The organism is Hyphococcus formosus (assembly GCF_046736345.1).
Classification (GTDB): domain Bacteria; phylum Pseudomonadota; class Alphaproteobacteria; order Caulobacterales; family Parvularculaceae; genus Hyphococcus; species Hyphococcus formosus.
Window position 1 is genome coordinate 3,177,449 of record NZ_CP157210.1, and the last position, 57,671, is coordinate 3,235,119.

Below are 57,671 nucleotides of genomic sequence, written 5' to 3' on the forward strand. Positions count from 1 at the left end.
TGAAAATCGATCTGGTCGCCGAGTTCTGCAAGCCGCGCTTTTTTGAGCGCCGGATCGTAATAGTCATTTAAATTATCAACGCCGGAAATCGTAAAGCCTGACGGCAACAACCGTTTCGCAGTGTGAAATCCAATAAATCCGGCAATGCCAGTTATAAAAACCTTCATGAATGGCGAACCTTATTAATCATCCGATACATAACGCAAGATTCGCGCCGTCGCTAAGCCTATTCAACGATTTAGCGCCCGAGCGGCGGATTTGTCGCTTTACCCCGAAAGCGACAGGATAAACCCTTGACCCGGCGGGATTTTCGCGGGCGGTGGGTTTAGGCTGGCCGAGGTCGAAAGGACAACTTTTCCCTGCGCGGTGGGGTGCCATTCGGCAGGTGTCAGCCCAAAATTGAATAGGCAGAGATATTTTTTGCGGCCCAAAGTTCGAGTGAATGCCAGAAGTTCTGGCGGGCAATCGACGAACGACAATGAGCCACGCAGGAAGGCCGGGCTATTATTGCGAAACTTGATTAATGCGCGGGTGAAATTGAGAACCGACTCTTCGTCACTTTCCTGAATATCGACAGCGCAGTTTTTATGGTCACTGCCAAATGGCAGCCACGGCTTTTTGTTTGAGAAGCCAAAATTCGCGGTGGAATGTTCCCATGGGATCGGCGTGCGCGCGCCATCGCGGCCGAGGGTATGTGGCCAATTCGCAATAGCTTCCGGGTCCTTTAATTCTTCGAACGGGACATTGGTTTGCGAAAGGCCAAGCTCTTCGCCCTGATAAAGGAATATATATCCGCGCAAGCTGAAGAGGAGCAATAAATAGAGCTTCGCAGCATTGCTACTGTCAGTGCGGCTCCACCGGCTCGCCACTCGTGGGGTATCGTGATTGGAAAATGCCCAAGAGGGAAGTGCGCTGGACTTTTCATCCAGCCATTCCGCTAGCGCCGACTTCACGATATGCGAATTGATTTCATCCGCATAAAGAAAGTCAAAATTATATGCGGTCGTCAGGTGTTGGTCACCTGCCGTAAATGCCTTCATTTCAGCAACCGGATCTGGCCCGACGACTTCGGCAACGGTGAAAATATCACCATATTCCTTGGTCACTGCGCGTAGCTTACGCAGAAATTTTGGAATTTCCGAGTGCGATTGATTGTATAGATGGTTTTGAAAATCGAATGGGCGTTTCGGATTGGTCATATTTGACGGCGGATTGTCCCGCAATTCCGGATCATGCATGGCAAAATTGATGGCGTCTAATCTAAAGCCGTCAACACCCCGATCCAGCCAAAAGCGCGCGACATTCAATAGTGCGCTTTGAACGTCAGGATTGTGGAGATTGAGATCCGGTTGGCTATCCAGGAAATTATGCAAATAATATTGCCCGCGCCGGGCATCCCACGTCCAGGCGGGCCCGGTGAAAACGGACTGCCAATTGGTCGGCGGTGAGCCATCTGGTTTGGGGTCGGCCCACACATACCAGTCGGATTTCGAGTTCGATTTGTCGGAACGGCTTTCCTGAAACCACTGGTGTTTATCAGACGTATGGGAATAAACCTGATCGATAATGACTTTGATATCTCGCGCATGGGCCTCTTTTATCAGGCGGTCGAAGTCATCAAGGGTTCCAAACAGCGGATCGACCTGACAATAATCGGCAACATCATACCCATAGTCTTTCATCGGCGATTTGAAAAAGGGCGAGAGCCAAATTCCATCGACGCCGAGCTCGCGAATATAATCCAGTTTTGAGACAATCCCTTTTAGATCACCGACACCATCATCATTGGTATCCATGAAGCTGCGCGGATAGATTTGATAGATGACCGCACCTTGTGGCCAATTGTGGTCGGTGCTTTTGTTTCTCTGTGACATCATAGCCTCACATAGAGAGTGTAGGGTCCAATTGATCCGCAAAGGGATATTTTTGTCAAAATTTTCATTCGGCCAAAAAAACGCATTTGAGATTAGCGAAAACGCTCTATGATCTTACCATGATCCGTTTCGAGAAAACCGTATTGCAAGTCATTCCGCGTTTGGATGCGGGCGGGGCAGAGAGAACAACATTAGAAATTGCGGATGCGGTAACCCGTTCCGGTGGTAATGCGATCGTCGTTACCGCTGGTGGGCGGCTCGTAAAAAATATCGAGAATGTTGGCGGACGGGTCTTTATCGCGCCGGTCGCATCGAAAAACCCGTGGCAAATTTGGCAAAATGGCAAATTCTTAAGCGCGCTCATAACGCGGGAAAAGGTCGACATTATACATGCGCGATCCCGTGCGCCTGCATGGAGTGCACTCTTTGCGGCAAGAAAAACCGGTATCCCGCTCGTCTCTACCTATCATGGGGCCTATTCGGCGAAATCAAGGATCAAGCGGTTTTATAACTCTTCGATGCTGCGGGCGGACCGGATCATCGCCAATTCCCACTTTACCGCAGAGCGCATTCTGGCGACTGACCATACGCTGAGCGATATCGTGCGCGTCATCCCCAGAGGGGTCGATATCCGAACCTTTGACCCCAAAAAGGTGTCCGCCGACCGGGTGAACACGCTTGCGAATGAATGGGGCGTGCCGGAAAAAGTCGGTGTGAAGCTTTTGTTGCCCGCAAGGTTAACGCCTTGGAAGGGGCATGAAATCGCGATTGAGGCGCTTTCCAAGCTTTTAGTTCGCCTCGGTAACGGAAACACCTCTGGTCAAGGTCAGCCTTTGGCGCTAGTTTTTTGCGGGGGCGCGCAGGGCAAAGGCGATTTTGTAAGCCAGTTGCGCGCATTGATTGACGAATGTGGGGTTCGTGAGATGGTCTATATGGGGGGCGATTGCGCCGATATGCCGGCTGCTTATGCTTGGGCCGAAATCGTTTTAGCTCCATCGACGAAACCAGAAGCCTTTGGCCGTGTTGCTATTGAGGCAAGCGCGATGGAGAAGCCTGTCATCGCAGCAAATCATGGCGGCGTTCGTGAGACCGTCATTCGAGGAGAGACGGGATTGTTGGTGACGCCTGATAATAGCGATGCCTTGGCGCATGGTATTTTCAGGATGATGAATTTGACGCCTGAAGAAAGGCGTTCAATGGGGGAAAAGGGCCGGGCAAGAGCGACAAGCCTGTTTTCATCGGACGCGATGTGCGATGCGACGATTGGGGTTTATCGTGAGCTTTTGGCGGAACGAGCGTGATCTGGGATGTTAGGGCGTAAGCAGAATAATATTCTCGTTATTAAAACTGATGGCCTTCGAGGGTTTGTTGCAGCGGACCCATATTTCGAAGCGATCAGGGATGCCTATCCTAAAGCCAAAATAAGCTTACTGACGACGCAAGGGCTTCAGCGTATTGCGCGTGCTTCGCCCTATTTCGACCAAGTCGCGGCGATGCCTAATATGGGCGACCGCGAAGCGCGAAAAGAATTTGTGCGTCAGTTGAAAGCGTCGAAATTCGAGCGTGTTTACGACCTCTCTGGCGATGCGGCAGCCCGTCGGCTTCGCAGCGCGATGGGGCCCTTCCGGCCAAAATGGTTTGCGGCAGAACAGGCACCAAAACCGAACCCAAAATCCGCGCAGCCATTACCGCTACCGAATCTGGAAAAGATATCTGAACTGTCTGGGCTGAGCGTCGATGATCGCTTGCCCGATCTGCGATGGGCGGTTTCTGCCCGCAAAGACAGCGCGAATATGCAGCCGTCTTGGTACGGTATTTCGGGACCATTCGGATTATTACTGCCGAGCGAAGATGGCGCGCGCCGATGGAGCGCATCTGGCTATGCGGGATTGGCGCGGCAAATGGCCGAATCCGGGTTTATGCCGGTTCTCGCGGGGTCAAAGAATCTGCATGGCTTTGGCGATGAAATCGCGAATGAAGCGCCGCAACTCCTCGATTTGTCGGGCAAGACCGATCATTTGCAACTGGCCGCTTTGGCCCAGGAAGCAGCATTTTTTGTGAGTGACGTATCGGACGAAATGCAACTGGCCCTAAGTGTTGGTTGCGAGGGGGCGGTGATTTGCCCTGCAAAATCACCGTATTATGCCGAAGGCCGGCATATTGTGACACTGACGGCCGAAAATGACCTTGGCGCGATTGAGCCGTCATTTGTCTGGCGGACCCTTGATAATATGGGGCTAATTAATAATGCCCATAGCGACCAGTTGGTCGCTGAAGCCCGTTGATTGATGGGGCTAAAACCTTATATATCCACGTCTCTGTTACATTTTGGGATGACGGTTAACCGTTTCTCACCGAAATGGCGGCAGAATTTTGTCCAAGAGCAACCAATGGAGAGAAGTCCATAGCACGCAGACCATTTGCAGCCCCGCCGTCCAAATCAGACGGACCTCGCGTCAATGAAGACATTGCCGTTCCACAGGTCCTGTTGATTGATCATACTGGCGAAAAACGTGGGGTTGTCGCAACCGATGAGGCGATTGCGATCGCCGCTGAAGCCGGCCTTGATCTTGTAGAGGTGTCACCGAATACGACGCCGCCAGTCTGTAAGATTCTTGACTACGGAAAATTCAAATACCAGCAACAGAAGAAAAAAGCTGAAGCCAAGAAGAAGCAAAAAGTCGTTGAGATCAAAGAGATCAAGATGCGTCCCAATATCGATGCGCATGACTATGGCGTGAAGGTAAAGGCGATGAAGCGCTTCTTCGAAGAAGGCGATAAGGTGAAAGTGACGTTGCGATTCCGTGGCCGGGAGATGGCGCATCAGGATCGCGGCGCAGATTTGCTAAAGCGCGTGCAAGAGGATTTTGAGGAAATTGCCAAGGTTGAGCAATATCCGAAAATGGAAGGCCGCCAAATTATAATGGTTATGGCACCGCGTTAATTCGCGATTTGCCAACCAATGAATGGTTAAAACCGCCGGCGCATTGCGCGGGCGGTTTTTCTGTATTCAGGTTAATGATTGCGTTTTGGCCCGTCCCTTGCTTGATGAAGCTGTGAAGTATTCGATTATCGCGCCATCCTGCGGTAATTGGTGTGAGTAAACAGGCGGATAGCCAATGAGTTTAGATGCGGTTTTTGAAATGCTGGCCAATGGGTGGCCTTTGGCCCTTGCAGGATTTCTGCTCGGCGCACTCACTGGCGCATTTTTGCCCCGAAGTGAGAATGGGCCGGAAGCAACCATCAAGCGGATGGCGCCGGATGGCGATGGTTTGGCGGCGTTAGCGTCAGAATTGGCAACGGCCAAAGAGTTGCTCGATGCGGAAGAGGCCGAAACCGGCGAAATGGCTGAAAACCTCAAAGACCTCGATCATGCGATCAAACGGGCGAATGGCCGTCTGAAATTGATCATGAAAGCTGTTAAGCGAGCGAAATAGGTCAGCCGCGAATAGTCGCGGCATCAGCAATTAGACCGTCGGACACGGAAAAATTATTATCTTCAGAGTTTTACGCCCGGCAATTTTGACGCTTGTCTAACCCAATCCGCGATCTGTTCCTGGTCCAGTTCGTCATCTTCATAAATGTTGAGGTACCGGGTTCCATCGACTTTTGAAGGGACCGGCGGCACTGGCGTTAAAGACGTGCCGCGCATGAAGGTCAGTTGAACATATTTTTTGTAGCAATACATAGCCATAAACCAGCCGTCTTCCTTGCCGTAAAGCGGTGTATTCCATTTGACGGCCTTTTGGATGGCTGGGAAATTTTGATTTACGATGTCGTCAATGCGGCGACCAATATCGCTTTTCCATCCCGGCATGGCGGCAATATAGGCTTGGACAGGCGCATCGCCGTCACCTTTAGGGATTTGCGGATTGCCACTCGACAGGAGCTTGGCTTTGTTTTTGTCGGTCATAAGCGTAGGTTAACATAAATGTTGATGCGCTCGAATACTGTTTTGGTCGATTTGATCGAGAGTGCAGTCCAATAATGGGACAAGTCACGGTGAAAAAATGACAGGCGCAGACTTACATTTTCAACTCATAACGTCCGCCGTCCTCATTGCTGCGACAACATTTGTGCACGGCGTATTTGTCGCTGCGGCGGCGGCGGTGTTCCGGGCTACCACGCAACAAGCGCGTGGGAGCATCCGGTTTTTCCGTGATAGTATCGTTCTTGTTTTGCTGGTGTCTTGGCTGATGGCTGCCCATTCGATCGAAATCTGGATGTGGGCGCTGACATTCCTCCATTTTGATCTGTTTGATACTCTGGAAACGGCGCTCTATTTTTCGGCGTCGAGCTACACCACTTTGGGGTTTGGAGACGTCCTTTTGCCCGAAGGCTGGCGTCTTTTAGCCGGGGCCACAGCGGCGAACGGGTTTTTGTTGTTTGGCCTCTCAGCGGCATTTTTATTCGATGCGGCGCGTCAGCTTCATTTAGGTGGTTCGCGAAATTAAGCCGCTTTCGGAATTTTAGGGCTGACCTTAGAGCCTCTTTCCGTTAGGGGAGGGCCGTTTCAGCCGCAAAGCGATCATATGACCTACGCAGTAAAAGAGATTTATTACACCCTACAGGGCGAGGGCGCACATTCTGGGCGCGCGGCGGTCTTTTTGCGATTTGCGGGTTGTAACCTTTGGACTGGCCTTGAGCGAGACCGCGAAAAGGCGGTTTGCACCTTTTGTGATACCGATTTTATCGGAACAGACGGACCGGGTGGCGGTAAGTTCGCGACCGCCGAGGCGCTGGTCGAAGCGGTGAAAGCCGAGTGGCCAGAGTACGCCCCAAACAGCAAACCTTATGTTGTCTGTACCGGCGGAGAGCCGCTTTTGCAGTTAGACGAGCCCTTGATTGACGCCTTTCATGCGGCCGGGTTTGAAATTGGGGTCGAGACAAACGGCACAATCGCCGCGCCCGAAGGTATCGACTGGATCTGCGTTAGCCCGAAATCGACTGCCCCGCTTGTTCAGCGTTCAGGCAATGAGCTCAAACTGGTTTATCGCCAGAAAGATGCCTTGCCGGAGCAATTTGAAGGGCTGGCATTTGACTTTTTCTATTTGCAGCCTATGGACGGGCCCTCCCGTGACGCAAATACGGCGGCGGCGATAGACTATTGCAAAACCCATCCTAAGTGGCGATTGAGCCTACAAACCCACAAATTTGTAGGTATGCCGTAGTCGCCTGAGTTGGGTGGTGAGAGAAAGAGGACCTTTATGCGCATCATCAAGTCGATGAGTTTCGATGCAGCGCACTTTTTGGATGATTGCGATCAGGCCGAGCCCAACGCCCGGCCTTATGCGCGCATGCATGGTCACTCGTTCCAACTGGAAGTCATGATCGAAGGCGAACAATCAGAAGACACGGGTTGGGTCGTTGATTTTGGCGACGTCAATGACGCTTTGGCGGAACTCCATACGGCGCTTGATCATCGTCTTCTGAACGAGATCGAAGGGTTGGAGCGACCAACCCTTGAGAATATTTGTCGGTGGGTTGCTGATCGGCTCAAGCCGCGCTTTCCCGGTCTCGTCCAGGTTCGGGTTTCACGGCCATCTAACGGTGAAACCTGTATTCACGATCTGTAATCAGATATTCGCGATTTCGACTTTCATTCGCGCAATCAGATATTGCGCATCACGGCAATAGCTGGCGGCGGCATTATCGGCGCGCCCGAGCGCGTAATCCAATTGCGATAGCGTCGCGTCGATTTCATCGAAATTCGCAAAGGCATTCACGGGCGGGGCGAGGTTCAAGCCCTTTTCACCGATATCAAGGCGAACTGGCGATACGGAATATTTCGTCCGTCCACCAAGTGTTACGTCCAGATGGTGTTGGTTTTTGCCAATAAGTGCCGCCGCGCGCGGATCGCTCTTCTCAAGCGCTTCATTAATGGAAAGGCGCAGTTCGTCATAACTTTCCGCGAGGAGTGCCCGCCCACCAATATCGTCAACATCCTTGGCGGAAATCACGACCTCGCACGCTTGTTCAAGAATGTCTCGAATACGGTCAACCGCGTAAAGCGCAGCTTCTATTGCGGATAAAGTCTCGCGAACCGGATTTTCCTGATGGTCATTGTCTGGTTCGCTCATGACGGCTTTGCGATTGCGCAAAGCACGATCGAGCCCCGCTGCGACATCCATCTGCGGAATCCCGTCGTCTGCGTCGTCAATCGCCTTTTTGCCTAACCAGCCAGCGAGGGGGCTGCGTTTTTTGCGGTTTGCGACGTTATCGGACGCCGCATCGTTAGAGGTCTTTTTCAAAGCAAACGCCACGCGTATTGCTCCTTCTTGTTGAGGAAACCGAAGACGAAAATTACCGCAGCGTAGTTTTCTGCCGTGTTAAGTAATTGATTAAATTTATCAGATTGCTGATCGAAGGACTTTGCGGCAATTAACCCTAATGCAAATCGGACTGCCGTTTTGCAAACCGCCCACTTTCTATCATCCAGGCAGCCAATAGGGTTAAGACTAGCAAAACGAGCCAGATGAAGGGCGACACAAGCGGGGCATCTTTTACATTTTCGATGCGTGCTGCGTCACGGATTGTGACCCCGGCCCAGTCATCGCCGGCACGATTTTTAGTATTTTGCTTCACGCGCCGAATATCGGGAAGATTTACAGATGAAGCACTGCGGACTGCAAATACGCCGCCCGCGGTTTGGCGCGCCAAGGGCTCAAGCAAGTTTCTGGTCGAGACGACATTTTGAAACTCAGGGATCGAGCCCAGTCCGATTGCACCAATCGCAAATAACTCTCCGGAGTTTGCGCGATAAAGGCCGCTTTCAACATTATCGAGTTTCGCTGTGAACAGGCCCGGCTCGGTTTCCGACAAGATTACTTCCCGCGTTTCACCGCTCGGAAACTCGATGGTCACATTTGGCGCTTCTTCCTCAATCGTCCGGCGCTCGACCAACAGACTTCCTGCGGAATCGCTCAGGTTCAAGGCTTCTTCTTCGAGTTCTGGTTCCTTCATGAGCCAATGGGCGATATGGCGCAGCAAGCTTGCATGCGGCCCGCCGCCATCAAAGCCGCGCGCCCAGAGCCAGACATGATCGGACAGAAACAGCCCGACGCGTCCTTCGCCAATCCGGTCAAGGATAAGGAGCGGCTCATCGTTCGGTCCTGTCAGGAGTGTTTCGCCGCGTAAATGCGTGACCGGCATCAATCGCAGCCATCGCCCCCAGATGTCTTCGTCATCAAGGTCCGCCGTAACTGGATGGCGCTTGCCAATATCGGAAACAAGTGGTCGGAAAGCTGTTTCTACCGCTGGCCCGGTCGGGAGGGCTGGCAAAATAAATGAAAGATTACGCCGCATCGCCAAGCTAAGCGGGCCATTATATTCCGGACCCGACGCAATCAGGACGGCCCCGCCATTGTCCACAAAGCGCGCAATATTGTCGAAATGGAATGACGATAATACGCCGCGATAGGTGTACCGATCAAAGATAAGAAGATCGAATTCATCGAGCTTGTCGATAAATAGCTCATCTTGCGGGAAAGGAATGAGCGCAAGTTCATCGACTGGCGTTCCATCATTTTTGTCGATTGGGCGAAGGATTGTGAAATGAACCAAATCGACAGCGGGATCTGACTTTAAAAGGTTCCGCCAAACGCGTTCACCGGGGTGGGGCTCCCCTGAGATCAACAATACCCGCAGGCGGTCACGCACAGCCGTAATCGGAAGAACCGCAATATTGTTCCGCGTCGTCAACTCACCGCTGCGTTCTTCGGCTTCGAGTTCAATAATCGTCCGGCCCGGCCGATTGAGAGGAACATCAAACCCGGCCTCTGTTCCTAACGGTACGGCCTCGCTAAGTACTTCCTCGCCATTGACCCGCAGCGTGACCACCGATGAGTTACGATCGGACACGACAATATCGTCGCGGCTGAAGTCATCGATTTGGAAAGAGACGCGTACGGATTGGCGCACGATACCATAACGGGGAGCGTTGATAAGCGTAATTTTCCGATCGGTTTCGGTTTCGCTGCCGGTCGTTAGAACATGGATAGGCGCATCGACTGACGTCATGGATGCGATTTCACCGGCGTCTACCGTTTGGCCGTCGGTGATTACAAAAACACCGCCCAATCGCTGGCGCGGCGTATCAGCCATCGCTTGCTGGATGGCATTTATTGTTCGGGTTTCTACGTCGCCGCTATAGGGAATCGTTTCGATCAATACATTCTCGAGCGCCTCTATCCGTTGGCGCAAACTTTCGGCGGCACTGGTCGCAACACGAGAACGCGCGTCGAGTTGCTGGCTCGCAGATTGGTCAACGAGAATTAAAGCAATATCTTCGAGCGGTGTCGTCTCTGCTTCTCGCTTGATCGGATTGGCAAGAAGCATCAGCAACGCGGCCACAGCCAACAGGCGCAAAAGGCCCGACCGCCAATTCTTGATAATGCCAATACCGCTGAAAAGGACACCGGCGATTGAAAGCGTCACCACGACCCAGGTCGGAAATATACTGTCAAACACAATGTCGGTGGGCGCAAAACTCATTTTCCTAGGCGCTCCAACAAAATCGGTGTGTGCACTTGGTCGGATTTATAGTTCCCGGTGAAGGCAACCATGACCATATTAACGCCGGCCCTATAGGCGAGTTCGCGGCCGCGCGGCCCGCCGCTGGTCATCGGGCGCATCGGCCTGCCAAAATTATCGGCGGCCCAAGCACCCGCCCAATCGCGCCCGCCGATAATGACGCCCGTAACGCCGTCATTTGAACCGCTTGTATCCGCTTCAACCCAGACAGGATTATTGTTCATGCGACCGGTCAATCCATTGAGCAGGTAAAAAGAGCGCGTCAATACATGCTGATTGGTGACAGGGGTCAGGGACGGGATGTTCAGGCTTTTCAAAATCCGCTGAAGGGCTTGGCTTTCAGGTGTCGTCCCGGCCCCAACAAATCGCTCATCATCGCGGGTATCGATGAGCAACAAGCCGCCGAAATTGATGAAATTTTCGATATTGGCGAGGGCTGCATCGGACGGAACAGGGGTGTCGCCTGAAATTGGCCAATATAAGAAAGAATAGACCGCCAAATCATCAGTATCAGGATTAATGGCGGCAGGCGGGGCTGGTTCGATGGCCGTGCGGCGGTGCAATTCCCGGCTTAATGCGGCGAGACCCTGTTCAGCCAAATTATCAAGCCCCGGGTCGCCGGTTTCAATGAAGGCCAGACGGGTGGTGAGTGCTGCGTCGGCCGTGCGTCCGGCGATTGGTCGATCCAAGGGTTGTGCGAAAGCCGCGTCATTCAGATTGAACGTGGCTGCAATCGCAATGGCTATGACCATAGCGGATGCACGCATACGAAGCGCACCACTTAATCTGAGCGCGACCAATCCATCGAGCAGAAATAAAAGCAGCGCGACTAAAATAAATGGCGGCCGGAGATCACGCGGTGGCGCGCTAACATAAGGTTTGAGCGCAACGCCATCTAATTTGAGTTCGCTGAAGCCTGTTTCCATATCAATTGCATTTAATGCGAGCGGTGATTCTTGTGCTCCGTAAAAACCGGGCGCGCGAATTGGTGAGGGCGTGTCGGAAAGTTGCGAGATCGTCAGGGGGACCGCCGTGTCGTCAGGGCGCATTAATCGGCCTTGCCCATCAAGTAATCGAAGGGGCGGATATCTGACCTCGGCCTGATCGTTGACCGCATCGGGCCCTATCGTCGAGAGGAAGGTTAGCTTGCGGAGCATTTCCACAAAAAGGCCCGAGATTGGCAGGTCTGACCAATCCGGGGTAGCAGTCACATGAAACAGCGCGATGACGCCAGCGCCGGTACGCGTACCGGTGACCAATGGCGTTCCGTCCATCAGGCGCGCCCATGTTTTGTTGGTTGTTTCGCCGCCCGGTTCCGCAAGAACCTGTCTGCGAACGAGAACGTCATCGGGAATTGCAATTCCGGTGAAGGGGCTGTCGTCAGAAAAGTCATCCAACTTTTGTGGAGTTTCCCACGTTAACGCACCGCCAAAGGCGCGCCCGCCGCCGCGAAGGGCTACCGGCAACAATTCGGGCGATTCGCCTTGTGCGGCCTCGGCCAATACGGGGCCCGCAAAACGAATGAGGACGCCGCCGCTTTCTATCCAGTCGCGTAGCGCGTTTGTTTCACTCGTCCGGAGTTTGCCAATATCATCGAGAATGATCACCGATGCATCGCTCTCAAGCAGGTTTTGCAAACTGCCCTCAATAAACGCCGCATAGGGGCTGAGTGACTGGCGGATATAATGAGCGCCAGATAAAAGGCTTTCACTCGCGCGGTCGGCCCCGTTCACAAGACCGATTAAGGCGCGGCGGTTGCGCGCATCCGTTAGTTGGACGGCACCGGCTGAAGAAATATTTTCGATCCGGACAATTGAAAGGTCATTCGCGAGCGCGAGCGGCAGGTTTATTGTGACGTTACGGTCGCGTTCACCGTCGGCCATTTCAAACTCGGCCCGCGCGAGTTCCCGCCCATCACGAGCAATAGCGACCAACGCACCATCAATCGGTCCGGACGCGCGCAACCGCTCAACACGATAATTCAGGCTGTCGCCAATTCGTTCCGCAGGCCGCAGGATAAATTTGGGTGCGGCCCTATCAATAAAAACAGAAAGATCACCAAATTCTTTTAGTCTATTCGCTAGCGCTTGATCATCAGGGCCAGCCAATCCGTCAGAGAACCAACGAATATCGGCGCGCTCGTTTAGATAGGGCTCTAGCTCTGCAAGTCGGCTGTGCGCTGCATTCCGATCAGAATACAAAGCTTGCGGCTCCAGCCGGTCTGCGATTTTTCGAACGGCTTCACCGGTCAGCGGTTCAATTGCTGCACTCTCGCGCTTGGGGGCTGTTGTGATCAGGAAGAATGGCCGATCCGATTGGGTGGCTTCCGCCGCCGCTTCTAACATTGCGTCTCGGCATTTTGACCAATGTTGTGCCGCCACAAGCGTGTCGTCAATAACCGCGATAATAGGGCCACTTCTCTCGCCTATAGGCGGTGCATTCAAAATCGGTCCGGCAAGTCCGATAATGATGAGGCCGGCAATGAACAGCCGAAGAAGTAATAGCCACCACGGCGTCCGGTCCGGTGTCTCGCGTACGGACTGTAATTGTTTGAGAATGACAAAGGCCGGAAATTTCTGTCTTTTCGGTGACGGCGGGGTCGCGCGCAGCAATAGCCAAATGAATGGCAGCGTAACCAGCGCGGATAAAATCAGCGGCGTTGTAAAACTCAATGCGCCCATCATGAATTCCACCCGCGTAGATCCGCAAGCGCGGTGAACATCGAAAGAAGAACGGTCTGCGGTGGATAGTCAGTGCGATGGGCCGTAAATGTCCAACCATATTTCCGGGCGATACTGACTAACCCTTCCCGATGAAGGTTGAATTTCTCTTTGTAGGAGGATTGCAACGCGGTCGTGTCACCAAATGTCAGGCGGGCGTCGCTTTCCAGATCACGAAACTCGACACGGCCTTCGAAAGGAAAGTCTTCCTCTGACGGATCGCAGATCTGCAACAAAATTCCCTTCGCGCCACTATTCGCGAATGCCGCCACCGAACGTTCCACGGTTTCCAGCGGCGCAAAAAAATCACTGACAAAAACAGTGCGTGTCCCGGCGGGCAAGCTATTCGTTGTTGGAATATCGCTATGGTCCGCGAAACGTCCGATCTCCAGCGCCTCAAGCATCCGCTCCGGCGCGGTGCGGCCTTGGAACGGACGTCGGTGTGTGCGCTCAGATATCAAGCCAATCCGCTCGCCCGCTTGAGAGAGCAAGATCGTGAGCGCCGTTATCAAGATGTCAGCGCGTTCGCGTTTTGTGGGTGTATGGCGGTTATAGGCGAAATTGAGCGATTGCGATCCATCGCGCCAGAAATAAGCGGCTGCGGCGGCTTCCCATTCATTCTGGCGCACATATAACCGATCCGCAGCGCGCGCAGATTGGCGCCAATCAATGCTGGATACCGGATCACCAAACCCATAGGGGCGATGTTGCCAAAAGGTTTCGCCCGGTCCGGCCCGTCGCCGCCCATGCAGGCCGACCGCAACAGAATGTGCAATGCGCTCAGCTTCCAACAATAGCGCAGGGAAATGCGCCGCCGCATCTTCGGCCGCATGCTGAATATCTATTGGTGATCGTGTTGACGGCATGTCGGCACGCCTTTCGTTCAGCACGCCCCCGCGACAAGGTCTTCGATGAAGCTGTTCACATCAATACCTTCAGAGCGTGCGGAAAAATTCAATGCCATACGGTGACGCAAAACCGGCCCCGCCAAGCGGCGAACATCATCAAGCGAAGGTGCGTGTCGCCCTTCGATCAGCGCAAGCGACCGCGCCGCGAGCGAAAAGGCTTGGCTTGCCCGTGGACCGGGACCCCAGGCCACAAATTGTTTTACCTTTTCATTGGCATCATCGGTGGGGCGGGCACCGCGCACGAGCTTCAATATCGCATCCACCACCTGCTCGCCGATTGGCATTTGCCGGACCAATTTTTGTGCGGCGATCAAGTCATCTGCGCTCATCACCGCGCTGACATCACTTTGATCAGAGCCGGTCGTTGCCGCCAGCATTTTTCGTTCGGAATCAAGATCAGGATATTGAACATCAATCTGCAAGAGAAACCGATCAAGCTGCGCCTCCGGCAGAGGGTAGGTTCCCTCCTGTTCGATCGGATTTTGTGTCGCGAGAACATGGAATGGCGCGGGAAGATCATGCCGCTCGCCCGCGACCGTGACATGCTGCTCCTGCATGGCCTGCAAAAGCGCCGATTGGGTTCGCGGGCTTGCCCGGTTGATCTCGTCCGCCATCAGGAGTTGGCAAAAGATCGGTCCGGGCACGAAACGGAATTCGCGCCGTCCGGACGCGCTTTCTTCCAGAACCTCCGAGCCGAGCACGTCACCGGGCATCAAATCCGGGGTGAATTGTACTCGTTTCGCCGACAAACCCAGCAAATCCGCCACGGATGTGACCAATAGGGTCTTTGCCAGTCCCGGCGCGCCGACTAATAAACCGTGGCCCCCTGCGGCAAGTGTAGCAAGTGTGAGGTCGATCACCTCGTCCTGACCGAACACAACCTTGCCGAGTGCGGCCTTCGCCCCGCCAAATTTTACCGAAATCTCATCAAATTTCTGCAATAGATCTTGGGTAGCTTGGGTTTCTGTCATGCGGTGCTCATATATGGTGCGGTAAGGGCTTCGAATTTGGTCTTTATTTGGAATAGCACGGCTGAACGAAGGGTAAAGAACCGCTTAGCAAGGAAAGTGAACGTATTGTCGAAAATAACCTTGCCACTTGCGGGTTTACGCCCAATGTCATTACCATATCTCAATGAACTCGCGGGATTTTATCGAATTGGTCCCGGGTTCAAACGGGGGTTCGTCAATTTGGCGAAGATTAGAAATTGATTTGGCGCTTGTTTTCGAGAGGCCAAAATTGCCGAGCCTGATATTTGGGTGTGGCGGAGAGTAAAAGGGGACATTTGTGTCTGATCACGAGTCGAAATTTACAGTTTGGGGCTTTGTAAAGGGATTTGCAAAGTTGGTCATCGGCACTTTGCTATTGTTGCAAGGGTTGATTGGTCTCGTTGTGCTGCTGCTGTTCGTTGGTGTTCTTGTCAGCGTCACAAATGGCATCGCCGATGCCGAAGGCGACAAAGTATCTGTATCTATCCCTGATGGCGCGGCATTAGTCCTCGATCCGAATGGTGTCCTTGTTGAAATGACCGAGGAGGTCAATCCGCTCGAAGTATTCCGCGATGAAGCGTATGGCATCAATGAGCCATCGCAAATTTCCGTTCACGACATCGTTAAAGTCATTCGGGGCGCGAAAGACGACAAGCGGATCAAGGGCATCGTGCTTGATCTCGGCTCGTTCGGCGCATCAATGAGCAGTGCCAGTAAATTGCACTACATCAATGATGAACTCATAAAGTTTAAAGAAAGCGGCAAAAAGATCGTCGCGGTCGGTGATTACTACAGTCAGGACCAATATCTATTGGCGTCGACGGCTGATGAAATCTACATGAATGATTACGGTAATCTGGTTGTATATGGTTATGGTGCTTATGGACCTTACTTCAAATCGTTCCTTGAAAAGTTGAAAATCACCAGCCATGTCTTCCGAGTAGGTACTTTCAAATCTGCGATTGAACCTTTCATCCGTGATGATATGTCGCCAGAGGCGAAAGAGGCTAACATAGCCTATCTTGACGTTCTGTGGCGTGAATATGCGAACCGCGTAAATACCGCGCGTGGGCTTGAACCTGGCACAATCGAGAATTACGCGAACAATTTGGGCCCAATCATGAGGTCTGTCGATGGTGACTTTGCGAAAGCGGCGCTTGAAACAGGTCTCGTTGACGAGTTGATGTCCCGCGCTGAGATGAACGAAAAGCTTATTGAGCTTTTCGGCAAATCAAAAGACGGAAAATCGTTCAAGAAGGTCGGTTTCCAGCGCTATCTAGTCGCGCAAGATGGGCCAACGGACGGGTCTGCGCCCAATATCGCTGTTGTTACCGCTGCGGGGACAATCGTTGATGGAGAGGCCCCTGTCGGTCGTGCGGTGGGCGGCGATACGTTAGCCGCTACGCTCAAAAAAGCGCGTGAGGACGAAAAAGTAAAAGCGGTCGTATTGCGGATTGATAGTCCGGGCGGATCGGCTTTCGCGTCTGATATTATCAGAGACGAAATCCTCGCCTTGAAAAAGGCCGGCAAACCGATTGTTGCGTCGATGGGATCTTTGGCGGCTTCGGGCGGCTATTGGATTGCGGCGGATGCGGATGAAATCTGGGCATCGCCAACGACGATTACGGGCTCAATTGGTATTTTTGGCTACTTCAATACTTTCGAGAATACAGCGGCTGAGGTTGGCATATTCGTCGACGGTGTTGGAACAACGACTCTGGCACCGATGCTTGCAACCGGCGTTGGGCCACTTCCCGAGGCCGGGAGCGAGATCATCCAATTGTCTGTTGAAAATGGCTATGACCGTTTTCTAACTGTTGTCGGCAATGGTCGCGGGCTTGAAAAATCTTATGTCGATGAAGTCGGGCAGGGCCGGGTTTGGATCGGCGAACGCGCAAAAGACCTTCGACTTGTGGACAATCTCGGCACATTCGACGATGCGATCGTAGCTGCGGCGAAGCTAGCCAAGCTGGATAAATATGACATTGTCGATCTGCGTGAAAAACGCACGCCGTTCGAGATTCTTTTGGGCAACCTGTCCGTCAAGGCCAGCGCAGCATTGGGGCTTGGCACGTCGGAACAATCCCGAGGCATGGTGACAAAACTGCTGAAAGCGGTTGAAGATCAAACAGTGTTCTTTGAAGAATTTAACGATCCAAATGGCGCTTATGCCCGTTGCATTACTTGCGAATAAACGCGGCGTAGCTTCCAATGCGGTAAGCGACGCAAATTAACAATCAAGGGCCGGCGTCGTCAAAAACGACGCCGGTTTTTTCATATGACTGACCTGATGCGATATGCGGCCGAACTTGAAAAAACAGACGGGAAATCTCTTCCGCCTGTCGAAAAGTGGAATCCGGATTTCTGCGGTGACATCGACATGGTCATCAAAAGCGATGGCACATGGTTTTATGAGGGCACGCCAATTGGACGCGCACGATTAGTCCGTTTGTTTTCGACGGTATTAAAGCGCGAGGGCGATAAGCACTTTTTGGTGACACCGGTCGAAAAGCTCGGGATCACCGTCGAGGACGCGCCATTTCTCGCCGTTCTGATGAATGTCGAAGGTGCGGACGATGACCGGACTTTAAAATTTACGACAAATGTTGGCGACGAAGTGGTGGCCGGACCAGAGCATCCCATCGAATTTCGAAAACCATCTACAAATGCCGAAGGTAAACCCTATATCCATGTAAGAGCCGGCCTTGAGGCGCTGATTGCGCGGCCGGTTTTTTATGACCTTGTTAGTCTCGGCGAAATTGAGGAAATTGACGGCGAGGCAGTCTTTGGCGTCCGCTCGGCGGGCGAGTTTTTTGCTTTTGGTGCCGCAGACGAAATTTTTGACGGAAGTCCGATAGACCAATCAAATGAGTAACGAACCCTTTTTTACCGCCGATTCTGCTGACATCCTGAAGTCCAGAATCGAGGCGAATTTGCGCAGTGCCACATCAAGCCGCGTGCGTGAACTCTTCAGCGAGATCAATCCGGACCTCGTGGGGGATAAGCGGTTTGAGAAACGGTGGAGCAACGAGCGCAAAGATGCGGCGGTGTTGATACCGCTTGTGCCTAGGCAAGAGACCCTGAATATCGTTTTGACAGTGCGGTCATCTAAAATGCCTTCTCATCCCGGGCAGATTAGTTTTCCTGGCGGAAAGTCGCAGCCGGAAGATGATGGTCTGGTGTCGACGGCACTTCGCGAGGCCCATGAAGAAGTCAATATTGCGCCCGAATCCGTTGAAGTGCTTGGCTCGCTCGGTGTTCATATGGGTGGCCTTGGGTTTGCGGTTACGCCAGTTGTCGGCTTGGTTGATCCGTCGGCGCCGTTGAAACCATGCCCGAGGGAAGTGGACGAAATTTTCGAAGTGCCGCTCGATTTTATCGCGAACCTGGACAATCACATTACTGAAGACCGGGTCCATGAAGGTGTAAATTACAAAATGTATGCCGCGCCCTATGGCTCCTATCATATCTGGGGGCTGACTGCGGGAATTTTGCGAAGTTTTGCAGAGATTGTGCAAGAGGCACGTCTCGAGACAGATAGATGAGTGACCGTGGATCCCTTGTTCCGTTGACGGATAGTCAGAGAGAACATTTTTCCTGGCTACGGGATCCGCATGTCGAAAAGATCATAAAAGCCTTTAATACGGCCGATAGCGGTGCGCTTCGTTTTGTGGGCGGCTGTGTCCGCGACAGCCTGTTGGGGCAGCGCCCGAAAGATATTGATGCGGCAACAACATTGCGTCCCGAGCAGGTTATAGACCTGCTTGCGAAGGCCGGGTTGCGTTCGGTGCCGACGGGTGTGGAGCACGGGACCGTCACAGCCATCGCGGATCATAAGGCGATTGAAATAACAACGCTGCGGTCAGATATTTCAACGGATGGCCGGCGCGCGACCGTTGCCTTTACAGATGATTGGGCTGAGGACGCGAAGCGTCGAGATTTCACTGTAAATGCGATTTATTTAACGCCAGATGCGCAATTGTTCGATCCGACCGGTGGTGTCAATGATTTGTCGCAGCGGCGCGTCGTCTTTATCGGAAATGCGGAGGAGAGAATAAAAGAGGATTATCTCCGTATAATGAGGTTTTTCAGATTCTCTGCCAGATTTTGCGAGGGGTTTGATCCGGCAGGCCTTGCGGCGTGTATGGCCTTAAAGGACGGAATTTCTTCACTATCGGCAGAAAGGGTTGGCGAGGAGTTTTCGCAAATTCTGCGGCTTCCCAAAGCGCGCTTTGCCCTTGAAGGTATGAAGGAAACGGCAATCTTGCCGATGATTTGGCAAAGCCCAGCAGATTTGGATGCGTTAGAGCGCATCAAAAAAGTCGATGCAGCGGCTTCGGTACCGCTGCTGCTGGCCGCGCTTTATGGCGACGCGGGGAGCGGGATTGACCAACGGCTCAGAACCTCCAATGCGGAAAAGGCTATTCGCGAAAATGCCTTGGATGCGTTCAAAAAACTCCGCGCGCCTTTTGATCAAAAAACAATTCGCGCGCAGCTTTATCGGCTCGGCAAGGATAGTTTTGCAGACGGGCTAACGCTGGCATATGCAAATAAGCGTCTGCCTGCGCAAGAATTCAGGCGTGTGATGGAGTTGATCTCCACTATCGAAGTGCCCGAATTCGCCATTTCCGGAAAACATATTGTTGCTGCCGGTGTCCCGCCGGGACCCGCGATTTCTGCGCTCCTTGCGTCGATTGAGGCGCGATGGATCGACGAAGATTTTCCCGGCGAGGAACGTCAACACGAGCTTTTGCGTGCTGCGATTCCGGTTGCAAATTAGGCCGGCGTAAAACGAGATCTCCAGCCCAAATTTGGTGCATTGTCTATTTGACCAATACCGCTCTCCTAGGCTCTATTGGGGGAAGAATGATGCCTTAAAATCGAATGATTGCCGGGGTAGTGGTATAAAATATCGATTTAGGCGACCGAATGGAGAGGGAAAACGCTATGATGGGACTAATGATGGACCGGCCGCTTTTGACGACCGAGATCCTAAAACACGCGGTGCGAAATTATCGGAACACCGAAATCGTCACGCGCACGGTCGAAGGTCCCATCCATCGATATACAGTTGCCGATTCGAGTAAGCGAATTGCGCAATTGGCGAATGCGCTGATTGATATGGGCGTAAAGCCCGGTGACCGAATTGGCGTGATTGGTTGGAACACCCATCGCCAGTTCGAGTTATATTACGCGATTGGCGGCATTGGTGCGGTTTTGCACACGGTCAATCCGCGCCTGGGGCCAGAAAATGCGGCCTTCGTTATCAATCATGCCGAAGATTCGTTTCTCTTCTATGATATTACCTTTGCTCCCTTGGTTGCAGCATTGAAACCGGCGTTAAAGACGGTCAAAGAATATTGCGTAATGACCGATAGCGATAATGCCCCGGAAGGCGGGGCGCATGTTTATGAAGAGGTTATTGCTCCGGCTAGCAATCAATTTGAATGGCCTGAATTTGATGAAAATACAGCCGTTGCCATGTGCTATACTTCGGGGACGACTGGCGATCCAAAGGGGGTGGTTTACAGTCATCGCGCATTGGTTTTGCAGGCGTTCGGGAGTGTGCTCCCGACGGCGTTAGGCGTTGATGAAGGCGACTCGATATTGCCGGTTGTGCCGATGTTTCATGTGAACGCATGGAATACGCCCTATTCGAGTTTAATGGTTGGCCTTAAACAAGTTTTCCCTGGTCCGCGCCTTGATGGTGAGGGACTGTATGAAATGCTTGAAAATGAAAAAGTGACCTACAGCGTCGGTGTACCGACGGTTTGGCTTGGGTTGCTTCAATATCTCGAAAAGACCGGCAAAACACTGACCCATTTGAAAACCGGCTTAAGCGGTGGTTCGGCGTTACCCGAAGCCTTGATCCGCGGTTTTGAAAAATATGATGTACATCTTCGCCAAGGCTGGGGCATGACCGAAATGTCGCCGATTGGAACGGTTAACTCGTTGCCGCCACACCTGAAAAAACTCCCACTTGATGAGCGGATCCCTTATGAGCTCAAGGCGGGCAGGGCGCTTCCCTTTGTTGATATGCGGATTGTCGATGCGGCAGGAAAACAATTGCCGCATGATGGTGTGTCTGATGGCCACCTTCAGGTGCGTGGACCGTGGATTATCGGCGAATATTATAAAGCTGAAGGCGAGACACTGACCAACGATGGCTGGTTCGACACAGGCGATGTGGCGATCATCGATGAAGAAGGCTTCATGCAGATCACGGATCGATCCAAAGACGTCATCAAAACTGGGGGCGAGTGGGTTTCGTCAATCGACATTGAAAATGCGGCACTGATGCACCCCGGTATTGCACAGGCAGGCGTGATCGGTGTGCATCACCCGAAATGGCAAGAAAGACCATTGCTGATTGTTGTTAAAAAAGAAGGCCATGATCCGAGACCAGAGGAAATCAAGGATTTCCTGAAAGACAAAATTGACAAGATCGCGTGGCCGGATGCAGTTGAATTTGTCGATGAAATTCCGCTTGGGGCGACAGGGAAAGTCTTGAAGACCGAGCTTAGAAAAATTTTCAAAGACTATAAGCTACCGGCCTAGCATTTGAGATTGACCTCCGGCATTGCGCTGGAGGTCATTTTTTAGACGCCAAGAAGCGGCTGGATAATTTTATAGATTGGGTTTTTGAAAACCAACGCGCCTTCGTCGACCACGAGTGAGATACAATCCTCGCCATGGGCGTCGATGATTGGTTGGTGAACGCAATTTTCATCTTCGCAATGAAGATCACCAACGCCATAATTTTCGCCATTCACATTGTATCCGCCCTGAAGAATAAGTGTCCATTCTTGTCCGCGATGAGTGTGAACCGGTAATTTCAACCCTTGTTTCGCTTTCAGCAAATAAAGCCTTTCCCCATCTTCACCCAGTAGCGGGGCGCGCTCGACGCCGGGGCCGCTCTTCTTCCACTTCAGGTCGATCTCTGAAGTTTCTAGAAATTTCTGTAACGGGGATGGAATCCAGCCAGAGGCACGGCTTTGATCACGCGCAGTTGCTGATGGGGCATGGGCGGGCATATCACTGTCAGGTAGCGCAAGTGACAAACGCGTAAGAAAGTCATTAGACAGATCTTCGCCTTTTGCGCTTTCTATAAACGCGCCGCCAATCTCGTCATACACATTTATCTTCGCCGCAATCGCCGGCGCGATGGCCATCTGACAATCAATCAACAGGCTTTTCGCCGGCGTCAGCGTGCCCGATGAATATGACGCGAGCCATTCTTCATTTGCGGTGTGACGGGGTGATAAACTCGTGCTAGTCATTAAAATACTCCGAAAACTCAGTCATGCTTTCCTGCATTTTTTTCAATGGTGCGCGGATCCGGCTTTTTACGGTTCCAAGCGCTAAACCGGTTCTTTTGGCGATTTCGCCATGCGAAAGCCCTTCGAAAAATGATAGGTAGAGTACATGTTTTTGTTCAGCCGGTAGCAGGGCGAGCTGTTTGTGAATTGCGGCGGATATCTCGTTCTGGTCAAACGCTGCGTCCGCGCCATCAACTGCGCCATCTACGAGGGCGACGAGGTCATCCGGGGCGGTAACGTCCACTCGTTGTGATTTTCGCTTGCAATCAATCCACCGGTTTCTCGTTAGGCGAAAAAGCCACGTCGAAAATTTGCCGCGCGATGGATCATATTTGTTCGCCTTCACCCAAACGGTGACCATAACGTCCTGAACGATATCTTCCGCGGCATGCGAGTCTTCACCGCGACAAACAAGCCAGGATTTAAGGCGCGGGCCGTAATGCGACGCGAGCGAATTAAGCGCATCCCGGTCGCGGTGATTGCGCACTTTTTCGATTAAAACTTCATCTGTATCGCTGCGATTGGGCATGGCAATTACCACACCAACTTTTGGCGATATCGACGGCGCTGATAGCTGGCTTCGCGATTGTTCAAGGGACATGTTACTCTCCTAGGAACACTTACGCGCCAAACCGGCGGTTGGATCACTCGATCCAAACTCATGTAAAATGCGTAACAAAGGGGCAGCAAAAATCCAGGCATCACAAATTATATGAGCAAAATCACAAATTTAGCTAGCCCACGGTCCGCTGGCGCGCGCCCACGTGTGGCGGTTATTGGCTCCGGAATATCAGGGCTTTCAGCGGCTTGGGGGCTCAATCGTGATTGTGATGTCTTTGTTTTTGAACGGAACAATTATATTGGCGGGCACACCAACACGGTCATTTTTGATGCGCCGGAAGGACCTGTGCCGGTCGACACCGGTTTCATCGTCTATAATGACCCAAATTATCCCAATTTAGCCGCGCTTTTCGACCGCCTGGGCGTGCGTTCAAATTCGACGGAGATGCATTTCTCGGTTTCTGCGCGCGACAGAGGGATAGAATATGCGAGTAACGGCATATCCGGGCTTTTCGCAGATCTGAGAAACATCACACGCCCCCGCTTTTTTGCGATGCTCGCCGATATTCTGCGGTTTTATGCGTCCGCGCCGGGCCTTGTTGGGGCGTCTGATGATTTGACGCTGGGCGAATTTTTACGCCGTAAACGATACGGAGCGACCTTCGTACGCGATCATATCTTGCCGATGGCGGCGGCAATCTGGTCGTGTCCTGTCGGCACCATTTTGGACTTTCCAGTAAAAAGCCTTGCCCGTTTTTTTATCAATCACGGCCTGGTCGAGCTAGGAACACCATTTGAATGGAAGTCAGTGAGTGGTGGGAGCGCGTCCTACATCGCGCCATTAACCGCAGATTTTGGCGAAAAGATATTTTTGAACGCCAAAGTCATGGGGGTACGGCGTATTTCAACCGGTGTTGAACTTTCATTTGGTGACGGGAATGTACAGCTTTTCGATCAGGTTGTATTTGCCTGCCACGCGCCGCAGACGCTTGCGCTGCTAACCGATGCGACACCGCGAGAGCGTGATGTTCTTTCTGCATTCCGAACCCAACCCAATACCGCAATTCTTCATACGGATGAAAACTGTATGCCGCGCCGAAAGCGAGCATGGGCAAATTGGAACTACCTTTCCGATTATTCCAATCAGCAAGAAATATCTGTCACCTATTGGATGAATGCGCTGCAAGATCTGAAAACAGAAACGAACTGCTTTGTTACGCTAAACCCTTTCCACCCTCCGCAACCAGGTAAAGTCATTGCAAGTTTTGAATATGACCACCCGGTGTTCGATCCGGTGGCAACGAAAGCCCAACAGCGCCTTTGGGATATCCAGGGGCATGACCGCGTGTGGTTTGCTGGTGCGTGGATGGGGTATGGCTTCCACGAGGATGGATTACAGGCTGGGCTGGCCGTCGCTGAGGGCATGACAGAATGGCGACGCCCGTGGGATTTCGATTTCACGAAAGAGCGTCTGGCGCGGACCTATTCCGGTGCGGATAAGGCAAGTTTGGCAGCATGACCCATGCCAGCTTTTACATAGGCAACGTCCATCACGCGCGGTTATCCGGCCCCGGTCATCAGTTCGATTATGGTGTCGCCTATGTTTGTATTGACCTGGATCGAGCAGAAAAATGTAACGACTATTCGAAATTATTTGGCTGGAATAAACGCCGCGTAATGAATGTTAACCCAAAAGATCACGGAGATGGAAAAACAGATAATCTGGCCCGTTGGGTGCGCAAAACCTTACGAAAGAACGGCGTTGATCGCTCGGTGACTAAGATTGATCTTTTCACGATGCCACGAATTTTCGGCTATGTGTTCAATCCGATCTCAATATATTTCGTATACGAAGGTAATGACACACATCATGTGTTATATGAAGTGAACAACACTTTTGGTGGGCGTCATTTCTACCTAATGCCGGTCGAGACTTCGCGGCAGAGCCATAACCATAAATGCGAAAAAGAATTCTATGTATCGCCGTTTTTTGATGTTGAAGGGTGTTACGAGTTTTCTTTGTCAGATCCTGCAGAGACGATGAAACTGTTGATCAAATATTTCGACGGTACTGGGACAAAAGCATTAACGGCTTCGTTCACAGGGCAGAAGGCGAAAATCACGACCGGACGTTGCGTGAAAACGCTGCTCGCCTTCCCGTTTATGACACTAGGCGTGATGCTGGGCATTCATTGGCAAGCGCTAAAGCTCTTTCTGAAGGGGGCGCGTGTCAAAGACGCAAAGGGTAGGGAGAAGCAATTCGGTAAAATCACAGGCGAACAAAAAACCAATGCTGTGCGGCGGGGCAAGATTTCTGAAGCGGAGTTGATCAATGGATGACCACCGAGAGATAAGTTTAGACGCTGAAACCTCGCCAGCTTTCGGATATGCGATCCGCTGCCTTGCAGGCAAGCGACACTGGGAAGGCGTAGCCTCATCATTTTGGGGGCTTTATCGCCGCGCATTCTCGATCATTTCAAATGGTCGGGTTCAGGCAAGCAAGCTCCTGTTTGACGAGAAAATCGAATTTGCAGACGGAGAAGTTCAGGATCGCTCATGGCAACTCATCGATTCTGCGCGCGGCGTCTTATTGCAAACCGACAACGCCAAACTGAAAAAGCCCGGCGCGCTTGAGAATGGCGTTTTCGAAATTGTCTATGATCTGAAAATTGCTGGGGTTTGGGTGGCATATGTTGATCAATTCAAAATCGATGATCAGGGTAATGTCGAAAATTGGGGCTTCATGAAGCTGTTTGGCATCACCATCATGGCAATAAAGGTCTATTCTCCTGTTACAGGCTAAGTGATCAGGACGCGTCCGGTCGGTCTCGGAGCATTTTTTTGGTGAGTCTAAAATAAAATGACTTCGGGATCGTCGCTAAAAATTTAAGGCTCCAGGCAAGACGACGAGGGAATACTGTTTCAAACTGGTGCCCAGATATACCTTTGATGATTCTGTCGGTCGCGGCATCAAGCTCCATCAGAAAGGGCATTTCAAAGTCATTTTTATCCGTGAGCGGTGTTTTTACAAATCCCGGTGAGATCAATTTGACGTCGATATTCTGAGGGCGCAGTTCCGCGCGAAGGGTCTCGCTCAAGCGCATGATTGCGGCCTTTGACGCGCAATAGGATCCGGCTTGAGGCAAGCCAACATAGCCAGCGACAGAGCCAACTATTGCGATAGTGCCCGAGCCCTGTTGTTGCATCGCCGGGATAACCGCATCGAGACAATTGAGGGTGCCAAAGTAGTTTATATCCATTATCGCCTTATAGGCACTGAGCTTGAAATCACGTGCGTCCGTGGGCTTATGGTTTCCGGCATTGAGGATCGCCAGATTGAGGGGGCCTGCTTCGCCAATAAACTGATTTATGGCACTCACTGTGGCGGCATGGTCTGTCGTATCAAATATAAGCGGATAAGCCTTGGGGTGATCCCTACGGATTTCTTCAAGGGCGTCTTTATTCCGTCCACAGATACCTACGACAGAACCAGCTTTCAAATACCGCAATGCAACAGCTTTGCCGATGCCGCTTGATGCCCCAGTAACCAGAACCGTCGGAAAATTTCTCATCTTCCACTAACGCATGAGCGGCGAGATTGGTTCACATATTTCTTGAAAATAATTTGCCGTGAAATATGCATCTATCCTCCTGACCGGCCCGTAGACAATTCATCGTTTCCATTAATGAAGAAAAGGGCTTCCCCCATGTCACCATTTATCAAAGCTGCCTGCCTCGCATCTGCGATCGCTATTCTGCCGGCTTGTGCCTCCGTCGCCGAGCACCATTCCATGACCAAAGAGGTCGAGCAGAATGATATCGTCGATACGGCTGTTGCCGCAGGTTCGTTCACAACACTTGTCGCCGCGGTCCAAGCGGCTGGACTAGAAGAAACTCTACGTAGCGAGGGACCTTTTACCGTCTTTGCACCGACCGATGCGGCTTTCGCTAAACTCCCTGAGGGTACTGTAGAAAGCCTGCTGCTTCCAGAGAATAAAGCCAAGTTGGTTGATATTCTAACCTATCACGTTCTGCCATCTGCCGTCGCGTCGGGCGACATCGCGGGCAAGACCCTCGACGTTGAGACAGTGCAAGGAACGACGGTCTCAGTTGACGCAACCGATGGCGTGATGATCGACAACGCGACTGTTGTTCAAGCAGATATCGATGCATCGAATGGAATCATCCACGTAATTGACACGGTGTTGATGCCTTAACTGCGAAAGGCGGAATTCTCTTCATTCTGCCTACAAATGTTTAAAAGCACGAAAAACGGACTGGTGAGGAATGCCGGTTCACTTAAAAGGGGTAAATCATGAATAAGTGTATTTTATCAACTGCTGCTGTCGTTGGTCTTCTCGCGGCCAATGGTGCGAATGCTGAAGAATATTACATCTCGCTCTCGGGCGGCGTATCGATGCTCAGCGATTCAGACAACATGGGTAGCTTCGACGGCGACTTCACCACGGGTGAAGGGACAACCATCCCCGCAGGTACCGTATTGCCAGACGGAACCGCTGTTGGATGGAGCACGGATTTCGATACCGGTTACGCGCTTTCTGGTGCGCTTGGCCGCGATTATGGTTTCTTCCGCGGCGAGCTCGAAGTTGCCTATCAATCAAATGGCGTTGGTAGCCACGCAGGCGTTTCTGCAGGCGGGATCGCCTTGGACGCAGAAGATGCCGGTGTGCTGATTACCGGGTCGCCGAATATTGGCGTCAGTGTTGGCGATCTTGTCAGCGACGGTCAGGGTGATGTTTCGACGATTTATGTCATGGCCAATGCTTTGGTTGACGTCGAACTTGGCGGACGTTTGACGCCCTATATCGGCGGTGGTGTCGGCGTCGGCTTTGTTGATGTGGATTATTCGCCGTCTGCCGTTGGTATCATCCAGGATAAATCAACTGCCTTTGCGTATCAGGCAATGGCCGGGGTTGCCTATGCGGTTGCTCCATCGGTTGATGTAAGCCTTGGCTATCGTTACCGCGCAACAACCGACGTTAGTGTCGAGGCGGATTTGTTCTCGGCGGACTTTGATGTTGAAAACAGCGCTTCAATCATCGAAGCAGGATTGCGCTTCACATTTTAGCCCCATCAGCCACTCCCTGCTGATGCGCGCCGTTGCCCAATGGGCAGCGGCGCATTGCGGCGAGAGGCAAGGTCGAATGTCTTTGGTGGCGAGAGCACTGCGAAACTTGTCGCAAACGTAGCCCTTGGTGCCAGGAGAGGCGTCGAACTAATGCTTTAAAAGATTGATTTTGTTAGAATTTGTAAAATTGATCCAGATCGGTACCAACAAAAGTACCAACAATATAACCTGCTTGATGGAAATGCAGATTTGCCGAGGCTTTTCAAGATTTAACTACCCGTACCCCGTTTGCTTTTTTTGATGTAACATACTTTGGGGCGCGTTTGTACATTTTGAAATGACGGTTTCCAAACCGACCGCGCCCGTATCCATTTTCTAATGCGCAAATAGCTAGTGCCGTCACTATTAGTGGAAAGATGTACTCAAATTTTGGTCCTGACCAATCAAATGGGTGCAGCAGGCTTCTCGAATTCAAGTATTGCAATGCGACCCCGCCCCAAAAGACGACGAACGAAAAACTCACAATTTCATTGGATTTACTCACCGAATAGGTCCTGTCCATCGCGACAGTTTTATAAAGGGGGCCCATGAATTGGTCTTCAAGCTTATCAAGGTGTTTTTCCCAATGTCTTTGCCAAGCCTTGCTACCTCTATTCGTTGTCCACCACGCATATGACAAGACAATGCCAACACAAGCGAGCGCAAATGGTTCAAATGTGGCTCCTGACCCTTCTCTAATCATGAATGCATATCCAGTAAAAACAGCGGCAATGAATGTCCAAAAATAGTTTGCGCGCTTCCAATACATCTCAATTTCGAATTTTCTTAGGTCATAAGCTGCTTCGAAGGCTCTTTTTGCTTTTTTCTGGAGCTTTTGTGAATCACTTTCGAGGTGAATTAATAGTTGCTCGTATTCTGCTTCCTCAATCTCTTCGAGACCCGGTACAGTATTATCCCAGAAAATTTTCAGAATTCTATTCAACTGATGAAATACGCCATTTTTTTCCATCAAACTCTCCAAATACCATTATTGAAATTCCTTCAAGCGGTCACGTAAAAATTTAGCTTTGAGTTTCTGAAGCAGCGGCAAAGCTTGCAATGGCTGATCGAAGATTCTCCAATATCTCGTCCGCTAAGACTTCAGGCTCTGGAAGGTTTTCTAGGTCGGTCATTGATGAGTCCCGGAGCCAGAAGAGATCGAGGCTCGCCTTATCACGTTCAAGCAGCTCTTCACGCTCAAATGCGCGCCATCGGCCATCTGGCGTTTCCTCACTCCATGTCGGAATACGCTCATGTCGGTTGCGGGGATTGAAGCAAGAAACAAAGTCTTCGAGGTGACTGTAGGTAAGGGGCTTTTGCTTCAAAGTGTGATGCACGTTTGTTCGGTAGTCATAATACCAGACTTTTGAGGTCTGTGGATCGGGGCTCGCGGCACGGTTATCGAAAAATATCACATTCGCTTTGACACCGTGCGCATAGAAAATCCCCGTCGGTAGGCGGAGGATTGTGTGAAGGTCAGTCGTTTGTAGTAACTTGCGCCGGATGGTCTCACCGGCGCCGCCTTCAAACAGAACGTTGTCTGGAACGACAACCGCTGCACGGCCCGTCGTTTTTAGCATGGTGCGAATATGCTGTACGAAATTCAGTTGCTTGTTCGATGTCGTCGCCCAAAAGTCCTGCCTATTGTAAGTCAAGTCGTCTGTTTCTTGCTCGCCTTCCGCATTGGTAAAGCTCATCGAACTTTTCTTGCCGAAAGGCGGGTTTGCCAGAACATAGTCGAAGGTATCGGAAGGAGGTGAAATCAGGGCATCTGCGGGAGATACCAAGGTATCACCAGTCATTTCGCCGATCCCATGAAGGAACATGTTCATGAGGCAGAGCCGCCGTGTCCCAGCGACAATCTCGTTGCCGAAGAAAGTCGAGTGTTTCAGGAATGCCTTTTGTTCCTTGTCGAGCGAGTGGTTGTCTGGGTCCGCCAGGAAATCATGCGCGGCGAGGAAGAATCCCCCGGTCCCACACGCGGGGTCGGCGATGGTCTTACCGGGTTCGGGGCGAATACATTCGACCATCGCCTGGATCAAAGCGCGCGGGGTAAAATATTGTCCTGCACCGGATTTAGTATCCTCAGCGTTCCGTTCCAGCAGCCCTTCGTAGATGTCGCCTTTGACGTCTGCACCGAGTGTTACCCACTTGGTCCCATCCACCATGTCGATCAGGCGGAACAGCTTGGCGGGGTCGGTGATCTTGTTTTGCGCCTTGGTGAAGATCTGACCGAGCATACCTTTTTGTTCGCCTAGCTCGCGCAACAGAATGACGTAGTGTGCTTCCAGCTCTGCCCCACGGCGCGAGGTCAGGCTGTTCCAATCAAAACCTTTGGGAATGCCAATATCACGCTCGTAAGGCGGCTTAGCATATTCGTCAGCCATCTTGAGAAATATCAGATAGGTGAGCTGTTCCAAATAGTCGCCGTAACCCACACCATCGTCACGTAGCGTGGTGCAGAAACTCCAGACCTTGGATACAATAGGGGCGGTGTTCATTTTATCTCCTAGGCTGCTGCCAAGATCGTCTCAACAAACGGTTTATTCTTGTAGGATTGCAGAACACGCCTTGAGAATGCGGAAAGCTCGGCGCGTTGGTCCAGAAACCGCTTTAGGTCTCTCACGGCGGATGTGTAAGCTGGTTGCGCGGCAAGATCGCCTCCGACAAAACGCGTCAAGTTCGCTTCGACCTCATTGACCTTCTCCTGAATCTTAATAGCCGCTTTCCGTCTTTCTTCCTGCAAATCTGAGTGATTAAGGTGATACGCCGCTATCGAGGTTTCCGCCCTAACTTTCTGTGGGTTTGCGTTGTCGTCGCTGGCAGGGACTGCAACACCGTCAGCGCGATAGTCTAATGCATCTGGATCAGCCGCGTTGCAGGGATCGAGAAGCAGAGGGCGTTCATTGCAGATCTCGTCGGCGCAAGTGGCCATTTGGCATCCATCAAAAAGTGGAAACCCGGCACCCTTTCCTCCAATTTCGCCAGTGTTACGATCCTTGCGGCGACTATTGCACAAGGTGCACGCAAAGCGAAAATTATCAATACGGAAAGCTGCCCACTTGTACTTGGACTTTGGTCGGTAGTGGTCTACTGCGCCGTCCGACCGAATGTCCTTCATTTCGCAGTAATAACACTTGTCGAAAGACGCCCCCTTTAGGCTTTCTTTGCAGCACTGCCAAACATTCGAATGATTTCCAATATTTTCTTCACCATCGGCCTCGGCCTGGGCAGCCATCTCGCCGAAATCTGCTGGAGGAACCAAGAAAGCTGTATCGATAAATCTCATGACTGGGACTCTTTTTCAATTTCATTGAGTGCTTCCCCGACCAAACGTCGCGCTTCTTCCGGATCTAACCTTTCACTTTCTTGGCCTGCCTTGGCATTGGAGATAGAAGTCCGTTCAGCACGCGCCCGAAGGTATTCCGTATACACTGGGTCTCTCATTTGATAGCGGAATCCAAATTCCTCCAGTTGCCTGGTTACTTTATTTAGTTCTTCGTTTTCGGCTTGGCTTAACGGGGTTTTGGCTGACAGTCTTCGCTGAGTCTCCAGTAGTTTTTGGGTTGTTGTATCTACGGCAGCATTAAGATCGAAGAGATCGCTTGTGATGACTCCAGCATAACCCATTCCAACAGGGTCGATTTCCGGTTTTTCCGACGTAACGTATAGGGTCTCATCATCGCGTTTTAATATCTGAATTTGCTCCTTCACGAGTTCAGCAACAGCTATCGGGTTATGCGTTGCAAGAAGGACATGGCTGGATTGGCTATTTTCATTCTCATCTTTGAGAAAATCCCGGATGTGCTGAATGTATTCAACGCTCCAGCGTGGATTAAGGTGTGTGTCCGGCTCATCTAGCAGGAATAGGCTCTCTTCAGCCGATGTGAATTGAAGCAATCCGAGTACTGTTAGAAGTTGTTGCTCGCCTTCGCTCAGTTCACGGAAGGTCACTGAGCCATCGTTCTTTCTTAGTTTCACCCTGATCCGAACTTCATCAATCAGATCGGAAACATGGGTGCTTTCCAGGTCGCGGAAAAACTCAGCCGAAGTCTTTCCATTTGCTAATTCTTGCAAAGAATCTATGTCCTTTGCATATAAATATAAATATTCCAGCGTTCTGGAGCGTCGTACATCGTACATCTCTCGGCGTTTGATGCGGATCGGAGCGAGCGAAATTTCATAGAGCTTAGCAAGGAAATCTCGAACGATTCCTTTTGAGTTCCAAAAGCGATGATCGCCGCCCGTCGCTTTCTTATTGTGCCAGTACGGTTGTTTGAGCACGAATAAAACGGACTCTATTCCGCCTTCTTCGAGTCCGAGTTGTTTTTGCAGAAATTCGTCCGTTTGTGTCTTGTTATTCACGATGAACGAAAGCAGCACGAAATTGCTGTGCACGGGTTCAGCGAAAAACATGCGCTTCAGCCCGGGGTCATTGTTCTTGATCAGTTTGTCATCGTAGTTCTTCAAGTAGGCACGAAAGACCTCCTTCATCCGCTCGCTCTCACCCGAGTAGTAGCCGAACAGGAAGCGAGGCAGGTGCTCTGAGTCTTCACCGATAATTTTTGTTCTGCTTATTGGTGTTCCTTGGAGATCATCAAAGGAGGTGCCAACCGGATAAGGCTCCTGATGCTCGTCCTTACTGACGGTCTTTGCCCGGTATGCTTCTTTCCGTTCTGGATCAGCGTCGATGAAGACCCACCGGTCCTGGATTTCGTAGGCGATGCGATACTTGATCGAAGGTACGTTTTTCTTTCCGTTTCTGTCCGTCCCCATGAGCAGGTCACGAAAAATTTCGGTCAGGGCTTCGAGCACATTGGATTTGCCGGTGCCGTTCCGGCCTATCAGTACGGTGATCAGGTGGTCCTGAGAAAAATCAATCGTCAGATCCCTGAGGTTCTTATACTCGTGTATCCAAAGCCAATCGATGCGCATTAGCTCACCTTGGCTTTTGTAAGGCGCAACCAATCCTCGTCACCGCGTCTTTCGACTTCGATGGCAGCGCGTTCGACGTAATCTTTCAGCTGGCGATAGAACGCCTCGACGTCGTCGGATGTCGAGTTATCGCCAATCCCCAAAGCCTGTGCTGCCTTCGAGGCGGAGATCCAGCTTTTTTGTTTTTTCAGAACTGCGATCAGGTCGGTCAATGTCGGCCTCCTTGCTTTTAGTTTGCGCGATGACGTGGATTTACGGTTGCGTTTGGCAGCTTGTTCTCTTTCGGCTTTCTCGACTTTAATCCGCTCAAGCAGGATGGAGGCTGGCTCGTCCTTGGGGTCCTGAGGGACGAGTTGGCCAGAGAAAGCTTTTTTCAGGATGGATTGGCGCAGGGCGTCGGCGCGGGTGAGGGCGGCATCGATCTCGGCGTCTAGCGCGTCGGCGGCTTCGAGTTTTTCGTCGAGGATGCGGACGATTTCTGTTTGTTCGGCGGGGGAGCAAATTGGCAGCAGAACTTCGTCGAGTGCTTTTCCCGTCAGATGTTTGATTGTTGATCCAGTGTAGTGCTTGTCCAGAAGCCCCGCGAATGTAGCAAACCTCAAGAAATAATAGGCAAACCAAGCGCTGAAAGACTGCGTGAAACGAACACGATGCAGCGCCTTTTGAATAAAGACACTTTCGTCAGCCCCTTGCCATACCGCACAGCGCCCAGGTTCGCCACCTTCGCAGATCACCAAATCTCCCGCTCTTATTCCATAACGCGGGACTTCGTGATCTTCGATAAGCATGGTTTTTTCTGCGTCGACATCAAAGGCACCCCATCGAAGATTGATGTTACCTAAGTATGGCCTGGGTTTACCTCGGTTCTTCTGCCGATCTAACATTTTTCCTAGGACGGCTTCGAACGCAACTGCGCCTAAAGGGGCGGTGATCCAGCTGGATGGGATCGCGAAGCGATCATGGGGCTCCGATTTGAGGTCCTTTGGCCGCTTCGGTTTCGCCGGTTTCTTGCCTTGTTCGGCGTCGGCGCGCCATTTGGTGAGGGCGGTTTGCCAGTCGTCTAGGGCGGTTTTGTAGCGGGTGTCTCGTTCGGTCTGGATGCGGGCGAGGAGGGTTTCGGGGGCCTCCAGTTTGTCAGCATTTTGCGCGCGCCAATAGGCGGTGAGGCGGCCTTCAAAGGCGGATTTCAGCAGGGACTGGCGGTAGAGGCCGAGGGCGGCGCGCGCCGTTTGCAGGCTCTCGACCCCCTTGTCGATCTCGTCGAACATCGCCTCGATCTTCTCCACGATGCGGCGTTGTTCGTTGGTCGGAGGGAGTGGAGCCGGAAGCACACCAAAGGCCGCGCCAGAGAGTTCCTTGAAAGTCGTGCCGGTCGCGCGTTGCTCGGCCAACTGTTTGGAGGCTTTGAGGTAGTGATACAGGTATTCGTTGAAAATGCCGGTGTAAGGCACCACCGACTTGAACCCCTGATTTGTTGCAGCCGGCACGGAAGTGATTGCGACATATCCGACCGGTGCGCGGGATGAAAACATCACACTGCCAGCGGGCATGATCCTTGCGGATGAGTTCGCAAGGCCCTCTTCGGTGAGTGTTTTTGCGCCGCGCGCTATGAATTTCTGTTTATATCCAGTGAGATCGGATGGCGCGAACCAAATGACGTCTCCGTCCCAGTAGTCGCGCACCTTCGTCGAGGGTGTAGCACCGGAAACGACGTCCCCGAGTTCCTTGATGACCGTCCATTCCCAAGACGAAGGGACTTCCCACAAACGTTCCGTCATGCCGAGAGCGCCTCATTCATCTCGGTCATGACCTCGTCCATTCCATCCCCAAAGAGCGCGTACATCTGCCCCATGCCGCCCTTGCCGTCAAAGGGGGCCATTTCCAGATCATCGCGCTCGATGGTGAATGAGGTGGCGAGGTGGTCGCGGATCATGCGTAGCCAGTCCATCTGTTCCTCGGTGAACTTCTCGCCCGCGCCGGAATGGCGTTTCAAAATCCAGTTCTGGAAATTGCGCCGCACCCGGTCTGAATTGCGGGTCAGCGTGTCATCAAGGCCCGTCACCCGTCGGATGAGCGCCACCAGCGCCGTCAGATCGCTGGCGGGGTTGCTGCCCTTGTAGTCATCCAGATACCCATAGGCGCGCCAGACGGTTAGCGGGGCCAGGCGCGGGCGGTCCTCGGTTAGTTTCTTCAGCACGTCCTTGATCATGGCGTAAGTCACTTCGGACCGGCGGGCAGGCGTATTGAAGTAGATCGAAAGTGCCTCGATCTCGTCACGGTTCTCGGTCAGGTAATCCTCGAACTCCTGCGCGATTTGTTTCGCGTTCTCGGCCACATCGCCCGCCCATTCCGCGCGCAGCAGCGTGTCTAAGTTTTCATGATCGATGGTCTGTTCGTTGTCGCGGCGGATTGTGTCCATCAGGTTGATGAGCGGGCCGGTGAAGATGTTGGCGGCCTGTTTGATCCGTTCCTCGCGGGCGGTTTGCATGGCCATGTCATCAGGTTCGGGGTGGCCCGCGGCTTTGGCGTCTGCCTCTACCTTGTCGGGATCGATGGCGTCGAAGAGGTCGCGCACGATGGCGGTTAGGGATGTTCCGGCCTCGGTCGCGATCTTTTCCTGATCCTCGGCTCCGAGCTTGTTGTCGAGCCGCGAAAGACGGGCCGCAAGCGAGCTGACGGTGTCCTCCGATCGGTCACCCATGATCAGCCCCATCGCGAGGTCCTTAAACGGAATCGAGGGCTTGGTGTCGAGCGGCTGGCTGGCGGTTTTTAGCGATTTGGTGACGCCGACGGCATCGACGATCACGTAGTGAGTCTTTGCGTCAGCAGAAGGGGAGACTTTTTTGAGATCATCCGCTTTCACCACTCTAGTGCCGCGCCCTTTCATCTGTTCGAAATAATTCTTTGATTTCACGTCGCGCATGAAGATCAGGCATTCGAGCGGTTTGACATCGGTGCCTGTCGCGATCATGTCCACCGTCACCGCGATGCGCGGGTAATAGTCATTGCGAAAGGCCGAAAGCGAAGATTTCGGGTTTTTAGCGCCGTTGGTGATCTTGCGGCAGAAGTCGTTGCTTTCGCCGAACTCCTGCCGGACGGTCTGGATGATGTCATCCGCATGGCTGTCAGTTTTCGCGAAAATGAGGGTTTTTGGCAGTTCGTCGCGACCCGGAAATATCTCGGGCCACTTATCGTGAAAGGCACGTATAACAGTTCGTATCTGATCGGGGTTAACGACAGAGCGGTCAAGCTGAGTGGCGGCATAGGCTTCATCTTGGTCTTGTGTTTCCCACCGTTTGGCCCTTGTGTCGCGTTCGCGTTTTTCGACAAGTTGCTCGGCTTTGAGCGTTTCTCCGCCTTTCGTGATTTCGGTTTCTATCAGGTAGATTTCATTGCCGACGTTCACCTTGTCCGCAACGGCGTTTTCATGGGTGTATTCGCTTACAACGTTCTTCTGAAAGAAACCGTAAGTGCGATTGTCCGGTGTGGCTGTAAGACCGATCAGATAAGAATCGAAATACTCGATGACCTGGCGCCAAAGATTGTAGATCGAGCGATGGCATTCATCGATCACGACAATGTCGAAATATTCCGGGGGGAGCTTGGCGTTGTAGACGACCGGCAGCGGTTTCTTGCGTTTCCATTTCTGCTCTGCCGGGTTTTCCTCATCTGCGCCTTCATTCAATTCCTCGCCCTTCAGCGTGGCGTACATGCGCTGGATCGTCGAGATGACGACCTGACTGTCGTTCGCGATGGATGGCGAAGTGAGGCGCTGGACGTTGTAGAGTTCGGTGAACTTGCGATTGTCGTCATTGGGGATGAAGGCCATGAACTCTTGTTCGGCCTGCTCACCGAGGTTCTTAGTATCAACGAGAAAAAGGATGCGACGGGCTCCGGCATGTTTGAGCAAACGATAAACTTGCGTTATCGCGGTAAAGGTTTTCCCAGAGCCCGTCGCCATTTGGACAAGGGCGCGAGGTTTGTCAGACTTAAGCGATGTTTCGAGGTTTGTAATAGCCTTGATCTGGCAATCGCGAAGGCCATCAGGATTGAGATTTGGTAGCGCCGAGATGCCAGCTCGTAAACTCTTTGGGGCTTGTGTCCAGGACTTCAGTGTTTCTGGCCTGTGAAAAGTAAAGACTTCGCGAGACCGTGGATTGGGATCGCGTGCGTTTGTGAAGCGCGTGACCTGCCCGGTACTTTCATACAGGAACGGAAGAGGCTCGGAGTTTTTTACCCACTTTAAGTTCGCGTTGGCGTACCCTTCGGATTGCTCTTCTACGGTGGTGAGCTTGGCCCCCCACTTGTCCGGTTTTGCTTCGACAACACCGACCGCTTGTCGGTCAGCAAAAAGGACGTAGTCGGCGGGCCCGATGTCTGTCTGGTATTCGCGAACCGCCACACCTAAACCAGCGTTAAAATCGAGTGAGTCCTTATCCTGGACAATCCACCCAGCTACCCTCAGGCGTTTATCGATCCGATCCCGAGCGATTTGCTCTGGAGTTTGATTTATATCGGGTGACACGCGACGAAGCCTAATATTGCTTTTGTTTCGCCAATACTGGTCATAGTGAAGCTAAAATGCAATCTGAGATGCTGATTAGTAGTCTTCATTTTTTAGTCTAAAACACCTTATCTTCAAGCGCTTACGGAAATAGCGTAGTCCATTGTAGATGGAGAACAGGGTTTTCTTACTTCGAAGCCTCAGCAAAGCTTTATCAAATCCTAAAGGTGAGAGTTTATTGCCCGCGCTCAACCTGGCGCTTCATCCATTCAAGTGCTTCGGGTGGCGGTGATTCGCTTGGCGCGGTTTTCTTGTCCATTAGGCCAGCCATGATCTCTCCAGTTTGATGGTCGGGGAGCGTTCCGTAGCTCGTCCATGTCGTGTCGGCCTTTTCGTGGCCAAGGTTCTGGCTCCAGGCTTTTGAGTCGCGCAGTCCCAGGTTCAGGTCATAGGCGAGGTGGGCAAGGGTCTTCCGAAAGCTGTGGGGGTGAAAATAGGACAGGCCAGAGACTTCGAAGCGCTCGCGAAAGATACGGCGAATTGCGGATGCATCGGTCCAGTATTCACGTGTGAGGCCCAAAGCCGCGAATACTCCATCTTCATTCAAGCCTGTTTCTGTCTTGGGGAAAAGCGGATCTGTTTCGGCGAAAAGTAGCTCTGTTTTCAGGTATGCGACCCATTCCTCGATAATCTTCACGAAGTCGTCCCCGACGGGGAAGAAAAAGGTCTTCATCGTTTTCGAGTTCTTGGTATTGACGACGCGAGCATCCTGAAACACTTCGCGCCTAGCCATATTGACCTTGCCAACGGGAAGGGACGCTAAAGCTGCATCACGCATTCCGGTCAAAATGGCAAATGCAATTAAGGCTCGGTCACGCTTTTCTATAGAGGTTTCGTCTGGAGCGGTGGTAATGACGTGTCGAATTTGAGCTAGGCTCGGGAAAGGCTTTTCGCGCGAAGCAGCGGCGATTCGGTCTTGGCGACCGGAAGGGCTAAAATAGGCAGCGTCAGTGAAATCCACTTTGCTCTTATATCCAGGTTGGTCCGAAAGCCACTCAATGAAGGCTTTTAGTATCTGGAGACGTGATCGGATCGTTGTTTCGGACAGCGGCTTGCCAGTCTTTTCATTTGTCGCCTTTTCGAGGTCGCGCTTAAACTTGCGCGCTTGCTCAAAGTGGAAGGCTGTAAAATCGCGGTTCCCGGTCGATTGTTCAAAGAGCGAAATTGCTGCGGCGACCTGAGTGGTCGTCTTCACATCTTTGCGTCTCGCATCTTCGAGCCAATTCAGATATTTCCGTTTGATCCGCTCATTTTTTGAGTTGATTTTGAGCATGGTTTCGCGCTCCCAGTCTAAGTGAACATTTAAGCAGGGGTGTATTCACTCAATTAGGTGTTTGAGATGCTGCGGCGCTGAAAGGCGAATTATTCGACGGAGTGTGGCAAGGGTCTTCAGCGAGAAGCGCTTGTGAACCACCGCTGCGCAGTCGGAACAAAGCGCCCGGATATTGCAGGAGTTCACATTCGCGCCAATAATCTCGGCTTCACCAAACGCTGCTGTACGGGGTGCGCGACATCTAAAGCAAAACCATTCATGAAGCGCGCATTTCTGTTTTCTGGGAGTACGGCGGTCGATGAATTCTCGAAGCGCCTTTCCATGAATTAGGAATGGCTTCGACTGGTCGATTGGCGACAATTCACCCTTGCTAAGCCACCTGAGGACTGAGCCTCTGTGTAAGCCCAAGGCAGTGGCCGTTTCACTAACTGTATAGCAGCGGTGGATACTGATCGACCGGCCATTCAGCCTACGCCCCATTGCTGGACACGCCATTGGCAATGAGCGCGTAGATTTCCTCAGCGCGCCAGACAGTGACGCGTGCGCCCAGCTTGAGCGGCTTAGGGAAACGCCCGTCTTTGACGCCAGCCCACCAGGTGGACTTGGAAACTGGGATTGGGCCGGAGGGTGCCAGAATTTGCTTCAGGCGGACAAATCCGGTTTGGGGGAATTTGTTGTTGTCCATTTAGTTCACCTCGACTTGTAACGGTTCGAGGCAGTGTTATTAGGATACGCCGGGATCGAGGCCTAATTAGGATTTCGACAATCCTAATTAGGGTTGTTGCTATTTTGCGTCATCATCTATCGTTTCCCAGTCGATCAACTCACAAGCTTCATTGACCCACCTGCGGATTGTATCATCGCTTAGGGGAACATTGAGTAACCTAAGATCAGTCTCTATGTCTGTTATTGCTGAGTTTTGTCGCAGTTTCGGGTTATAACCGTATCCGCGAACGGCCATTCCAGCGATCAGCTTTAGCATTGATGATTTAGTTTTATGGTGCAGAACATTATCTTTTGGTAGTTCGCTTGCGATGGCCTGGTTTTCGATATTCGCGCTGAAATCAGATTCTGGGATGAGTTGTTCATCCGATTGCCTCACCACTTTCGCCGCCTTGACTGCTATGACGAGCTCCTTTGGTGGACTATATCCCTGAGTTTTGGCCCAGTTTAGAATTTGCTCGGGCTTAAGATGCCTGCCATCAGATAGTGCAGTTTTAGCTCTATTGAGCATTTCCAAAAGATCGCAGAACTGTCGAAAATTAAACGCTGGGCGCGATCCGGATATTCTATCTCGCGCTAGCACAATCCGAGGATCGAGCCTGAGCAGTAACGCCCCGGCCTCCTCGCGAGTCCACGTTTCTAATCTGGCGAAATATTTGAAGCAATTCTCATCAGCTTGGTAGTCTGCATCTGACATCGGTCCGACCTGTTTAATATACGCTATCGGACAACATTAGATGAATCAAAACCAAATACCCAAGCTTGTTTTAAATAACTGAGACACTACCCAACTTTTGACAGAAGTGGTTCTGGACACAGGTAGCGTTATACTGAGAGCTTGATGCTGACTTTCAACGATGATGTTCTCTTTGAGAAAGCTGCATTGCCATTTTTTCAATTGTGAATGCTTGAAATAATTTCCCGTGGCTGATTCCAGTTTAGGTAACGGCGAGTAGTCGGTCCGCCCACCATTGGCACATTTTCACGCGTTCGTCCCAATAGCTACTGCGGTGGTAGGCGCGTCTAACTTCGTCTGAACCTCTATGCGCCAATTCTGCTTCGATAGCATCTGGCGACCATTTCCCGCTTTCGTTTAATAGGCTTGATGCGCTGGCGCGAAAGCCGTGCGACGTACATTCGTCTTGGGTAAACCCCATTCTGCGAAGTGCTGTATTCATTGTGTTTTCGCTAATCGGCTTTCCGTTCCGCAATGTGGAAGGGAATACCAATTCAGTGTCAAAATTTATTTCGCGCAATTCTCTAAGCAATTCGACGGCTTGGGTCGGTAGTGGTTTGATATGCTTACGGCGCATTTTCATCCGTTCCGCCGGAATCGTCCACTTGCGCGCATCAAGATCAAATTCATCCCATTTTGCGAGCCGCAGTTCGCCCGGGCGTGTGTAGAGTAGGGCCATTAGCTTAAGCGCTGTACGTGTCTCCGGCGCGCCTGATTGATAACCCCAAATGGCTCTAATGAGCCCGGCATAATCTTCCCATTCAGTAAAAGCCGCCATGTGAACGGTTTTGGGTGTTGTGAGCGCGCCACGTAGGCCGAAAGTCGGATCGTTGGACGCTCGCGTCGTTGAGATCGCGAATCGGAAAACCTGCCCGATAACGGATCGCATTCGCTTAGCCGTTTCGTAATTCCCCTTCGCTTCGACTTTCCGAAGTGTGGCGAGTATCTGCGGTGCAGTTATCGCCGTTATGGGAAGGTCGCCAAGGTCTGGCATTGCGAGGCTTAACAGCCACCGCTTCTTCTCCAGCGTTCGTTCAGCCAGCCCCTCTTTCTCGCCCTTCTCGATAAGCTCGTCCGCGATCTTCCCGAAAGTGTGTTCAGTGAGCGCGATCTGTTCTTCCTTCTCAGCTTTTGCATGGGCGGCAGGATCAATCGCTTCGGCGAGGAGTGCCTTTGCATCGTGGCGCTTGCTTCTCGCAAGTGCGAGGGAAACGTCTGGATAAGCGCCGAAAGCCAGCAATTTCTGCTTCCCGTCGAACCGGTACGCCATGCGCCAGAGTTTTGAGCCAGTGGGTTTAACTTCGATGTAAAGGCCGCCGCCGTCACTTCTTCTAAATGGCTTAGATTCGGGCTTTAAGCGGCGGATTTGTATATCTGTAAGCGCCATTGTTGGTACTTTCGTTGGTATCGTGGCAGTACCATAGCGCTAAAACGGGGTAGGGTACCAACGAAAGTACCAACATTTCGATTGGATACCAACAAATCAGGCCGGATAAGGTCGGACATTGTTATCGCGTAGTTGATGCGTAAAGCAATGAAATCATTGTGTTATTTATCGTTATCGGATTTTCTGGGATGTCCCTTTGGTGCCCAGGAGAGGAACCATACCAAATTAAAAACAACTAAAAAACAATAGCTTAGAGGTGGTAAATTTCCATTTAATGTAGCGAATTGCATCTGTTTTTGTATCAAATTGCATGCCTCTGATCAACTGTATGGCTGGTGCGAAATTGGGACCCGAACTACCGCGCCGAAAGGAGGACTCGAACTCCTATCGTCGTAGCTTGATAAGGGTGGGCTACGATTGGGGAGGGGTACCCGGAAAAACACCCCGGTAGCTCGTTATTGATAATATGCGCCCCTGAGGTCTGGGGGTAACATCGCATACATCCGAGGATTTAAGGGTGAGAAGCTTGTGGTTGCACTCAATCATAGAGTGCGCCTGCATTCTCTACGTCTATAGCTTTCAATTGGGATCAATATTGATATAAATCATCACAAATTGCATTGGGGGAAGTTCATGAGAAGTATTATTGGTGCCGTAATTGCGTTTTTTCTTGGTTTTATGCCAGCACATGCAGAACCGGTCACCTATCAGATATTGCTAGAGGGGGAAGGTTTCTCGAATGGGGAGGCAGTATCAATCTCAGGCACCGGTTCGTTCGTTTGGGATTCTGAAGACCTCGTAGACTTCAACGATTACTGCGTTACTGACTGCGGTAACCTGCCCACACTCGCCCTCATAAAAAGTATCAATTTTGATGTCCCACAGCTAGGTCTTGGTATTCATGGAAACGACACAGCTTCGTTAGGTATATTTGACGAAAATTACGGTTATCTCTTTTTCAACGGCTCAGGAATGTTGGGTTTCTGTTTGGTCACGCAGAATGCCTTCTTTGGTTGTGAGCAAGCTGGTGATGGGATGCCTAGCGGTAATCACAGTGGAACCCGAGCGATATTTTTAGGTGATGCAAATCAAGGTGCACCATTTCAGTTTAATCTAGCAGGAAACGATTGGCAGTATTCTGGGGTAGACGGATCTTCCTTTAATGGTACGGCGTCAGGCACCATAGAAATCCAAGCTGTTCCAATCCCCGCAGCGTTGCCTATGTTTTTGTCTGCTTTGTTTGGATTCGGAGCATTTCGGTGGTTGAGTTGAAAACCATCAAGTGGTTGGAATAGAAGCAAATAGGCTATTTGCGATGGTGGGGTATTTATGCATCGAATGAGTCCTTCTAATTAAAGGTTAATCCGCGGAATGTTGTTTCGAACCCGGTTTGGAAGGGGGGGGGGCATGAATGATGTGATCGGGGTCGGAGATTTTTTGATTGGCGTTTCGGCCGCGGTAGCGTTGACGGGATTGTTTGTTAGTTATCGCACAAGACGGTTGGCTCATTTAGATTTTCCGCCGCTTGACTGGCGTGTTAAGTGGGAGAAATTCGAACCAAATAGTTATACCGATGGTGTTGGTCAATTCCCGATGTGGGGTGGTGATTTCCGAAGAATCGATTTGGAGGTCCGTTTGAAAAGCGATACGTTTCATATAACGGAAATTCGATTACCCTGGCTATTCTTTCATTGTTTTAGACGGCCGCGTCTCTATAAAATTGATGCGCAATTACGGCCGCGGACGCATGATGGAAAAGGTTATCGTCGCCTATGGGGCGGTCTGAATAAGTGGTCATTTTATGTTGGCGGAAAATCTGAACCGAAGCATCTCATGGTAAAAATAGAGATGATGGGACATTCTCAAGCGTATGTATGGGCGAAGTTGCGCCTTGATATTTACCCTGATAGCCCTCTGAATTATTGGCGTGGAATAGCCAGCATCTAATTTGAGCGAGATCTTCTATGGATAAGAGGTATCAGGTTTTTGTTAGTTCGACATTTGAAGACCTGAAGATAGAACGACAGAACGTGATGCATGCATTGCTTGAGTTGGATTGTATTCCATCGGGTATGGAATTGTTCCCTGCTGCGGATGAGGAGACGTGGGGGGTTATCAAGGAAGTAATTGACGAATGTGATTATTATGTTCTCATTCTGGCTGGGCGCTATGGTTCAGGTTACACGGAAAAAGAATATAGATATGCAGTTGAGACGGGGAAGCCTGTAATCGCCTTTATTCACGAGGACATTGGTAAGCTACAGGGGGATAAGCTTGAGGCTACAGATGATGGGAAAGAGAAATTAAATAAGTTTAGAAAACTGGTTGAGGCTAGGATGTGCAAAAAGTGGTCTAGTCCGGATGGGTTGGCTGCTGTTGTTGTCCAAGGCATAAATCGTTTACGAAAACGCAATCCTGCCATCGGATGGGTTCGAGGTGATATGGTTACCTCGCAGGATGCAGCAAAAGAAATTTTGCGCTTAAGGCACCAAGTAGATGAATTGGAAGGGCGGCTGGTTAAAATACGAACCCAAGCTCCTCCGGATACTGATCATTTGTCTCAGGGCGAAGAAGATTTCGAATTTGCAGTGGTTGCTAAATGTTATCTAGGGGGCTCTTTAAGGCGAGTTAATTATAAATTTACGGTCGAGTATACTTGGAATGCAATCTTCTCTGCGGTAGCCCCTCTGCTCATAAATGAAGCAACGGATGAACAATTAAGCGATGCAATAAATTCAATGATCGAGCTTGATAAATACAATTATTTTGTCGAGAGGGTTGCGAAAGTGGAAAAGGTAAAATCAGCCGTGCTTAATGAAGCAGAAACCCTTGATCACGATTTCCAAACTATAAAGGTTCAATTGCGTGCATTGGGACTCATAACCGAAAATCAGAAAGCTCGGTCCGTAAAGGACACTGCTACTTATTGGACTTTGACGCCGTATGGCAATGAAGTCATGGTACGTTTGCGCGCAATAGAAAGGCCTAGTGATCTTCTATCAAATAGCGCTTCTCAGAACTCCGATTCTGTAATGAGAAATTTGGCCGACAGCGTAGAAGTTATCTGTGACGATGAAGATAATGGCGCATGTGAGGGTGATAAATAGGCGAAAAAATAATTCGAAACCGAAATGTGAAGCTATCATTTTGTTTCGTCGACAACAGTTTTCTCGCGTATTATGATTTATCGGTATGCAAATAAATATGAGTGTTCTCGCGGCGTTGCCAAATAGAATAACCGCCGCTTGCATTTGTTAATGCCGTATTTAGCGTATTTTCATTTTAGAAATTTTGCCTCCGTTTGACGCTTGCGCTGCAAGTTTGTAGGTTCAATTAAATGCCAGTTTCAAATTAATGTAGGCTCCTTTCGTCGAGGTGTATTCGTCAATGGTCTTGTTTGGGCTGTAGCGACTCGCTGAGACTCTTTTGGCTCCTGACTATGGTGTGTGTGCGGATTATCCAAAACACCACCCACGAGTCTCTGTGTCCCATTAAGCGCTACTCTGGGAATGGGCTTGGGCTGTATGGGTAATGTTTTAACCAGACCAGCAAGCGACCGCCTATGTTAGTGTCACATTACCATTTCTAACTGTCTGTAATTAAATAGAAATATCATATTTCCAACTAGTTATGGGTAATATAGGTTATATAAGTGTGAGGTGTTTATTTTATAAATATTGCGTCATTATGTTATCTACATAAACAAAAATAGACATAGGTACCCTTAGGGTAGTCTAGGTAGGAGATGTATTATAAGGTAACAAATTGATTTATTTCATTTTTATAATAAAGGAGCTATCCCCTTAGGGCATACCTTTTGGTACGCTGCGGTTGCCGCGATTATCAGTTCATTCTGGTCATCCTTGCGTAGGATAAAACTGTCATGGATGGGCAATACGGGCAGCTCTCTTTCGGTCATGTGGTCAAGGATGTGTGAGCAAATTTGGCTATCGAGGTACATCAGCGTGTTGCCGATATTTGTGTGCAGGTGCTTTTCCAAAGGTGGGTGCTTTGCAAGGAAGGCATATATCAGCCCCTCATAACCAGCCTTGGTATCCACTGGGGACACATAGGTGAAATAATCCATCGACCTTACCGCACTTCCGTATTTGTCTTTGAGTTCCTTCAGGCATGCTCTGAATGCTCCGGTCATATTCGTTGTATTGATTGCTGTTAGTATTGCTTTTTTGACCGTATTACGATGATACCCATCTAATTCGTATGGGTCCTCTTTCTTTTCAAGATAAGAAATCCCCTCTAATCCGTACATCAAGTAAACGTGTTGAGCTTGGAAATCTAATTCGATTGTTGTTGCGCCATTGATCGTAATGTGTGGCCTGAGTTCGCTCTGCAGGTTAATCCACCAAGCCCCATAGAACCGTCCACCGTGGGTTAGAGATGAATTATTGAATACTCGGTAGACGTGATAGTCATCAAATATGACATTTGAGTTTTGGGTCGTATTGCTTCCCGAAAGAGCCAAAGACTGCTTCCCGATAAAGTTATTGTAACGCCTTACTATGTCTTGATAGCGCTTAACTTGGCTGGTGGTGTTGAATGATTTAGACGTTTTATTTCTATCACGAAGCACCAACGGCTCCAGCTTACGCTCTGTTTTGGCGTTATGAAGGTCGTAGGCATCTATGTATTCGCTAATGAGTTTTTCTGTGGGCTTAATGCGGGTTATTCTCCCACTCCAATTTCTGTCATGGAAGCCAATCTTTTCTTCTATTAAGTCGTTTTCGATAGCTTTGTTGATTAGGTCGATGAAGGTATAGCTAATTCCTATTGTGTTTAAATTTCCAGAGGTTTTAAGTTCCCTGAAGTAGTTCTCTGCTTTCCCGAACTTTATGTATTGGTCCTTGTAGAACTTTTGCTGGTGAGTACAGTTGATCAGTAATGTGATGGTATTTCGTGTGATGTGCTTCTTTTGGCCTGTGAGGCTCAATTCCTTTGCGAGTTTGTCCGCAGCCATTACATAGCTTTTAGCGTTGCTGGTTCGTGTGCAGTCCAACAATTTTGCGTTTTCGTATTTGCTCATGATGTAATTATATTGCGTGCGCTATGGGAATGAATGCTGTCGGGAAAGGTCGATTTCGAACAAAAAATCTTAGGACTTAATAGCGGAAGGTTTTGAGTCTGTGGTCTTGGGTTTATTCTTCGGGGGGGCCTGTTGTTCTGATATAAGCTCATCCTCTGTGTAAATGTCGAGATGAACTTTCCCAAGTTTGCGATGAGCTTTGTTTAAAATTTTAAGTAGTTTCTTTAGGTCCTGTGTCGGAGCACCGTATTTTTGTGTCGTATCTCTTTTGCTGTGCCCAAGTATGGCTTTCTGTTCTAATTCGGTGGCATTTGTTGTTCGCATTGCCTGTTCTAGGGTGTGTCTGAAGCAGTTCACTGTAATTCGCTTGGATTTTGGAACACCGGCAGCGCGAATTGCTTTGTTAAGCGCGGCACTAAGCGAATGAGGGTCAATTTCCTTCCCCCAAAATGGATCGGAAGTCTCGCCGGTCTTAAACGAAGTGAGAATATTCTTGGCCTTTTTGACCAACGGTATCCGTCTAGGTCGTGCTGAAGTTTTTAGCATTGGCCGTAATTTATTTATCCGAATGTTGATGAATGGCACATCCCCGCTCAAGGTGACATCGCGCTGTTCTAATCCCGCGAGTTCAGTCAAGCCAGCACCAGTGTATTTCATCAGCATCAAGAAAGCTTTGTTCTGATTCGAAATTCTAGATTCGTTCAGGTAGGCGTCAATCGCGTTGAGGTGAGCCTCGTTGAAAGGTAGCTTTTCTTCACCTGTATGTGGTGCGGATAACCCAAGACCTTTAAATGGGTTTGTTAGTTCAGTATCTAGCTCGAAATCGAGAATGTATCGATTGACCATCGCACTTCCGACTGCAAGCCGACGTTTGATGGTCGCTGGCGAGTTACCAAGTTTCTTATCGCAATGCTCAGCCCAGCGTTTGACCTGCGTGCGGCTTAATAACCGTAAGTCTATGTTGGAAAAATAATCAACAAATGATTTGAGAGCGAATTTTGCTTCTTTTGGGGCCACCCCGTCGTATCGATGCGAAATATAATAATGGAAAATATCGGATAATTTATGCGTTTCAGGAATCAGCGTTCCATCATTCTGCGCCGCGCTAATTACATCCTGTATAAATTGTGGGGGTGGGTTAAGGATCTTCGAGTTAGGGTCGTTTGGATCTGCAAGATCCCCGGGAAAGTCTTCAACTAGTTCTTCAATCGCGAGTTGTTGATTCGTATAGCCATATTTCAGAGGCTTTTTGTCGAGAAGATCAGGGTGGTCCCGTATGTAATCCTCTGCGGCTTGTTTTCGATTGACGATGGTGTCGCGATCATTCCGGAAAGTATCAATTTGAAGTTGCAGCCGCGCATTAAGCCGTTCCGCTTCTGCCATGGCTTGTGAGGGTGAAAGGCCTTTGAAGCGCTTTTTGAATACCCATTCGCGTTTGCCAATGATCGACCGTAGGTCTTTTGGTACGGCTTTTCGGTAGGAATATTTGCTACCATCAAATTGAAGATTTTTGACCACAATAAACATAATAGCAGATTCTCACTTTTGTAACCAATTTTGTAGCTACAAACGCCTGGAAAATCTTTAATCTATTGTTTTTATTAGGGTTTTTATCGCTGTTATGGTGCCCAGGAGAAGACTCGAACTTCCACGTCCTTACGGACACCAGCACCTGAAGCTGGCGCGTCTACCAATTCCGCCACCTGGGCAGGTGAAGGACGGCTGATGTAGAATTGCGCGCTGGCGATGTCTTCAACTCTCGGTGTACTACTTTGTGTACCTTCTATTCTGGAGCTTTTCGCGGCGATACGCTAGCCCTGCTGGTATGTTTCGCTGTGCTTTTTGGGGGTCGTAAAAAGTGGTGAGCACCGGCAAAAGTTTCGGTCGACAGCAGATGTTGCGACAATGCCTTTGCCTGAACCGGCCTTTGTCGATCGCTTTGGTATTTTGTCGGGTGGCCAGTATGGAAGATATATTCGGATGAGTGATGCAATTGAATGTTTTTCGGCAAAACCGTTGGCGAGAATTTTTTGAAGACGAAAAGCATTGAATTGTCCCAATCGGGGCAATTGTTGAAAAAAATAGGAGGCCTACCTGTGCAGAAGGGTGGTGTCGAAATTGTCTGCGGACGCAAATATGTTGTCAATTAAGTTGGTGGGTATATCCAGTGTCGTTCACTAAGTCGCTTTTGTTTTTCTTTTTGCGCATGACCTAAATAGAGCGGAAAAGGTATCACCTATCTTTTGGTTTATTCACCGCAATGAAAAATCACGGGCATTTCACTTGATAGCGCGATAGCGTAGTGCGATCTTGAATTTGTGCCAATAATACAGTGTGTAGTTGTTTTTTACTTTAATTTTCTCTGGAAAATGGCAACAGCTCTCGATTCGGGTGATCTACAGTGAAAAGGCTCTAGCCTTTGTTAATATTACTATTGATGTGACTATTTTGTGTTGAACGCCAATGATCGCATAAAGCAAATAAATACAATCGATTACGTGCATTTCGGACGCAATAAACCGTTCGATTTATTGACCTTTCGATGAATTCGGATAGGCCTATGCAGGGATTCCTGCCAAAGTGATCGGCTATGAAAGTTATTGACAACGTTACGGAAACTTTGGGCGATGACCTTAAGGCCTCGCTTGAGCGTGGAACGCGACTCAAAATAGCTGCGTCTTGTTTTTCGATCTATGCATTTGAGGCACTGAAATCTGAACTGTCAAAAATTGATGGTCTAGACTTTATCTTCACGGCACCGACATTTTTGCCGGAGGGTGTCACCGACCAGATTAAGCGAGAGCGTCGCGAATTCTACATTCCTAAAGCGCAGCGAGAGCGTAGCTTGTATGGCTCGGAGTTTGAGATTCAACTACGCAACAAGTTAACACAAAAAGCGATAGCGCGTGAATGTGCAGCCTGGATTCGCACGAAAGCAAGATTTCGTTCAAATAAGACGAAAGCGCCGATGCAGCAGTTCGTATGCATCGATGGTTCGACCGAACAAGTTGCCTATATGCCTGTCGGTGGCTTCACTGCCGTTGACCTTGGTTATCAACAAGGCAACGCTGTTTCTAACATCGTAAACCGTTTTCATAGCGCTCCATTTACGGGAACATACATAGACTTATTCGATCAGATTTGGGTCGATCCGGAAAAGCTTGAAGATGTTACAGAAAAAATCTGTCAGCACATAGAATCTGTCTATCATGAGAACGCACCTGAAAGGATATATTTCTTAATCCTATACAATCTTTTCAATGAATTTCTCGAAGAGATTGACGAAGATGTGCTCCCTAATGATCGCACGGGATATCTCGATAGCGCGGTCTGGAACAAGCTTTTTAATTATCAGCGCGATGCAGCTACGGGCATTATCAACAAATTGGAAACCTATAATGGTTGCATCCTTGCTGACAGCGTTGGCTTAGGAAAAACCTTTACGGCGCTCGCCGTCATAAAATATTACGAGCTACGCAATCGATCCGTGCTGGTGCTTTGCCCCAAGAAGTTGGCGGATAACTGGCTAAACTTTAACACCAATCTCAAGACGAATATTTTTTCAAAAGACCGATTCAATTACGACGTTCTGTGCCACACTGATTTGTCGCGCACGAGTGGTGATAGTTTTGGCATACCTCTTAATCGTGTGAATTGGGGGAATTACGATCTCGTGGTGATCGATGAATCCCATAATTTCAGAAATAACGATATCTATAAGGATAAAGAGACGCGTTACCAAAAGCTGATGAACCAAGTTATCCGCGAAGGCGTGAAGACCAAGGTTTTAATGTTATCTGCAACGCCAGTGAACAATCGATTCAATGACCTGCGTAATCAGTTGGCGCTTGCTTATGAAGGTCAATCAGAGAATCTTAGCAACAAATTAAAATCACAGGCGAGTGTGGAAGAGATATTCCGGAGGGCGCAAACAGCATTCAACAATTGGTCAACACTTCCACCAGAAAAGCGTACTGCCCAAGCCATTTTGAAAATGCTCGACTTCAATTTTTTCGAGCTGTTGGATAGCGTCACAATTGCACGTTCGCGGAAGCATATCGAAACGTTTTATGACACAGCGGATATAGGCAAGTTTCCTGAACGAAGGAAGCCGCTTTCGTATCATTGCCCACTTACGACCCGCAAGGATGTTATGGGGCTCAACGATATAGTAACGCAACTCGGGATGTTGAAACTCGCCGTATACGCACCATTGAGTTACATCTTAAAAAGCCGAATCGCGAAATACGAAGCATTATATGATACCGAGGTAGAAGGCGGTGGAGGGCGGTTGCGGCAGGCTGATCGCGAGCGTAGCCTTCAGGCGCTAATGACGACAAACCTACTAAAGCGCCTTGAAAGTTCGGTTGAGGCCTTCCGGCTGACATTGCGGTCACTGAAATCAAATCTCAACAACACACTCGATGCGATTGCCGATTTTGAGCGTTCCGGTGGCGTTTTTGATGTGTCGGATTTTACCGATGAGGCAGCAAACTTTGATCCAGATGATGATGACCTTTCAGGGCTAGGTGAGTTTACTGTTGGGGGAAAGATTAAAATTAGCCTTGCTGACATGGACGTTCAATCCTGGACGCACGACCTAAAAAGCGATCTCGCGCTCATTGATGCACTGCTTGCGTCAATGGACCTTATTCGCCCCGAAGACGACGCCAAGCTCCAGCACCTTAAAAAACACATTGAGGACAAAATCGCGAAGCCTCTAAACCCTGGAAACAACAAAATCCTGATTTTTACGGCGTTCGCGGATACGGCGAACTATCTGTATAGGAATATTGCGCCAGAACTATCGAAAAAATCGGGCCTACACGCTGGGCGCGTCACAGGAACAGATGCGCCCAAAACCACACTTAAGAAACACTACGATTTCCAATCGATCTTGACGCTATTTTCGCCACGTTCGAAGGACAAGGCGCTAATTATGCCGGATGAGGATGCTGAGATAGACATCCTTATCGCCACGGATTGTATCTCGGAGGGACAAAACCTTCAGGACTGCGATTACCTGATAAACTACGATATACACTGGAATCCTGTGCGGATCATTCAGCGCTTCGGGCGAATTGACCGGATCGGATCGCCAAACAAAGAAATCCAGCTCGTCAACTATTGGCCTGACATCACGCTTGACGAATATATCAATCTGAAAGAGCGCGTCGAAAACCGCATGATGATCGCTGACGTAACTGCAACGGGCGACGATAATGTCTTGACAGCGAAATCAAGTGAGATCGCCTATCGTAAGGAGCAGCTTAAGCGTCTTCAGGAGGAGGTCATAGAGCTAGAGGATGTAAAGACCGGCGTCTCAATTACCGACCTCGGGCTTAATGACTTTCGGATGGACCTGCTTAACTACGTAAAGGAACATGATGACCTAGAGCGTATGCCAAACGGGCTTCACGCCGTTGTGCCTGCCGACCCAGACCTAGGACTTGAGCCAGGCATCATCTTCGCGCTGCGTAACATTCATGATGGCGTGAACATCAATCAGCAGAACCGTCTTCACCCCTATTATCTTGTCTACATCTCGCACGACGGTGAGATCGTAGCCGACCATACCGAAGTCAAGAAATTGCTCGATTTAATGCGGGCAAGCTGCAAAGGAGAATCCGAGCCGATCCAGGCTGTGTGCCGCCTTTTCAATGAACAGACTGATGACGGACGAAAGATGGATCGTCAATCCCATCTACTCAGCGAAGCCATTCATTCCATGATCGATGTAAAGGAAGAAAAAGACATCGATAGTCTCTTCTCCACCGGTCGTACAACAGCACTCATCAACACAATCGCTGGGCTCGATGACTTCGAACTCATCGCGTTTCTCGTCGTGCAGGAGGCGGTATGACGGGGTGTTATGACTTTCCGCGTGCTGCCCACTTTGGGCGTGTCGTTCCAAAATCCAAAATCTATGACGCTGCACGCGCTTCGAACAAGGTGCGTCAGCTCTTTGTCGATCAAGTCGAGCAGATTAGCTGGAGCTTCAAACTTGCGCCCGAGACAATCAACCTTGCCGCAGCTCCGGGCGTAGCGGAAATCCAGGTCTTTGATGTGCGCCTCAAGGGAACGAGCATCGATCATGATGTACTGCATACAATTGACAAAGCGATTGCATTTCCAATCTTGTTCGAACTTAAAAAGCCCGGAGAGCGGAAGCTCATTGCGGCGTATAAAAGGCCGAGCGAAGCGGACGCCGCCAAATGGGTGGTTAGTGAATATTTTGAGGCTGATTGGGAGCCTGTGGATAACCCACGCAAAGCGCTGCCCCGCGCGCTCAATCTCGGAGCGCTCTATGATAGGGTTTTATCCGAATTGATGCCGGTCGCCGCACATGACGGGGAGAAATTGCCTCAGCGTGTCGCGCGTATTGAGGCTATCCGGGCGAAGGAGCGTGACATAGCGCGGATTAAGTCGCGGCTTTCCCGCGAAAACCAATTCAACAAAAAGGTCGAGATCAACGCCGAACTGCGTGAAGCGACTCTGGAACTCGAACAACTTGGCGGCCAAGCCGCGATCAAAGACGCCTAAGGCGAAGAGACGAACGATGGAAAAACTAAAGATGCACAGCCCGAATCTGACCGATGAGAACATCGCGAAAATCCGAGAGATGTTTCCGGGGTGCGTTACAGAGGCAAAGGATGAAAATGGCGAAGTTCGCTACGCTGTCGATTTCGATCAGCTTCGCCAGGAATTGTCAGACCATATCGTTGAGGGGCCGCAAGAGCGCTATCGACTGGATTGGCCGGGTAAGCGAAGAGCACTATATGCAGCAAATGCTCCCATTGCAAAGACGCTACGTCCGTGCAGGGAGGAAAGTGTAGCATTCGACAAAACCCAAAACCTATTTATTGAAGGAGATAACTTAGACGTACTCAAGCTGATACAAGAGACGTATCTAGATGCGATAAAAATAATATACATTGATCCGCCATATAATACCGGAAAGGATTTTATATACCGCGACAGTTTTGCGCAGTCATCAAATGAATTTTTGCAAAAGTCTAATCAACTTGATGAAGTAGGAAATCGACTTGTCGCAAATAGTGAAAATTCGGGTCGGTTCCATTCCGACTGGCTTGGTATGATGTATTCTCGAATAAAAGTTGCAAAAAATCTCCTTAGAGATGATGGAGTAATTTTTATCAGTATAGATGATAATGAATTTCCTGGGATTCGACTAATCTGTAATGAGATATTTGGAGAAAATAATTTTATCGCTTCGATCGTATGGGAAAAAGGTCGGAAAAACGACGCTAAATTAATTTCGGTCGGACACGAATACATCGCGCTGTACGCTAAAAATAAAAGCTATTTCCAAGAGAAAAAAATCCGGTGGCGCGAGAGTAAACCAGGTGCGCAAGAAATTCTCAATGAGTATCTACGACTGAAAGAGAAATTTGGCGAAGACACAGACGCTATCGAGCTGGGCATAAGAGAATTTTACGCCAGTCTAGATCGAGACCACCCATCGAAAAAGCATTCACGCTACAATAAAGTTGATGAGCGAGGAGTTTGGCGCGACGACAATATGTCGTGGCCAGGCGGTGGGGGGCCACGGTACGACGTAATTCACCCCGAAACAGGCAAGCCTTGCGCTGTTCCTGAAGGAGGGTGGCGATACAGCACACTCGATAAAATGGAGGAGATGATAAAAAGTGGAAAGGTCGTCTTCAGAGATGATCATTCAGAACCACCCATACGAAAGACGTATTTAGTCGAAATTGACGATGGCAGCTTGGACTCTGATGACGATAGTGAAGACAATACGGATCTTCCAATTCAGGTTGCCAGCTCATACTTCTATAGAAGCGCATTACAGGCTAGCAACGAACTATCATCTCTTTTTGGGGGCAAGGTATTCAACAACCCAAAGGACAGAGAGGTGCTCGCTCGCTGGATTTCGTATGTTGACCCTAAACCGAACGACATAGTTCTTGATTTTTTCGCGGGGTCAGGGACAACAGGTCATGCAGTAATGCAGATTAATGCTGACAAGGATTTAGGTTTAAGATTCATACTTGTACAATTGGCGGAAGAAATCGATCCCAAAGCAAAAGGCGTGAAGCCCGCTTTGAACTTTCTTAATAGCAGGAAAAAACCACACCTTGTCTCAGAGCTAACAAAATATCGACTCCGCTTGTCTGGTGAGAAGATAGTCAAAGAGAACCCCAAGAAACGCGAGAGCTTAGACGTCGGATTTCGGGTGTTAAGGCTGGACACATCAAACATGTCCGAAACCTATTATGCTCCCGAGAATACGGATCAAGAAAAGCTACTAGACACAGTCGAAAACGTAAAACCCGACCGCACTGATCCCGAAGACCTACTATTTCAAGTTCTCGTCGATTGGGGCGTTGATCTTACACTGCCGATCCGCAAAGAAACACTTCATAACAAGACCGTGTTCTTCGTCAATGATGCACCTTACGACCTAGTTGCTTGCTTTGATCGCGGCGTCACAGAAGAACTTGTTAAAGAGCTTGCAAAGCACGAGCCTATGCGCGTTGTCTTCCGTGACAACGGATTCGTATCCGATGCTGTGAAGATAAATGTGGAGCAGATTTTCAAGCAGCTCTCTCCTTCAACCGACATAAAGTCGATTTAAGGGTTGGGGCGCACGAGATGAAACTCAAGTTCAAAGTACAGCCCTATCAAACCGCAGCCGTTGAAGCGGTCGTTGATTGCTTTGAGGGACAGCCGAAGGCCGACCCTTTGCGCTATCGGATTGATCCAGGCAGGCAAAAGATGGCGAGCTTTGAGCTTGAGGATGGATTTAAGAATGAAGATATCCGGCTGAGTGATGCAGTGCTTCTGACCAACATCCAAGCTGTCCAAAAAAGTCAAAACCTACCGCAATCAAAATCGCTCAGTGATTTCACGACACTCGATTCAAAGGGCGCACGCAAGCCAGCGAAGAGCACATACAAGCCGGGCGCTAAAATCAATCTTGATATCGAGATGGAGACCGGGACTGGCAAGACCTATTGCTACATCAAAACGATGTTCGAGATGCACAAGCGCTATGGCTGGTCGAAATTCATCATCATGGTTCCGAGCATTGCAATCCGCGAAGGTGTTCAAAAGTCATTCCAGATCACTGCCGACCATTTCGCTGAGACCTATGGCAAGAAGGCGCGGTTCTTCACTTACAATTCCAAGCGCCTGCATGAGCTAGAGAGTTTTTCCTCGGATGCTGGCATCAATGTTATGATCATCAACATCCAGGCTTTTAATGCGCGGGGTGCGGATAATCGCCGAATTTACGATGAGCTGGATGACTTTCAATCCCGCCGTCCGATTGATGTCATAAGCGCCAACAGGCCTATCTTGATCCTGGATGAGCCGCAAAAGATGGAAGGCAAGGCGACGCTGGACGCCCTACCAAAATTCAACCCGCTGATGATCCTGCGTTATTCGGCGACACACCGAATGCAGCATTGCCGCGTGCATCGCTTAGATGCGCTCGACGCTTATAATCAGAAGCTTGTGAAGAAGATCGCCGTTCGCGGCATTCAAACGCGTGGGCTCGCCGGGACTAATGCCTATCTATATCTTGAAGGGATTGAAATCTCGACCAAGGCTCCGGTCGCTCGGGTCGAGATGGAGGTGAAACTAAAATCTGGCGAAATAAGACGTCAGCTTAAACGCCTAGAATTCAAACGGGATCTTTATGATGTTTCCGGCGGGCTTGATCAATATCGCGGCTATGTCATTGCACAGATTGACGCCAACCAAGACATGGTCGAGTTTACGAACGGCGAAACGCTTGTTGCCGGTGAGGCAACTGGCGATGTGAATGAAAACGACATGCGCCGCATTCAAATTCGCGAAACGATCAAGGCGCATTTCGATAAGGAGAAGCAGCTATTCGCACAAGGCATTAAAGTTCTCTCCCTCTTCTTTATTGATGAAGTGAAGAAGTATCGCGATTACGAACAGGAAGATGAAAAAGGCGATTATGCGCGCGTTTTCGAGCGCGAGTATGAGGCGCTTCGCGAGGAATATCTCTCCGAGCTCGCGATTGATAACGACGACTACAGAAAATACTTAGGTGATATCGATCCGGCTAAAACTCATAATGGCTACTTCTCAATTGATAAGAAGAATCGGATGGTCGATCCGAGCGTCAAAAAGAAGGGCGAAGAAAAAGGCCTTTCTGATGATGAAACTGCTTATGATCTAATACTAAAAGACAAAGAGCGGCTTCTTTCGTTCGAAGAACCGACGCGCTTTATCTTTTCGCATTCAGCCCTACGAGAAGGCTGGGATAATCCGAATGTCTTTGTTATGTGCATGCTCAAGCACAGCGACAATACGATCTCGCGACGGCAGGAGGTTGGGCGAGGTTTAAGACTTTCCGTTGACCGCCATGGGGATCGTATCGATCATCCTGCCATGGTGCACGAGATCAATGTACTGACCGTCGTTGCAAGTGAGAGCTACAAGGATTTCGTCAAGGGGCTACAGAGCGAGATCGCCGAAACGCTATCTGCACGACCTCGCAAGGCGAATGCGGACTACTTCACGGGCAAGATCATCCACACCGAAGGTGGGCCAGTCGAGATCGATGAGAAGGTGGCGAAACAGATTTATCGATATCTTATCAAGAACGACTTTACCGATGAAGACGACGCTATAACCGCAGAATATCATCAAGCGAAGAATAGTGGCGCGCTACCTGGCTTTGCAGAGGAGCTGGAACCGTATCGCGAGCAAATTATCGATCTAATCGACAGCGTCTTTGACGATAGCAAGCTGCCAAAAATCGATGACGGACGAAAACCGAAGACCAACCCGCTGAATGACAATTTCAAAAAGAAGGAATTCCAGGAGCTTTGGTCCAGGATAAACCGCAAAGCGGTTTATCGCGTTGAGTTTGACTCGAACGAGCTTATCGCTAAGGCCATTAAGGCGCTAAACAGTGAGCTTCGTGTAACGCCCCTCCAATATACTGTTCAACGCGGTG

The 57,671-nt window shown here is 50.2% G+C and carries 48 protein-coding genes and 1 tRNA gene (2 of these 49 running past the window's edge); 24 read left to right on the plus strand and 25 right to left on the minus strand.

All coding sequences use genetic code 11. The features are described from left to right. Both ABFZ83_RS14830 and ABFZ83_RS14835 read right to left on the minus strand, forming a co-directional pair. Nucleotides 1–167 carry the start of an NAD-dependent epimerase/dehydratase family protein gene (locus tag ABFZ83_RS14830; protein WP_411817330.1) on the minus strand. 805 nt of this gene lie to the left of the window's left edge, so only the first 167 of its 972 coding nucleotides appear in the window; the start codon lies at nucleotides 165–167; the stop codon falls past the left edge of the window. 99 nt (nucleotides 168–266) lie between these two features. Then, nucleotides 267–1,874 (minus strand): alpha-amylase family glycosyl hydrolase, encoded by a 1,608-nt coding sequence (locus tag ABFZ83_RS14835; protein WP_411818846.1) that lies wholly within the window; start codon nucleotides 1,872–1,874, stop codon nucleotides 267–269. Between the two features lie 86 nt (nucleotides 1,875–1,960). On the opposite strand from ABFZ83_RS14835, the gene ABFZ83_RS14840 reads away from it, so the two are divergent. The 4 genes from ABFZ83_RS14840 to ABFZ83_RS14855 all read left to right on the plus strand — a co-directional run bounded on the left by ABFZ83_RS14840 (nucleotide 1,961) and on the right by ABFZ83_RS14855 (nucleotide 5,311). Then, nucleotides 1,961–3,175, plus strand: a complete 1,215-nt coding sequence (locus ABFZ83_RS14840) for a glycosyltransferase family 4 protein (protein ID WP_411817331.1) — start codon at nucleotides 1,961–1,963, stop codon at nucleotides 3,173–3,175. Between the two features lie 6 nt (nucleotides 3,176–3,181). Further along, on the plus strand, nucleotides 3,182–4,159 hold the full coding sequence (locus ABFZ83_RS14845; protein ID WP_411817332.1) for a glycosyltransferase family 9 protein: 978 nt from the start codon (nucleotides 3,182–3,184) through the stop codon (nucleotides 4,157–4,159). Nucleotides 4,160–4,233: 74 nt separating this feature from the next. Then, complete coding sequence (gene infC / locus ABFZ83_RS14850) at nucleotides 4,234–4,818, plus strand: translation initiation factor IF-3 (RefSeq protein ID WP_411817333.1); 585 nt, start codon at nucleotides 4,234–4,236, stop codon at nucleotides 4,816–4,818. 175 nt (nucleotides 4,819–4,993) lie between these two features. After that, nucleotides 4,994–5,311 carry a hypothetical protein gene (locus ABFZ83_RS14855; protein WP_411817334.1) on the plus strand — a complete coding sequence of 106 codons (318 nt, stop codon included), beginning with the start codon at nucleotides 4,994–4,996 and terminating at the stop codon, nucleotides 5,309–5,311. Nucleotides 5,312–5,373: 62 nt separating this feature from the next. Here the strand turns inward: ABFZ83_RS14855 and ABFZ83_RS14860 are convergent, their stop codons facing one another. Continuing rightward, on the minus strand, nucleotides 5,374–5,787 hold the full coding sequence (locus tag ABFZ83_RS14860; protein ID WP_411817335.1) for a DUF1801 domain-containing protein: 414 nt from the start codon (nucleotides 5,785–5,787) through the stop codon (nucleotides 5,374–5,376). A gap of 97 nt (nucleotides 5,788–5,884) precedes the next feature. Here ABFZ83_RS14860 and ABFZ83_RS14865 point away from each other — a divergent pair, with 97 nt between their 5' ends. From ABFZ83_RS14865 to queD, 3 genes are all read left to right on the plus strand, one after another. After that, nucleotides 5,885–6,328 carry an ion channel gene (locus ABFZ83_RS14865; protein ID WP_411817336.1) on the plus strand — a complete coding sequence of 148 codons (444 nt, stop codon included), beginning with the start codon at nucleotides 5,885–5,887 and terminating at the stop codon, nucleotides 6,326–6,328. A gap of 78 nt (nucleotides 6,329–6,406) precedes the next feature. Further along, nucleotides 6,407–7,045, plus strand: coding sequence for a 7-carboxy-7-deazaguanine synthase (gene queE / locus ABFZ83_RS14870; protein WP_411817337.1), 639 nt, complete (start codon nucleotides 6,407–6,409; stop codon nucleotides 7,043–7,045). A gap of 36 nt (nucleotides 7,046–7,081) precedes the next feature. After that, nucleotides 7,082–7,450: a 6-carboxytetrahydropterin synthase QueD gene (gene queD, locus ABFZ83_RS14875; RefSeq protein ID WP_411817338.1), complete on the plus strand. Its 369-nt coding sequence runs from the start codon at nucleotides 7,082–7,084 to the stop codon at nucleotides 7,448–7,450. Here the strand turns inward: queD and ABFZ83_RS14880 are convergent, their stop codons facing one another. The 5 genes from ABFZ83_RS14880 to ABFZ83_RS14900 form a co-directional block, all read right to left on the minus strand. Further along, a complete protein-coding gene (locus ABFZ83_RS14880) occupies nucleotides 7,451–8,137 on the minus strand; it encodes a hypothetical protein (RefSeq protein ID WP_411817339.1) in 687 nt (228 codons plus the stop codon). A 124-nt stretch (nucleotides 8,138–8,261) separates the two neighbouring features. Continuing rightward, a complete protein-coding gene (locus ABFZ83_RS14885; protein WP_411817340.1) occupies nucleotides 8,262–10,367 on the minus strand; it encodes a hypothetical protein in 2,106 nt (701 codons plus the stop codon). Next, complete coding sequence (locus tag ABFZ83_RS14890; protein WP_411817341.1) at nucleotides 10,364–13,090, minus strand: DUF4159 domain-containing protein; 2,727 nt, start codon at nucleotides 13,088–13,090, stop codon at nucleotides 10,364–10,366. Before ABFZ83_RS14890 ends, ABFZ83_RS14885 begins: the two co-directional genes overlap by 4 nt. Beyond that, the gene (locus ABFZ83_RS14895) at nucleotides 13,087–13,992 is read right to left on the minus strand and encodes a DUF58 domain-containing protein (protein ID WP_411817342.1); all 906 of its coding nucleotides are present in this window, start codon (nucleotides 13,990–13,992) and stop codon (nucleotides 13,087–13,089) included. Before ABFZ83_RS14895 ends, ABFZ83_RS14890 begins: the two co-directional genes overlap by 4 nt. Nucleotides 13,993–14,009: 17 nt before the next feature. Further along, nucleotides 14,010–15,005, minus strand: coding sequence for an AAA family ATPase (locus ABFZ83_RS14900; RefSeq protein ID WP_411817343.1), 996 nt, complete (start codon nucleotides 15,003–15,005; stop codon nucleotides 14,010–14,012). Between the two features lie 316 nt (nucleotides 15,006–15,321). Here ABFZ83_RS14900 and sppA point away from each other — a divergent pair, with 316 nt between their 5' ends. From sppA to ABFZ83_RS14925, 5 genes are all read left to right on the plus strand, one after another. Further along, complete coding sequence (gene sppA / locus ABFZ83_RS14905; protein WP_411817344.1) at nucleotides 15,322–17,217, plus strand: signal peptide peptidase SppA; 1,896 nt, start codon at nucleotides 15,322–15,324, stop codon at nucleotides 17,215–17,217. An 84-nt stretch (nucleotides 17,218–17,301) separates the two neighbouring features. Continuing rightward, complete coding sequence (locus ABFZ83_RS14910; RefSeq protein ID WP_411817345.1) at nucleotides 17,302–17,898, plus strand: DUF1285 domain-containing protein; 597 nt, start codon at nucleotides 17,302–17,304, stop codon at nucleotides 17,896–17,898. Continuing rightward, the gene (locus ABFZ83_RS14915; protein ID WP_411817346.1) at nucleotides 17,891–18,568 is read left to right on the plus strand and encodes a CoA pyrophosphatase; all 678 of its coding nucleotides are present in this window, start codon (nucleotides 17,891–17,893) and stop codon (nucleotides 18,566–18,568) included. Before ABFZ83_RS14910 ends, ABFZ83_RS14915 begins: the two co-directional genes overlap by 8 nt. Then, entirely contained in the window at nucleotides 18,565–19,803 is a 1,239-nt protein-coding gene (locus ABFZ83_RS14920; RefSeq protein WP_411817347.1) for a CCA tRNA nucleotidyltransferase, read from the plus strand. Before ABFZ83_RS14915 ends, ABFZ83_RS14920 begins: the two co-directional genes overlap by 4 nt. 167 nt (nucleotides 19,804–19,970) lie before the next feature. Then, nucleotides 19,971–21,581 (plus strand): long-chain fatty acid--CoA ligase, encoded by a 1,611-nt coding sequence (locus tag ABFZ83_RS14925; RefSeq protein WP_411817348.1) that lies wholly within the window; start codon nucleotides 19,971–19,973, stop codon nucleotides 21,579–21,581. 41 nt (nucleotides 21,582–21,622) lie between these two features. Here the strand turns inward: ABFZ83_RS14925 and ABFZ83_RS14930 are convergent, their stop codons facing one another. Together ABFZ83_RS14930 and ABFZ83_RS14935 are read right to left on the minus strand one after the other, a co-directional pair. Continuing rightward, a complete protein-coding gene (locus ABFZ83_RS14930) occupies nucleotides 21,623–22,303 on the minus strand; it encodes a ChrR family anti-sigma-E factor (RefSeq protein ID WP_411817349.1) in 681 nt (226 codons plus the stop codon). Beyond that, a complete protein-coding gene (locus tag ABFZ83_RS14935) occupies nucleotides 22,296–22,943 on the minus strand; it encodes an RNA polymerase sigma factor (RefSeq protein WP_411817350.1) in 648 nt (215 codons plus the stop codon). The genes ABFZ83_RS14930 and ABFZ83_RS14935 overlap by 8 nt, the downstream gene beginning before the upstream one ends. A gap of 111 nt (nucleotides 22,944–23,054) precedes the next feature. Here ABFZ83_RS14935 and ABFZ83_RS14940 point away from each other — a divergent pair, with 111 nt between their 5' ends. From ABFZ83_RS14940 to ABFZ83_RS14950, 3 genes are read left to right on the plus strand one after another with little or no spacing between them, the layout of a single operon-like run. After that, nucleotides 23,055–24,422, plus strand: coding sequence for an NAD(P)/FAD-dependent oxidoreductase (locus ABFZ83_RS14940; RefSeq protein WP_411817351.1), 1,368 nt, complete (start codon nucleotides 23,055–23,057; stop codon nucleotides 24,420–24,422). Continuing rightward, the gene (locus ABFZ83_RS14945; RefSeq protein WP_411817352.1) at nucleotides 24,419–25,243 is read left to right on the plus strand and encodes a DUF1365 domain-containing protein; all 825 of its coding nucleotides are present in this window, start codon (nucleotides 24,419–24,421) and stop codon (nucleotides 25,241–25,243) included. The genes ABFZ83_RS14940 and ABFZ83_RS14945 overlap by 4 nt, the downstream gene beginning before the upstream one ends. Then, nucleotides 25,236–25,706: a DUF3833 family protein gene (locus ABFZ83_RS14950; RefSeq protein ID WP_411817353.1), complete on the plus strand. Its 471-nt coding sequence runs from the start codon at nucleotides 25,236–25,238 to the stop codon at nucleotides 25,704–25,706. Before ABFZ83_RS14945 ends, ABFZ83_RS14950 begins: the two co-directional genes overlap by 8 nt. Nucleotides 25,707–25,710: 4 nt before the next feature. On the opposite strand, the gene ABFZ83_RS14955 is transcribed toward ABFZ83_RS14950, so the two are convergent. Continuing rightward, the gene (locus ABFZ83_RS14955) at nucleotides 25,711–26,475 is read right to left on the minus strand and encodes an SDR family NAD(P)-dependent oxidoreductase (RefSeq protein WP_411817354.1); all 765 of its coding nucleotides are present in this window, start codon (nucleotides 26,473–26,475) and stop codon (nucleotides 25,711–25,713) included. 219 nt (nucleotides 26,476–26,694) lie between these two features. Between ABFZ83_RS14955 and ABFZ83_RS14960 the strand changes: the two genes are divergently transcribed. Both ABFZ83_RS14960 and ABFZ83_RS14965 read left to right on the plus strand, forming a co-directional pair. Then, nucleotides 26,695–27,120 (plus strand): fasciclin domain-containing protein, encoded by a 426-nt coding sequence (locus tag ABFZ83_RS14960; RefSeq protein ID WP_411818847.1) that lies wholly within the window; start codon nucleotides 26,695–26,697, stop codon nucleotides 27,118–27,120. Nucleotides 27,121–27,218: 98 nt separating this feature from the next. After that, complete coding sequence (locus tag ABFZ83_RS14965; RefSeq protein ID WP_411817355.1) at nucleotides 27,219–27,992, plus strand: P44/Msp2 family outer membrane protein; 774 nt, start codon at nucleotides 27,219–27,221, stop codon at nucleotides 27,990–27,992. A 262-nt stretch (nucleotides 27,993–28,254) separates the two neighbouring features. Here ABFZ83_RS14965 and ABFZ83_RS14970 read toward each other — a convergent pair whose 3' ends face one another. The 11 genes from ABFZ83_RS14970 to ABFZ83_RS15020 form a co-directional block, all read right to left on the minus strand. Further along, a complete protein-coding gene (locus ABFZ83_RS14970; RefSeq protein ID WP_411817356.1) occupies nucleotides 28,255–29,001 on the minus strand; it encodes a hypothetical protein in 747 nt (248 codons plus the stop codon). A 52-nt stretch (nucleotides 29,002–29,053) separates the two neighbouring features. Further along, complete coding sequence (locus ABFZ83_RS14975; protein WP_411817357.1) at nucleotides 29,054–30,532, minus strand: N-6 DNA methylase; 1,479 nt, start codon at nucleotides 30,530–30,532, stop codon at nucleotides 29,054–29,056. Nucleotides 30,533–30,540: 8 nt separating this feature from the next. Beyond that, the gene (locus tag ABFZ83_RS14980) at nucleotides 30,541–31,320 is read right to left on the minus strand and encodes a hypothetical protein (RefSeq protein ID WP_411817358.1); all 780 of its coding nucleotides are present in this window, start codon (nucleotides 31,318–31,320) and stop codon (nucleotides 30,541–30,543) included. Beyond that, nucleotides 31,317–32,966 (minus strand): AAA family ATPase, encoded by a 1,650-nt coding sequence (locus ABFZ83_RS14985; protein ID WP_411817359.1) that lies wholly within the window; start codon nucleotides 32,964–32,966, stop codon nucleotides 31,317–31,319. Before ABFZ83_RS14985 ends, ABFZ83_RS14980 begins: the two co-directional genes overlap by 4 nt. Beyond that, nucleotides 32,966–34,744, minus strand: coding sequence for a restriction endonuclease subunit S (locus tag ABFZ83_RS14990; protein ID WP_411817360.1), 1,779 nt, complete (start codon nucleotides 34,742–34,744; stop codon nucleotides 32,966–32,968). The genes ABFZ83_RS14985 and ABFZ83_RS14990 overlap by 1 nt, the downstream gene beginning before the upstream one ends. Continuing rightward, nucleotides 34,741–37,491 (minus strand): DEAD/DEAH box helicase family protein, encoded by a 2,751-nt coding sequence (locus ABFZ83_RS14995; RefSeq protein ID WP_411817361.1) that lies wholly within the window; start codon nucleotides 37,489–37,491, stop codon nucleotides 34,741–34,743. The genes ABFZ83_RS14990 and ABFZ83_RS14995 overlap by 4 nt, the downstream gene beginning before the upstream one ends. Nucleotides 37,492–37,705: 214 nt before the next feature. Next, nucleotides 37,706–38,803 carry a tyrosine-type recombinase/integrase gene (locus ABFZ83_RS15000; RefSeq protein WP_411817362.1) on the minus strand — a complete coding sequence of 366 codons (1,098 nt, stop codon included), beginning with the start codon at nucleotides 38,801–38,803 and terminating at the stop codon, nucleotides 37,706–37,708. A gap of 45 nt (nucleotides 38,804–38,848) precedes the next feature. Further along, a complete protein-coding gene (locus ABFZ83_RS15005; RefSeq protein ID WP_411817363.1) occupies nucleotides 38,849–39,298 on the minus strand; it encodes a helix-turn-helix domain-containing protein in 450 nt (149 codons plus the stop codon). Continuing rightward, the gene (locus ABFZ83_RS15010) at nucleotides 39,273–39,488 is read right to left on the minus strand and encodes a helix-turn-helix transcriptional regulator (protein WP_411817364.1); all 216 of its coding nucleotides are present in this window, start codon (nucleotides 39,486–39,488) and stop codon (nucleotides 39,273–39,275) included. The genes ABFZ83_RS15005 and ABFZ83_RS15010 overlap by 26 nt, the downstream gene beginning before the upstream one ends. Before the next feature lie 99 nt (nucleotides 39,489–39,587). Next, nucleotides 39,588–40,223, minus strand: a complete 636-nt coding sequence (locus tag ABFZ83_RS15015; RefSeq protein WP_411817365.1) for a hypothetical protein — start codon at nucleotides 40,221–40,223, stop codon at nucleotides 39,588–39,590. A 241-nt stretch (nucleotides 40,224–40,464) separates the two neighbouring features. Continuing rightward, entirely contained in the window at nucleotides 40,465–41,649 is a 1,185-nt protein-coding gene (locus ABFZ83_RS15020) for a tyrosine-type recombinase/integrase (RefSeq protein ID WP_411817366.1), read from the minus strand. A 633-nt stretch (nucleotides 41,650–42,282) separates the two neighbouring features. Here ABFZ83_RS15020 and ABFZ83_RS15025 point away from each other — a divergent pair. The 3 genes from ABFZ83_RS15025 (at nucleotide 42,283) to ABFZ83_RS15035 (ending at nucleotide 44,756) form a co-directional block, all read left to right on the plus strand. Beyond that, nucleotides 42,283–42,921 (plus strand): hypothetical protein, encoded by a 639-nt coding sequence (locus tag ABFZ83_RS15025; RefSeq protein WP_411817367.1) that lies wholly within the window; start codon nucleotides 42,283–42,285, stop codon nucleotides 42,919–42,921. Nucleotides 42,922–43,056: 135 nt separating this feature from the next. Continuing rightward, nucleotides 43,057–43,596 carry a hypothetical protein gene (locus ABFZ83_RS15030; protein ID WP_411817368.1) on the plus strand — a complete coding sequence of 180 codons (540 nt, stop codon included), beginning with the start codon at nucleotides 43,057–43,059 and terminating at the stop codon, nucleotides 43,594–43,596. 17 nt (nucleotides 43,597–43,613) lie between these two features. Continuing rightward, complete coding sequence (locus ABFZ83_RS15035) at nucleotides 43,614–44,756, plus strand: DUF4062 domain-containing protein (RefSeq protein ID WP_411817369.1); 1,143 nt, start codon at nucleotides 43,614–43,616, stop codon at nucleotides 44,754–44,756. Nucleotides 44,757–45,430: 674 nt separating this feature from the next. Here ABFZ83_RS15035 and ABFZ83_RS15040 read toward each other — a convergent pair. The 3 genes from ABFZ83_RS15040 to ABFZ83_RS15050 all read right to left on the minus strand — a co-directional run bounded on the left by ABFZ83_RS15040 (nucleotide 45,431) and on the right by ABFZ83_RS15050 (nucleotide 48,399). Beyond that, on the minus strand, nucleotides 45,431–46,624 hold the full coding sequence (locus ABFZ83_RS15040) for a hypothetical protein (RefSeq protein ID WP_411817370.1): 1,194 nt from the start codon (nucleotides 46,622–46,624) through the stop codon (nucleotides 45,431–45,433). Nucleotides 46,625–46,759: 135 nt separating this feature from the next. Beyond that, nucleotides 46,760–48,217, minus strand: a complete 1,458-nt coding sequence (locus ABFZ83_RS15045) for a tyrosine-type recombinase/integrase (protein ID WP_411817371.1) — start codon at nucleotides 48,215–48,217, stop codon at nucleotides 46,760–46,762. A gap of 95 nt (nucleotides 48,218–48,312) precedes the next feature. Then, nucleotides 48,313–48,399: transfer RNA gene (locus ABFZ83_RS15050), tRNA-Leu, on the minus strand. A gap of 881 nt (nucleotides 48,400–49,280) precedes the next feature. On the opposite strand from ABFZ83_RS15050, the gene ABFZ83_RS15055 reads away from it, so the two are divergent. The 4 genes in view from ABFZ83_RS15055 to ABFZ83_RS15070 are tightly spaced (at most 17 nt apart) and all read left to right on the plus strand, a layout consistent with a single transcriptional unit that may run on beyond the window. Then, a complete protein-coding gene (locus ABFZ83_RS15055) occupies nucleotides 49,281–52,553 on the plus strand; it encodes a helicase-related protein (RefSeq protein ID WP_411817372.1) in 3,273 nt (1,090 codons plus the stop codon). Next, nucleotides 52,550–53,233: a DUF4391 domain-containing protein gene (locus ABFZ83_RS15060; RefSeq protein ID WP_411817373.1), complete on the plus strand. Its 684-nt coding sequence runs from the start codon at nucleotides 52,550–52,552 to the stop codon at nucleotides 53,231–53,233. Before ABFZ83_RS15055 ends, ABFZ83_RS15060 begins: the two co-directional genes overlap by 4 nt. 16 nt (nucleotides 53,234–53,249) lie before the next feature. After that, entirely contained in the window at nucleotides 53,250–55,310 is a 2,061-nt protein-coding gene (locus ABFZ83_RS15065) for a site-specific DNA-methyltransferase (RefSeq protein WP_411817374.1), read from the plus strand. A gap of 17 nt (nucleotides 55,311–55,327) precedes the next feature. Further along, on the plus strand, nucleotides 55,328–57,671 hold the 5' portion of the coding sequence (locus ABFZ83_RS15070) for a type III restriction-modification system endonuclease (RefSeq protein ID WP_411817375.1). It continues 746 nt past the right edge of the window; 2,344 of the gene's 3,090 nt are visible here — the first part of the coding sequence; the start codon lies at nucleotides 55,328–55,330; its stop codon lies beyond the right edge, outside the window.

What these genes read in the sequence shown, in the direction of transcription:
- ABFZ83_RS14835 (WP_411818846.1), bottom strand. Translation starts at nt 1,874, where the DNA reads ATGTCACAGAGAAACAAAAGCACCGACCACAATTGGCCACAAGGTGCG.
- ABFZ83_RS14845 (WP_411817332.1), top strand. Translation starts at nt 3,182, where the DNA reads ATGTTAGGGCGTAAGCAGAATAATATTCTCGTTATTAAAACTGATGGC.
- infC (WP_411817333.1), top strand. Translation starts at nt 4,234, where the DNA reads ATGGCGGCAGAATTTTGTCCAAGAGCAACCAATGGAGAGAAGTCCATA.
- ABFZ83_RS14855 (WP_411817334.1), top strand. Translation starts at nt 4,994, where the DNA reads ATGAGTTTAGATGCGGTTTTTGAAATGCTGGCCAATGGGTGGCCTTTG.
- ABFZ83_RS14860 (WP_411817335.1), bottom strand. Translation starts at nt 5,787, where the DNA reads ATGACCGACAAAAACAAAGCCAAGCTCCTGTCGAGTGGCAATCCGCAA.
- ABFZ83_RS14865 (WP_411817336.1), top strand. Translation starts at nt 5,885, where the DNA reads ATGACAGGCGCAGACTTACATTTTCAACTCATAACGTCCGCCGTCCTC.
- queE (WP_411817337.1), top strand. Translation starts at nt 6,407, where the DNA reads ATGACCTACGCAGTAAAAGAGATTTATTACACCCTACAGGGCGAGGGC.
- queD (WP_411817338.1), top strand. Translation starts at nt 7,082, where the DNA reads ATGCGCATCATCAAGTCGATGAGTTTCGATGCAGCGCACTTTTTGGAT.
- ABFZ83_RS14885 (WP_411817340.1), bottom strand. Translation starts at nt 10,367, where the DNA reads ATGAGTTTTGCGCCCACCGACATTGTGTTTGACAGTATATTTCCGACC.
- ABFZ83_RS14890 (WP_411817341.1), bottom strand. Translation starts at nt 13,090, where the DNA reads ATGATGGGCGCATTGAGTTTTACAACGCCGCTGATTTTATCCGCGCTG.
- ABFZ83_RS14895 (WP_411817342.1), bottom strand. Translation starts at nt 13,992, where the DNA reads ATGCCGTCAACACGATCACCAATAGATATTCAGCATGCGGCCGAAGAT.
- ABFZ83_RS14900 (WP_411817343.1), bottom strand. Translation starts at nt 15,005, where the DNA reads ATGACAGAAACCCAAGCTACCCAAGATCTATTGCAGAAATTTGATGAG.
- ABFZ83_RS14910 (WP_411817345.1), top strand. Translation starts at nt 17,302, where the DNA reads ATGACTGACCTGATGCGATATGCGGCCGAACTTGAAAAAACAGACGGG.
- ABFZ83_RS14915 (WP_411817346.1), top strand. Translation starts at nt 17,891, where the DNA reads ATGAGTAACGAACCCTTTTTTACCGCCGATTCTGCTGACATCCTGAAG.
- ABFZ83_RS14920 (WP_411817347.1), top strand. Translation starts at nt 18,565, where the DNA reads ATGAGTGACCGTGGATCCCTTGTTCCGTTGACGGATAGTCAGAGAGAA.
- ABFZ83_RS14925 (WP_411817348.1), top strand. Translation starts at nt 19,971, where the DNA reads ATGATGGGACTAATGATGGACCGGCCGCTTTTGACGACCGAGATCCTA.
- ABFZ83_RS14930 (WP_411817349.1), bottom strand. Translation starts at nt 22,303, where the DNA reads ATGACTAGCACGAGTTTATCACCCCGTCACACCGCAAATGAAGAATGG.
- ABFZ83_RS14935 (WP_411817350.1), bottom strand. Translation starts at nt 22,943, where the DNA reads ATGTCCCTTGAACAATCGCGAAGCCAGCTATCAGCGCCGTCGATATCG.
- ABFZ83_RS14940 (WP_411817351.1), top strand. Translation starts at nt 23,055, where the DNA reads ATGAGCAAAATCACAAATTTAGCTAGCCCACGGTCCGCTGGCGCGCGC.
- ABFZ83_RS14945 (WP_411817352.1), top strand. Translation starts at nt 24,419, where the DNA reads ATGACCCATGCCAGCTTTTACATAGGCAACGTCCATCACGCGCGGTTA.
- ABFZ83_RS14950 (WP_411817353.1), top strand. Translation starts at nt 25,236, where the DNA reads ATGGATGACCACCGAGAGATAAGTTTAGACGCTGAAACCTCGCCAGCT.
- ABFZ83_RS14955 (WP_411817354.1), bottom strand. Translation starts at nt 26,475, where the DNA reads ATGAGAAATTTTCCGACGGTTCTGGTTACTGGGGCATCAAGCGGCATC.
- ABFZ83_RS14960 (WP_411818847.1), top strand. Translation starts at nt 26,695, where the DNA reads ATGACCAAAGAGGTCGAGCAGAATGATATCGTCGATACGGCTGTTGCC.
- ABFZ83_RS14965 (WP_411817355.1), top strand. Translation starts at nt 27,219, where the DNA reads ATGAATAAGTGTATTTTATCAACTGCTGCTGTCGTTGGTCTTCTCGCG.
- ABFZ83_RS14970 (WP_411817356.1), bottom strand. Translation starts at nt 29,001, where the DNA reads ATGGAAAAAAATGGCGTATTTCATCAGTTGAATAGAATTCTGAAAATT.
- ABFZ83_RS14975 (WP_411817357.1), bottom strand. Translation starts at nt 30,532, where the DNA reads ATGAACACCGCCCCTATTGTATCCAAGGTCTGGAGTTTCTGCACCACG.
- ABFZ83_RS14980 (WP_411817358.1), bottom strand. Translation starts at nt 31,320, where the DNA reads ATGAGATTTATCGATACAGCTTTCTTGGTTCCTCCAGCAGATTTCGGC.
- ABFZ83_RS14985 (WP_411817359.1), bottom strand. Translation starts at nt 32,966, where the DNA reads ATGCGCATCGATTGGCTTTGGATACACGAGTATAAGAACCTCAGGGAT.
- ABFZ83_RS14990 (WP_411817360.1), bottom strand. Translation starts at nt 34,744, where the DNA reads ATGACGGAACGTTTGTGGGAAGTCCCTTCGTCTTGGGAATGGACGGTC.
- ABFZ83_RS15000 (WP_411817362.1), bottom strand. Translation starts at nt 38,803, where the DNA reads ATGCTCAAAATCAACTCAAAAAATGAGCGGATCAAACGGAAATATCTG.
- ABFZ83_RS15005 (WP_411817363.1), bottom strand. Translation starts at nt 39,298, where the DNA reads ATGGCGTGTCCAGCAATGGGGCGTAGGCTGAATGGCCGGTCGATCAGT.
- ABFZ83_RS15010 (WP_411817364.1), bottom strand. Translation starts at nt 39,488, where the DNA reads ATGGACAACAACAAATTCCCCCAAACCGGATTTGTCCGCCTGAAGCAA.
- ABFZ83_RS15015 (WP_411817365.1), bottom strand. Translation starts at nt 40,223, where the DNA reads ATGTCAGATGCAGACTACCAAGCTGATGAGAATTGCTTCAAATATTTC.
- ABFZ83_RS15020 (WP_411817366.1), bottom strand. Translation starts at nt 41,649, where the DNA reads ATGGCGCTTACAGATATACAAATCCGCCGCTTAAAGCCCGAATCTAAG.
- ABFZ83_RS15025 (WP_411817367.1), top strand. Translation starts at nt 42,283, where the DNA reads ATGAGAAGTATTATTGGTGCCGTAATTGCGTTTTTTCTTGGTTTTATG.
- ABFZ83_RS15030 (WP_411817368.1), top strand. Translation starts at nt 43,057, where the DNA reads ATGAATGATGTGATCGGGGTCGGAGATTTTTTGATTGGCGTTTCGGCC.
- ABFZ83_RS15035 (WP_411817369.1), top strand. Translation starts at nt 43,614, where the DNA reads ATGGATAAGAGGTATCAGGTTTTTGTTAGTTCGACATTTGAAGACCTG.
- ABFZ83_RS15040 (WP_411817370.1), bottom strand. Translation starts at nt 46,624, where the DNA reads ATGGCTGCGGACAAACTCGCAAAGGAATTGAGCCTCACAGGCCAAAAG.
- ABFZ83_RS15045 (WP_411817371.1), bottom strand. Translation starts at nt 48,217, where the DNA reads ATGTTTATTGTGGTCAAAAATCTTCAATTTGATGGTAGCAAATATTCC.
- ABFZ83_RS15055 (WP_411817372.1), top strand. Translation starts at nt 49,281, where the DNA reads ATGAAAGTTATTGACAACGTTACGGAAACTTTGGGCGATGACCTTAAG.
- ABFZ83_RS15060 (WP_411817373.1), top strand. Translation starts at nt 52,550, where the DNA reads ATGACGGGGTGTTATGACTTTCCGCGTGCTGCCCACTTTGGGCGTGTC.
- ABFZ83_RS15065 (WP_411817374.1), top strand. Translation starts at nt 53,250, where the DNA reads ATGGAAAAACTAAAGATGCACAGCCCGAATCTGACCGATGAGAACATC.